The organism is Paenibacillus sp. ALE2, from assembly GCF_054113385.1.
Genome location: NZ_CM134213.1, coordinates 5,185,858 through 5,243,528, shown reverse-complemented (window position 1 = coordinate 5,243,528; position 57,671 = coordinate 5,185,858). Strand labels below are relative to the sequence as shown.

General features: G+C 45.8%; 56 protein-coding genes (1 of these 56 running past the window's edge). 40 read left to right on the top strand and 16 right to left on the bottom strand.

Translation table 11 applies throughout. The annotated features are described in order from the left end of the window. The 3 genes from ACXHJ1_RS22515 to fsa form a co-directional block, all read right to left on the bottom strand. Positions 1-170, bottom strand: the beginning of a protein-coding gene (locus tag ACXHJ1_RS22515) for an MFS transporter (RefSeq protein ID WP_016819207.1). Its footprint begins 1,030 nt before the window's first position; the window shows 170 of its 1,200 coding nt (coding positions 1-170); its start codon is at positions 168-170; its stop codon lies off the left edge, out of view. 1 nt (position 171) lies between these two features. Continuing rightward, the gene (locus tag ACXHJ1_RS22510) at positions 172-627 is read right to left on the bottom strand and encodes a MarR family winged helix-turn-helix transcriptional regulator (protein WP_016819208.1); all 456 of its coding nucleotides are present in this window, start codon (positions 625-627) and stop codon (positions 172-174) included. 233 nt (positions 628-860) lie between these two features. Beyond that, on the bottom strand, positions 861-1,508 hold the full coding sequence (gene fsa, locus ACXHJ1_RS22505; RefSeq protein ID WP_013370592.1) for a fructose-6-phosphate aldolase: 648 nt from the start codon (positions 1,506-1,508) through the stop codon (positions 861-863). 209 nt (positions 1,509-1,717) lie between these two features. Between fsa and ACXHJ1_RS22500 the strand changes: the two genes are divergently transcribed. Then, the gene (locus ACXHJ1_RS22500) at positions 1,718-2,395 is read left to right on the top strand and encodes a CBS domain-containing protein (protein WP_038978158.1); all 678 of its coding nucleotides are present in this window, start codon (positions 1,718-1,720) and stop codon (positions 2,393-2,395) included. Between the two features lie 22 nt (positions 2,396-2,417). Beyond that, the gene (locus tag ACXHJ1_RS22495) at positions 2,418-3,038 is read left to right on the top strand and encodes a TraX family protein (RefSeq protein ID WP_016819210.1); all 621 of its coding nucleotides are present in this window, start codon (positions 2,418-2,420) and stop codon (positions 3,036-3,038) included. Between the two features lie 87 nt (positions 3,039-3,125). Here the strand turns inward: ACXHJ1_RS22495 and ACXHJ1_RS22490 are convergent, their stop codons facing one another. The 3 genes from ACXHJ1_RS22490 to ACXHJ1_RS22480 all read right to left on the bottom strand — a co-directional run bounded on the left by ACXHJ1_RS22490 (position 3,126) and on the right by ACXHJ1_RS22480 (position 9,852). Then, positions 3,126-4,124, bottom strand: a complete 999-nt coding sequence (locus tag ACXHJ1_RS22490) for a polysaccharide deacetylase family protein (RefSeq protein WP_016819211.1) — start codon at positions 4,122-4,124, stop codon at positions 3,126-3,128. A 118-nt stretch (positions 4,125-4,242) separates the two neighbouring features. Continuing rightward, positions 4,243-7,938, bottom strand: coding sequence for a non-ribosomal peptide synthetase family protein (locus tag ACXHJ1_RS22485; RefSeq protein WP_457905240.1), 3,696 nt, complete (start codon positions 7,936-7,938; stop codon positions 4,243-4,245). A 144-nt stretch (positions 7,939-8,082) separates the two neighbouring features. Continuing rightward, positions 8,083-9,852, bottom strand: coding sequence for a methyl-accepting chemotaxis protein (locus ACXHJ1_RS22480; RefSeq protein ID WP_457905239.1), 1,770 nt, complete (start codon positions 9,850-9,852; stop codon positions 8,083-8,085). A 467-nt stretch (positions 9,853-10,319) separates the two neighbouring features. On the opposite strand from ACXHJ1_RS22480, the gene ACXHJ1_RS22475 reads away from it, so the two are divergent. From ACXHJ1_RS22475 to ACXHJ1_RS22430, 10 genes are all read left to right on the top strand, one after another. Then, positions 10,320-10,790 (top strand): GNAT family N-acetyltransferase, encoded by a 471-nt coding sequence (locus ACXHJ1_RS22475; protein WP_457905238.1) that lies wholly within the window; start codon positions 10,320-10,322, stop codon positions 10,788-10,790. Between the two features lie 60 nt (positions 10,791-10,850). Next, positions 10,851-11,519: a ribose-5-phosphate isomerase RpiA gene (rpiA, locus tag ACXHJ1_RS22470; protein WP_016819237.1), complete on the top strand. Its 669-nt coding sequence runs from the start codon at positions 10,851-10,853 to the stop codon at positions 11,517-11,519. After that, positions 11,519-11,968, top strand: coding sequence for a VanZ family protein (locus ACXHJ1_RS22465; RefSeq protein WP_017425774.1), 450 nt, complete (start codon positions 11,519-11,521; stop codon positions 11,966-11,968). Before rpiA ends, ACXHJ1_RS22465 begins: the two co-directional genes overlap by 1 nt. Before the next feature lie 197 nt (positions 11,969-12,165). Beyond that, positions 12,166-12,627 carry a MarR family winged helix-turn-helix transcriptional regulator gene (locus tag ACXHJ1_RS22460; protein WP_013309820.1) on the top strand — a complete coding sequence of 154 codons (462 nt, stop codon included), beginning with the start codon at positions 12,166-12,168 and terminating at the stop codon, positions 12,625-12,627. 182 nt (positions 12,628-12,809) lie between these two features. Further along, a complete protein-coding gene (locus ACXHJ1_RS22455) occupies positions 12,810-13,874 on the top strand; it encodes a cobalamin B12-binding domain-containing protein (protein ID WP_107734270.1) in 1,065 nt (354 codons plus the stop codon). 49 nt (positions 13,875-13,923) lie between these two features. After that, complete coding sequence (locus ACXHJ1_RS22450; RefSeq protein ID WP_330720434.1) at positions 13,924-15,657, top strand: ATP-binding protein; 1,734 nt, start codon at positions 13,924-13,926, stop codon at positions 15,655-15,657. 34 nt (positions 15,658-15,691) lie between these two features. Further along, positions 15,692-16,945, top strand: coding sequence for an MDR family MFS transporter (locus tag ACXHJ1_RS22445; protein WP_016819241.1), 1,254 nt, complete (start codon positions 15,692-15,694; stop codon positions 16,943-16,945). Positions 16,946-16,966: 21 nt separating this feature from the next. Next, positions 16,967-17,560: a nucleotidyltransferase family protein gene (locus ACXHJ1_RS22440; RefSeq protein ID WP_457905237.1), complete on the top strand. Its 594-nt coding sequence runs from the start codon at positions 16,967-16,969 to the stop codon at positions 17,558-17,560. Positions 17,561-17,562: 2 nt separating this feature from the next. Further along, positions 17,563-17,985 (top strand): GNAT family N-acetyltransferase, encoded by a 423-nt coding sequence (locus ACXHJ1_RS22435; protein WP_017425769.1) that lies wholly within the window; start codon positions 17,563-17,565, stop codon positions 17,983-17,985. A gap of 69 nt (positions 17,986-18,054) precedes the next feature. Next, entirely contained in the window at positions 18,055-18,693 is a 639-nt protein-coding gene (locus ACXHJ1_RS22430; protein WP_107734268.1) for a GDSL-type esterase/lipase family protein, read from the top strand. Positions 18,694-18,800: 107 nt separating this feature from the next. Here ACXHJ1_RS22430 and ACXHJ1_RS22425 read toward each other — a convergent pair whose 3' ends face one another. From ACXHJ1_RS22425 to ACXHJ1_RS22410, 4 genes are all read right to left on the bottom strand, one after another. Next, positions 18,801-19,478, bottom strand: coding sequence for a tetratricopeptide repeat protein (locus tag ACXHJ1_RS22425; protein ID WP_016819245.1), 678 nt, complete (start codon positions 19,476-19,478; stop codon positions 18,801-18,803). Between the two features lie 286 nt (positions 19,479-19,764). Further along, complete coding sequence (locus ACXHJ1_RS22420; RefSeq protein ID WP_016819247.1) at positions 19,765-20,136, bottom strand: iron chaperone; 372 nt, start codon at positions 20,134-20,136, stop codon at positions 19,765-19,767. Positions 20,137-20,169: 33 nt separating this feature from the next. Beyond that, the gene (locus ACXHJ1_RS22415) at positions 20,170-20,694 is read right to left on the bottom strand and encodes a GNAT family N-acetyltransferase (protein ID WP_031463300.1); all 525 of its coding nucleotides are present in this window, start codon (positions 20,692-20,694) and stop codon (positions 20,170-20,172) included. Positions 20,695-20,959: 265 nt separating this feature from the next. After that, positions 20,960-21,994 (bottom strand): stalk domain-containing protein, encoded by a 1,035-nt coding sequence (locus tag ACXHJ1_RS22410; RefSeq protein ID WP_457905236.1) that lies wholly within the window; start codon positions 21,992-21,994, stop codon positions 20,960-20,962. Positions 21,995-22,240: 246 nt separating this feature from the next. Here ACXHJ1_RS22410 and ACXHJ1_RS22405 point away from each other — a divergent pair, with 246 nt between their 5' ends. The 3 genes from ACXHJ1_RS22405 (at position 22,241) to ACXHJ1_RS22395 (ending at position 24,668) form a co-directional block, all read left to right on the top strand. Beyond that, on the top strand, positions 22,241-23,392 hold the full coding sequence (locus ACXHJ1_RS22405) for an iron-containing alcohol dehydrogenase (protein WP_457905235.1): 1,152 nt from the start codon (positions 22,241-22,243) through the stop codon (positions 23,390-23,392). Positions 23,393-23,583: 191 nt separating this feature from the next. Then, the gene (locus ACXHJ1_RS22400) at positions 23,584-24,006 is read left to right on the top strand and encodes a MarR family winged helix-turn-helix transcriptional regulator (protein ID WP_016819252.1); all 423 of its coding nucleotides are present in this window, start codon (positions 23,584-23,586) and stop codon (positions 24,004-24,006) included. An 80-nt stretch (positions 24,007-24,086) separates the two neighbouring features. Next, on the top strand, positions 24,087-24,668 hold the full coding sequence (locus ACXHJ1_RS22395) for an NAD(P)H-dependent oxidoreductase (protein ID WP_016819253.1): 582 nt from the start codon (positions 24,087-24,089) through the stop codon (positions 24,666-24,668). A gap of 88 nt (positions 24,669-24,756) precedes the next feature. Here ACXHJ1_RS22395 and ACXHJ1_RS22390 read toward each other — a convergent pair whose 3' ends face one another. After that, a complete protein-coding gene (locus ACXHJ1_RS22390; RefSeq protein ID WP_090887250.1) occupies positions 24,757-25,278 on the bottom strand; it encodes a peptidase M56 in 522 nt (173 codons plus the stop codon). Between the two features lie 327 nt (positions 25,279-25,605). Here ACXHJ1_RS22390 and ACXHJ1_RS22385 point away from each other — a divergent pair, with 327 nt between their 5' ends. Then, the gene (locus ACXHJ1_RS22385; protein ID WP_457905234.1) at positions 25,606-26,436 is read left to right on the top strand and encodes a DegV family protein; all 831 of its coding nucleotides are present in this window, start codon (positions 25,606-25,608) and stop codon (positions 26,434-26,436) included. A 74-nt stretch (positions 26,437-26,510) separates the two neighbouring features. On the opposite strand, the gene ACXHJ1_RS22380 is transcribed toward ACXHJ1_RS22385, so the two are convergent. The 3 genes from ACXHJ1_RS22380 to ACXHJ1_RS22370 form a co-directional block, all read right to left on the bottom strand. Further along, the gene (locus ACXHJ1_RS22380; protein WP_457905233.1) at positions 26,511-27,137 is read right to left on the bottom strand and encodes a BclA C-terminal domain-containing protein; all 627 of its coding nucleotides are present in this window, start codon (positions 27,135-27,137) and stop codon (positions 26,511-26,513) included. Positions 27,138-27,346: 209 nt separating this feature from the next. Beyond that, complete coding sequence (locus tag ACXHJ1_RS22375) at positions 27,347-28,573, bottom strand: MFS transporter (RefSeq protein ID WP_457905232.1); 1,227 nt, start codon at positions 28,571-28,573, stop codon at positions 27,347-27,349. Between the two features lie 67 nt (positions 28,574-28,640). Beyond that, positions 28,641-30,668: a beta-galactosidase gene (locus tag ACXHJ1_RS22370; RefSeq protein ID WP_457905231.1), complete on the bottom strand. Its 2,028-nt coding sequence runs from the start codon at positions 30,666-30,668 to the stop codon at positions 28,641-28,643. Between the two features lie 137 nt (positions 30,669-30,805). On the opposite strand from ACXHJ1_RS22370, the gene ACXHJ1_RS22365 reads away from it, so the two are divergent. From ACXHJ1_RS22365 to coaD, 8 genes are all read left to right on the top strand, one after another. Further along, positions 30,806-31,642, top strand: a complete 837-nt coding sequence (locus tag ACXHJ1_RS22365; RefSeq protein WP_019686969.1) for an AraC family transcriptional regulator — start codon at positions 30,806-30,808, stop codon at positions 31,640-31,642. Between the two features lie 193 nt (positions 31,643-31,835). Then, complete coding sequence (locus ACXHJ1_RS22360) at positions 31,836-33,653, top strand: APC family permease (RefSeq protein ID WP_013370622.1); 1,818 nt, start codon at positions 31,836-31,838, stop codon at positions 33,651-33,653. A 164-nt stretch (positions 33,654-33,817) separates the two neighbouring features. Beyond that, positions 33,818-34,936: an acyltransferase family protein gene (locus tag ACXHJ1_RS22355; RefSeq protein ID WP_457905230.1), complete on the top strand. Its 1,119-nt coding sequence runs from the start codon at positions 33,818-33,820 to the stop codon at positions 34,934-34,936. 170 nt (positions 34,937-35,106) lie between these two features. After that, entirely contained in the window at positions 35,107-35,739 is a 633-nt protein-coding gene (locus ACXHJ1_RS22350; RefSeq protein WP_016819261.1) for a hypothetical protein, read from the top strand. Further along, positions 35,732-36,247, top strand: a complete 516-nt coding sequence (locus tag ACXHJ1_RS22345) for an accessory gene regulator ArgB-like protein (RefSeq protein WP_016819262.1) — start codon at positions 35,732-35,734, stop codon at positions 36,245-36,247. Before ACXHJ1_RS22350 ends, ACXHJ1_RS22345 begins: the two co-directional genes overlap by 8 nt. A gap of 5 nt (positions 36,248-36,252) precedes the next feature. Further along, positions 36,253-36,375, top strand: a complete 123-nt coding sequence (locus ACXHJ1_RS22340; RefSeq protein WP_013370626.1) for a cyclic lactone autoinducer peptide — start codon at positions 36,253-36,255, stop codon at positions 36,373-36,375. A gap of 316 nt (positions 36,376-36,691) precedes the next feature. After that, positions 36,692-37,330 carry a 16S rRNA (guanine(966)-N(2))-methyltransferase RsmD gene (gene rsmD / locus ACXHJ1_RS22335; protein ID WP_016819263.1) on the top strand — a complete coding sequence of 213 codons (639 nt, stop codon included), beginning with the start codon at positions 36,692-36,694 and terminating at the stop codon, positions 37,328-37,330. Further along, a complete protein-coding gene (gene coaD, locus ACXHJ1_RS22330) occupies positions 37,323-37,844 on the top strand; it encodes a pantetheine-phosphate adenylyltransferase (protein ID WP_016819264.1) in 522 nt (173 codons plus the stop codon). Before rsmD ends, coaD begins: the two co-directional genes overlap by 8 nt. Here the strand turns inward: coaD and ACXHJ1_RS22325 are convergent. Continuing rightward, the gene (locus ACXHJ1_RS22325; RefSeq protein ID WP_019686973.1) at positions 37,807-39,090 is read right to left on the bottom strand and encodes a nucleoside recognition domain-containing protein; all 1,284 of its coding nucleotides are present in this window, start codon (positions 39,088-39,090) and stop codon (positions 37,807-37,809) included. The two genes, coaD and ACXHJ1_RS22325, sit on opposite strands and share 38 nt — an antisense overlap. Positions 39,091-39,283: 193 nt before the next feature. On the opposite strand from ACXHJ1_RS22325, the gene ACXHJ1_RS22320 reads away from it, so the two are divergent. After that, positions 39,284-40,315, top strand: a complete 1,032-nt coding sequence (locus ACXHJ1_RS22320; protein ID WP_340864566.1) for a SepM family pheromone-processing serine protease — start codon at positions 39,284-39,286, stop codon at positions 40,313-40,315. On the opposite strand, the gene ACXHJ1_RS22315 is transcribed toward ACXHJ1_RS22320, so the two are convergent. Next, a complete protein-coding gene (locus tag ACXHJ1_RS22315) occupies positions 40,305-41,540 on the bottom strand; it encodes a nucleotidyltransferase (protein WP_340864567.1) in 1,236 nt (411 codons plus the stop codon). The genes ACXHJ1_RS22320 and ACXHJ1_RS22315 overlap by 11 nt on opposite strands. A 354-nt stretch (positions 41,541-41,894) precedes the next feature. Here ACXHJ1_RS22315 and ACXHJ1_RS22310 point away from each other — a divergent pair, with 354 nt between their 5' ends. The 15 genes from ACXHJ1_RS22310 to ffh all read left to right on the top strand — a co-directional run bounded on the left by ACXHJ1_RS22310 (position 41,895) and on the right by ffh (position 57,622). Next, complete coding sequence (locus ACXHJ1_RS22310; protein ID WP_017427905.1) at positions 41,895-42,416, top strand: YceD family protein; 522 nt, start codon at positions 41,895-41,897, stop codon at positions 42,414-42,416. A 190-nt stretch (positions 42,417-42,606) separates the two neighbouring features. Beyond that, positions 42,607-42,780, top strand: a complete 174-nt coding sequence (rpmF, locus tag ACXHJ1_RS22305; protein WP_013370634.1) for a 50S ribosomal protein L32 — start codon at positions 42,607-42,609, stop codon at positions 42,778-42,780. 277 nt (positions 42,781-43,057) lie between these two features. Further along, on the top strand, positions 43,058-43,654 hold the full coding sequence (gene fapR, locus ACXHJ1_RS22300; RefSeq protein ID WP_014599659.1) for a transcription factor FapR: 597 nt from the start codon (positions 43,058-43,060) through the stop codon (positions 43,652-43,654). After that, positions 43,638-44,630, top strand: a complete 993-nt coding sequence (plsX, locus tag ACXHJ1_RS22295; protein WP_016819269.1) for a phosphate acyltransferase PlsX — start codon at positions 43,638-43,640, stop codon at positions 44,628-44,630. Before fapR ends, plsX begins: the two co-directional genes overlap by 17 nt. 8 nt (positions 44,631-44,638) lie before the next feature. Continuing rightward, on the top strand, positions 44,639-45,628 hold the full coding sequence (locus ACXHJ1_RS22290; RefSeq protein WP_017427907.1) for a beta-ketoacyl-ACP synthase III: 990 nt from the start codon (positions 44,639-44,641) through the stop codon (positions 45,626-45,628). An 81-nt stretch (positions 45,629-45,709) separates the two neighbouring features. Beyond that, complete coding sequence (fabD, locus tag ACXHJ1_RS22285; RefSeq protein ID WP_457905229.1) at positions 45,710-46,654, top strand: ACP S-malonyltransferase; 945 nt, start codon at positions 45,710-45,712, stop codon at positions 46,652-46,654. Between the two features lie 51 nt (positions 46,655-46,705). Further along, positions 46,706-47,455, top strand: a complete 750-nt coding sequence (gene fabG, locus ACXHJ1_RS22280) for a 3-oxoacyl-[acyl-carrier-protein] reductase (protein ID WP_017427908.1) — start codon at positions 46,706-46,708, stop codon at positions 47,453-47,455. A gap of 109 nt (positions 47,456-47,564) precedes the next feature. Continuing rightward, complete coding sequence (locus ACXHJ1_RS22275) at positions 47,565-47,798, top strand: acyl carrier protein (protein WP_007429985.1); 234 nt, start codon at positions 47,565-47,567, stop codon at positions 47,796-47,798. A gap of 227 nt (positions 47,799-48,025) precedes the next feature. Further along, the gene (fabF, locus tag ACXHJ1_RS22270; protein ID WP_016819273.1) at positions 48,026-49,264 is read left to right on the top strand and encodes a beta-ketoacyl-ACP synthase II; all 1,239 of its coding nucleotides are present in this window, start codon (positions 48,026-48,028) and stop codon (positions 49,262-49,264) included. A 12-nt stretch (positions 49,265-49,276) separates the two neighbouring features. After that, complete coding sequence (rnc, locus tag ACXHJ1_RS22265) at positions 49,277-49,975, top strand: ribonuclease III (protein WP_013309856.1); 699 nt, start codon at positions 49,277-49,279, stop codon at positions 49,973-49,975. 255 nt (positions 49,976-50,230) lie between these two features. Next, on the top strand, positions 50,231-53,800 hold the full coding sequence (gene smc / locus ACXHJ1_RS22260; protein WP_457905228.1) for a chromosome segregation protein SMC: 3,570 nt from the start codon (positions 50,231-50,233) through the stop codon (positions 53,798-53,800). A 38-nt stretch (positions 53,801-53,838) separates the two neighbouring features. Next, positions 53,839-54,855, top strand: coding sequence for a signal recognition particle-docking protein FtsY (gene ftsY, locus ACXHJ1_RS22255; RefSeq protein ID WP_447250107.1), 1,017 nt, complete (start codon positions 53,839-53,841; stop codon positions 54,853-54,855). 153 nt (positions 54,856-55,008) lie between these two features. Then, the gene (trhA, locus tag ACXHJ1_RS22250) at positions 55,009-55,659 is read left to right on the top strand and encodes a PAQR family membrane homeostasis protein TrhA (RefSeq protein ID WP_013370644.1); all 651 of its coding nucleotides are present in this window, start codon (positions 55,009-55,011) and stop codon (positions 55,657-55,659) included. Positions 55,660-55,825: 166 nt separating this feature from the next. Further along, positions 55,826-56,194, top strand: coding sequence for a YlxM family DNA-binding protein (gene ylxM, locus ACXHJ1_RS22245; RefSeq protein WP_457906196.1), 369 nt, complete (start codon positions 55,826-55,828; stop codon positions 56,192-56,194). A 51-nt stretch (positions 56,195-56,245) separates the two neighbouring features. After that, positions 56,246-57,622, top strand: coding sequence for a signal recognition particle protein (gene ffh / locus ACXHJ1_RS22240; RefSeq protein ID WP_025676852.1), 1,377 nt, complete (start codon positions 56,246-56,248; stop codon positions 57,620-57,622). Positions 57,623-57,671: the final 49 nt, after the last annotated feature.

The following is a 57,671-nucleotide window of genomic DNA, read 5'->3' as shown; positions in this document are numbered from 1 at the left end:
GCGAACAAAGTCGTAACAAGACTGACCTGCACGGAGGTAGCATGGAATGCATTTTTCACATAGGAAGGAATGGAAGATACAATCATCTGTAGTTCCAGAAACAAAAATAAATTGGAAACCGTAAGAACGATAAATTCCTTGGTCCAAAGAGGTTGCTTGCCTTGTTGCATATTAATCGTTCTCTCCTTGTTTTTCTGATTCAGTCATGTTGGTATGAATTTGTAAAAGCGTTTGGCGGAATTGCTTCAGATCTGCAGAGGAAATTCCTTTTACAAAATCGTGGTTGGCATCTCGTTCGACGGGGAGAGTCTCCTTCACAAGCTGTCGGCCTGCTTCAGTCAAATGAAGCAAATAAGCCCGGCGATCCTGTGGGCTGTTCACACGCTGTACCCAGCCCTTCTTGTCCAACAAATCAATAATACGAGTCGTGGTAGGCTGGTCCTTTACAGCCTTAGCTGCAATTTCTTTCTGATTTAAACCCTCGGCCTGATAGATTTGGTACAGAACCGACCATTGCTCTGGGGAAATATCATAAGGTTTAAGCCGATGCGAGAGCTGTTGACTCATTTTGCGATGGGTGATTCCAAGCAACATCCCAATAGAGCAATCGGGAGGCAAATTATTCATATGACACTCCTTTCTAATTTTCCGCACAGGATACTTTGAAATTAATTAGTTGTTATAACAATTATATGGACAACAAGTTGTTTTGTCAAAAGAAGTTGTGCAGCGTTTTGTAAACATACATTCCTTTTCCACTTTACTTTTACTTGTCTATGCGGGAAAAAGAGCAAAAAAACAGCCCGTAAAAAACGGGCTGTTCGGGTTTTAGTACAATATAGTTTGCCATGACTGGCGAATTAAGCTTTAGGTACGGTTTCCCAATCCTTTAGGAAACGTTCGATACCGCTGTCTGTCAGTGGGTGTTTCCACAGGGAAGGAAGCAGGGAACCCGGAATGGTGGCGATATGTGCACCAGACAGAGCAGCATCTTCTACATGCTTAATGTTGCGGATGGAAGCAGCGATGATTTCGGATTTCAAACCATGAATGTCCAAAATTTGTCTCAGATCACGGATCAGCTTCATGCCGTCAACGGCGATATCATCCAGACGTCCCACAAACGGGCTGATAAAAGTAGCACCAGCTTTGGCTGCCATCAAACCTTGAGCTGCGGAGAAAATCAATGTTACATTCGTTTTGATTCCGTTCTTGGTCAGCTCGTTACAAGCGTACAAACCGTCTTCGGTCATAGGAAGCTTGATCACCACGTTAGGTGCCCACTTTGCGATGTCATAAGCTTCTGCGAGCATATCTTCAGCTTTCAGGCCAATTACCTCAGCACTTACGGGACCCTCAACGATACTGCAAATCTCCTGAATGACTTCCTTGAACACTCGACCTTCCTTAGCGATCAGGGAAGGGTTCGTTGTTACACCATCAACCAGACCCAAACGTTCAATACGTTTGATTTCTTCAATGTTACCAGTATCCAAGAAAAATTTCATTTGATTTTCCTCCTCAGGGTTATATAGTACATAATACATATCATATGGCGTACATTAGCTCATTTAAATGTAGCATATTGCACACGTTAAACTTATAATTAGTATGTATTACATTTTTAATTGTGACACATTTTAAATTTGAAAACAAGCGGTCTTTGATTAAAATTTGATGAATTGTCGAAACATGCTGAACCTAAGCTCCATTAATAATGTATACTACCCCATTCCATAAGGAGGTAATCATTATTCAACTGTCAGAAAGACAGCGGGAAATTGTAGATATTGTCCAGCGTCTGGCGCCTGTTACAGGGGATAAAATTGCTGAAGAGCTGGGACTATCGCGGCCGACTTTGCGTTCTGACCTTGCTTTGCTCGTTATGCTCGGGCTTGTAGATGCCAAACCAAAGGTGGGTTACTTGCCAGGGCGTTATCCAAACTATGATAGCCATATTGGCAGTATGCTCAAAAAGCTGACTGTGGCAGATATACTGAGTGACCCGATTTTGATATCAGGTGATGCTACCGCCTATGATGCGGTGTTAATGCTATTTCAGCAAAATACAGGCACGCTGATGGTCACGGGGGAGGAGCAGGAGCTCATTGGTATTGTTACCCGCAAGGATTTGCTGAAGGTCATGCTGGGACATACTGATCTTCACACTGTCCCGGTGACCATGGCTATGACTCGCCGGGCCCAAATGACGACGCTTGCTCCAGGAGATTCTTTACTGGAAGCAATATCGAGACTGATCCGGCATCAGATTAATTGTCTTCCTGTTTTGGACGAGCCATGTACCTCCTCGGCTCCAATTCAGGGGCTAGTAGGGCGGGTTACGAAAACGGATATTATGAACGCCATTCTGAATTTGACGGAAGAAAAGACCTAAAACATGAATAAGGGGGCCTTATATGTACTGGTTGGCCATGCTGACGATGCTGATTGACCATGTCGGACTTGTGTTTTTTCCGACAGATCCGGCTTGGAGAATTGCCGGCAGGCTTGCTTTTCCAATCTACGCGTACGCCCTCTATATGGGCTATACCCGTACCCGAAATATGCGGAGCTACATGCTTCGCCTGCTAGGGCTGGCCTTGATCTCCCAGGTGCCCTATATGCTGGCGTTTGATGTGTATAGACCCAATGTGATCTGGACGCTACTGGCGTCGTTACTCGCGCTGGCTGCTGCATCTCGCATGAAGCATTGGGTGGCTGTATCGGGTCTGTACGTCCTCACAGCCCTGTTCATGGAGCTCAGCCAGATGGATTACGGAGCCTATGGTCTGCTGCTTGTTCTCATCTATCGATACACCCGTTCATATATGATGATTGCTGCCCATTTTGTTTTGAATGTTGTGTATGATATGGTACACCATGCGAATATTCAGCACTTTAGTCTGCTGTCCAGTATTCTGATTGTATGTTTTGCCACAGGGGAGAGCGGATTTTATCGTCGGGTACCGCGTTGGTTGTGGCGCAGCTTTTATCCCGTACATCTGGCTGTTATTGCGCTAATTCGTATCTGGCCCTGAACTCGAATCCATACAACAAAAGAACCTTTACAACCACGACTTATAGTGGTTGTAAAGGTTCTTTTTATCCTAAATATACTATGCTGTTCAGGATACTTTGTTGGGACCTTGGGCAAAAGGAAGTGGGCGAAGTGGAGCCCCTTCTTTCATATATTGCACCAATACTTCGGGAATATTGTGTATTCCTCCTGCATTGACGCGATAGCCGTTCGTTTGCCCTGGTGAGTTAATTCCTCGTTTCACCGTAAACGTAACGTCAATTCCCAAGGAGCGGCAAATTTCCAACGTCTCCTTGGTATACCCACCATAAGGGAAGGCCAGTACATTCTGATCATTGTGTAAATGTTTAAACAGCTTCTTGTCAGCCAGGTCCAAATCGGTATAAACCCGCTGTTTGAACTCGTCCTCGGTTTCCATTCGCCCCAGCTTTTTCGAATACACCGGGCCCATCAGAAGTGGTTTTTGTTTGGTGCGCTTTGTGTTGGAGTATCCGTAAGCATGCTGGTCATTGGTATGATTGTAAAAATCAATGCCCTCTGCATGCATCTGATGAATTTGATCCCATGTCAGCTTGGGTATACCAATATGTTTAGGATTGCTGATTGTGGATGTAATGAGAAAATTGGTAGCCGGAACATGATACTTCTTCAACACGGGAAAAGTGTCCGTATAGAAGGATTCATAACCATCGTCAAATGTCATAAGGACCGCATTAGCGGGAACCTTGCCTTTATGTAAAATAAAATCCGTATACTCTTTCATGGTGATCCAATGGAAGCCATTTGCTTTCATTTCGTCCAATTGTTTCGTTAAATTACTAAGCTTGAGAGCACCGGGATCAGGTGGAGTCTTGGTTACTTCATGATACATCAGGACAATTACTTTGTTTTGGTAATATACCTTATCTGGCGTAGGCGTCAGTGAAAATAAATGGCGTACCAGTCGATCTGCATTAGCAGTGCGTGTACGATGAGTTCCTTTGACTACAGGTGTGTGATAAATATTACGTGCTTCATGCACCAAAATCCCGAGAATAGCTACCAAGCTTATGATGAGCAATGTTCTTTTTAAAAAAGTGTGTTTCATTGAATGACATCCCCCGCATGCAAAAAATTCTGAAAGTATAGAGGTTTATACTAAATATGAAACTAGCAAAATCTAGTCTATCATACCGAAAACACGCGGGGGAAATATCACAACTTTGTTACCTCTGTGTTGCTTGTACAGATACCGAAGATGAGGCCGGGAAGTAACCGATCTCGACCGCATGCTGGATCATATTGCGAATAAACTCCAGGTTGGTTACCGGACACTGTACGCCAGCTTGTTCCAGCAGAGCTGTGGTTACAGAGCAGCCGTAACGGTAAGCTGAATCCTTGGCACCATCACCTTCGAGTTGTCCCATAGCAAGGTGAAGTGCATCTTCCTGAATGCCAGAAGACGGATTCAGCAGCCAAGCGCTGTAATCGTCAAAAGGCAGCGTTTCTACTGCGTAACCAAGCTGGTTTACCATAGCGATCAGTTCATCATATGGCAATGGGTTTGGATTACAGATATGGAAAATGCGGTTCGCACTTTTTTGTTTGACGGACAGTTCTACGATAGCACGGCTGGCGTAATCAATTGGTGTAAAGTCTGTATGCCAATCGGCTTGTGGAGCTTTACCCAGCAGCAGCATCGCCTTCATCATACGATAATAAGCATTGCTGTCGATATTACGCTGGAAGCGTCCGTTGGCCGAATGGGCTGTCAAATTACCCGCACGGTAGATCGAGACAGGTGTACCTGCTTGAGCTGCTTGGAACAATAGCTTCTCTGCCGCAAGTTTACTGTTCGTGTACAGGTTGTCCACGTTCAGTTCATCTGGGAAGGCAGAGAGCTCTAATGTCGTTTCCCATTTTCCTTCGTTTGCAAGATCCTCCGGTATTCCCATAGTGGAAACATGATGGAAGGAGACTCCTGGCTTAGCTTGAGCGATTTTTAGCAGTTCCAATGTTCCGGTCACATTCGTGCGATCGAAGGTTGCCGAATCACCAAAATGGCGAACGTCAGCAGCGCTGTGAATGATACCGTCGATCTGGTGCTCTAGCATATGGCGGTCGACAGAAGAGAGACCCAGATCCGCTTGCTCTAGATCCCCATAGACAGCCTTCACCCGTCCTTCCATCAAGCTGGAGATATCTTGACCAAAATATCCTGTCAATACGGATTGAATACGCTCAAAGCCAGATGGACCGTCCTGAGAAGGGCGTACCATTGCGTATACTTTGGCTTCTGTCCGGTGGAGCAGGTCATACAGAATGTGTGAACCCAGATATCCTGTGGCTCCGGTCAATAAAATCACGCGCAAGTCGCGGATTTCAGCTAAATCTGAAGCGCCAGGCAACTCAATAGGATGTTCATTCAAATCTGTTTTTTCCTGAGAAATCGCGAGTGACTTGCGCTGCGGCGCTTGTTCTGTACCTAATTGCTCCACGTATTCAGCAAGCTCACGAACAGTTTTATAGCGGAAGAAGTCTCCAATACGCAGCGCGCCATAACGCGGCTTCAGAATAGCCAGCACATGAATGACACGAAGCGAATCGCCTCCGATCAGGAAGAAATCATCAGTCGCGCCAATGTTATGTTTACCAAGCACTTGTGTCCATGCTTCGGCAATGAGTGTTTCAGTTCCTTCACGGAGAGGTTCCCCGCCGGACGTAAGATCAGACACTTCAGGAAGTGGGCGCAGAGCCAACTTTTTACGATCGATCTTGCCAGTTGGTGAAATAGGCATAGCTTCCAGGTGAATGACATGGGTTGGTACAAAATAGGAAGGCAGCTTGCCTCCAATATAAGACTGTATAACGTCCTGTGGAATGGACTGTCCATCCGAAGTGGTAAAATAACCAACTAACATGTTCTGATCTGTGTGATCTTTGACGGCGACAACTGCTACGTCCTGAACACCTGGATGTTTGGAGAAATGGTCTTCAATTTCTCCTATTTCAATCCGGTTTCCCCGAATTTTGAGCTGTGAATCTTTACGGCTTACGTATTCAATCGTACCGTCTGGCAGCAGCTTGGCAATATCACCTGAACGGTACATTTTTTCACCTGGGACAAAAGGATTGTCCACGAACGATTGGGCTGTACGCTCCGGCTGATGGAGATAGCCGTGGGCCAACGCAGGCGTAGCAATACATACTTCACCCGGAATATTGACCGGGCAAAGCTTGTTATCGTCGTTAACGATGTACACTTTGTAATTGTAAATCGGCTTGCCGATCGGGATATTAACGACATGTTCAGGTACGGCACCGCGGACCCGATGGGTCGTCGTCGCTACGGTGCATTCGGTTGGTCCGTATACGTTGACGATGTCTGTGTCTGTACCGAATTTGCTTTGGAACGCCCGAACTTGTGAGCCATACAGTGCTTCGCCTGCTACAGTAACAATTCGAACATTTGCGAGCTTGCGATAACCTTCGTCTGACAAGTACGTCGATAGCTGATTAAAGAATACAGTTGGCAAAATGGTAATAATCGTCGTGCCCGTACGTTCGATGGCTTCAGCGAATTCTTCCACAGATACGCGCTCTTCGGAAGACAGCAAGTACAATTTTGCACCGTAAAACAAGGCTCCAATCGTATCCCATACAGAAGCATCGAAGCTATAGGTGGCGAATTGGGTCAATACATCCTGAGGCGTAATGTCACAATCGCGTTGCACGACAGCTCCTAGGTTAACGACACCGCGGTGAGCGATCAGGGCACCTTTTGGTTTGCCTGTAGAACCGGAGGTGTAGATGACATAAGCTAGATCATCTGGACTTACTTCAACGTTTGGATTGCTTGCTGCATAACCTGCCAGTGGTCCGTCAATAGCTAATATTTCTTTTACGGTTTCAATGGACCCGCATAGTTCAGCCGCTTGTTGGGTGAGTGCGGAAGTTGTTAAGACAAAAGGAGAACGCGTGTCCTCGACAATGTAGCTACTCCGGTCAGCAGGGTGAGCGGGATCAACAGGAACGTACACGCCTCCGGCTTTTAGGATGCCGAGCAGGGAAATAACGGTCTCCAAGCTTCGTTCCATGAAGATGGTCACGAATTCACCTCTGGTGAGACCTTTGGATAACAAAACACGTGCGACTTGGTTAGCACGCTCGTTCAATTCACGGTACGTATACTCCCCAGTATGGGAAGCAATAGCTGGACGATCAGGGTACTGGGAAGCCGCTTCTTCAAACATTCCGTGAATCGTCTGATGCTCAGGATATTTTACGACGGTATCATTTAAAGCTTCGTGAGCAGCTCGATCTGCGTCCGATAATATGTCAATGGAATTTACAAGTGCATGGCTGTTGTTGAGCGCGCCTCCCAGAAGGGTTGCAAAGTATTCTGCGTAGCGAACCACCGTTGTTTCCAGCAAGAGTGATTGATCATACCGAATCTGTAATTGATAAGTGCCATTGTTATCACGAACAGCCCAGTCCATAATACGGGATTCTACACCGCTGTCTGTAGGAAGTGTTGTTGAAAATGAAGTATCAGCTTGCGGTTCTGCCAGGAATGCATTAGGCTCACGGAGCATCTCCTGAAATAAGCTTGCCAGTTCATGAAAAGTCGTCTCCTTTTCCACTGTCAACGATGCTGTAAGCAGACCGGATTGAGGCACAAAAGTAGAGAAAGATACTTCTTCCTCTGCGGATAGACGATATAACCATGCAGTATACGCTGATAAGAGCACTGCTTGTTTGTCTTCCGCAGTGTTTTGTTGATTCAGTTGTTCCGAGATGGATGTTTCTAACTCTACTTGATAAGTAGAGGATGTATACTTGCGCTGTATACGTGCAAAATCCAAGGGAACTAGGAATGGGGATGGAGCTGTCTGTGTGCTGTTTTGTAGTAATGAAGCCATTACGCTAACCTCCTGAATGTTTGATGTTTCAATATAAGTAATGAAACTAATAAATGCCTCCGATCCCTTCAAATGGATGAACAGGAGGGAGGCATCACCGAACGACTTACTTATGAAATATGCATTGAAATCGATAAATGGATATTATGATTTGGTACGGTTTGTGTCTGCAATTTTGAAATAAGATGTAATTTCTTGAAGCTCTTCAGACATGGACGTCAACTTATGGGATGACTCAATGATAGAATCCAAAGAGGCTTTTTGTTCCTCTACCGTTTGCATAATGTGAACACTGTTATTGGCTGTTTTGGTTACGGTGGAGGAAAGATCGTCTGCTGTCGCGGTCATTTCCTGTGTCCCCGCAGATATTTGCTCAGTAGCACTGGATACTTCTTGGATTTGCCATGCTAGATTTTTAGTTGCTTGAAGAATGTCATTGAACAACTCGCCTGCTTGTCCAGCAACGACGATACCGTTTTGAACTTCAACGTTCCCTTGCTCCATCGAATTCACAGCTTGTCCGATTTCACTTTGAATTTCTTCAATTAGAGACGTAATTTGTTTAGTTGCCTCCGCAGATTGTTCTGCCAGCTTACGTACTTCATTGGCCACAACGGCAAAGCCTTTACCTTCTTCACCGACACGCGCAGCTTCAATAGAAGCGTTCAGGGCGAGCAGGTTCGTTTGGCTAGAAATTCCTGAAATGGTGCTAATGATATTGCCAATTTCCTGTGAACGGCTGTCCAGCAACTTGATGATACGGGAAGTATTCGCTACTGAATCGGTAATCAAATGCATTTGGGATGATACCTTATCTACAATCTCGTTACCTTCATTCGAACGCTTCTCTACCGAATTGGCTTCTTCCGCCACATTGGAAGAACTGGTAGCAATATTTTGAATGACTGATGCCATTTCAGCCATAGCTCGTGCACTATCGCCTGTCGCTTTTTCCTGTGAACGGATATTATCCGTAATTTCATTGATATTTTGGTTGATGATGTTGGAATTGATTCCGTTTTGCTCACAGATTGCGAGTAATTCCTTCGCAGATTCATTGACTTCATCAGTAGTCTGCTTCACTTTGGTCATAATGCTGTTAATATGGCTTACCATATCGTTGAAGTTCTGATTCACGAGCCCCAAGTCATCTTGGCCAGCATGAATTTGAACATCCAGATTTCCTCTGCTTACTTCACTGATACCGTACATCAGTTGCTTAATCGGAGATAGTGTGCGTTTTACTACCCAATATTGAAGCGCCAGGCAGATCAGTAGGAATATCACCAAAATGGTGGCGCCGCTAATGAGCAGCTTGGTCAATCCGGCAGGTACAGCACCAGCATCAGCATCGACAGCAAAATAAGCAAAGATTTTGCCACTAGGATCTTTAATCGGCGTCATCAAAGTCGTCCATGTACCAAAAGAGTCATCGTAAAAACTAGTGAATGTAGGTTTGCCGGAGTCCAGCATGCTAGTTACGCCTACAGCTACGACATTGGGTTGCTCGTACATAGCGCCGACACCCATTTTATCTTTTTCAAATGATTCTCTCAGATCTGTTGGCATGGCGACAATGGATGTCTGATTGCCATTTTCCAGCTCTGTTCCGAAAATATAGGCGTGAGAGATATTCGGGTTCGTTGCCATGATGTTATCTAGATAGGTACGAAGTTTGGTTTGAATGGGTCCATCATAATTTTTTTCTTGAACCGCTTGGGATACTTCATCGGAATTAATGCCCTGCGCCCACTTCAATGTGATTTTTTCCACTTGCCCATGCAATTGGTCAATCAAAATCGTACGTTGGATCAAATAGCTAGACACAATAAGGACTAGCCCGATCAATACGATATTGAAGAAGGATAATAATAAGTTTTTGGTGAAGAATGATAAGCTACTCCACTTTTTCAAAATGTTCCACTCCCTGGTAGTATTTTTGTATATGGTGTTGAACCGCTTATCGAATGAGATAATCAAGTCCCCCTTACAAACACAATAAATAGAGATAATTGACCCTTGATTTTTTCAAAATAGGTCTTAAGTCTTTTTCAGACAAGTATGATATCCCTATATATATGTCGTACAAAAAGCTCATGAAATGAATACCTAACGCAATAAAAAATTAATTTTTAATAGGTAAAGGTTGTGTGTATTTCAGTATTTTCCAATTTATACTCCTGCTTGAAATTCGAGTTCATTTCAGTCCATAAGCAACTATTCAACAGAAACCATCATACTTTATAATAGAGTCAAATGCACTTATCAATTTGGGACATTTTTCATATTTGAAGCCGCGAATGCTTGATTTATCGCGGTTTTCGTGATTTGTTCGCGAAATGAGTCCATGTATCTATGCATAGAGAAGAGGGATGAGAAAAGTGTCGAGGTTTACGATTTTAAAGGTTAGGAGCGATCATGCGGATCTGCATGATTTGATTCGTAGGCTGGATGAAGACTTGTTGGAAAGGTATCCTGCCGATCAAATTTACTTGGTGGATTTTTCCAACCCGAAAGTTAAAAATATAATTTTCGCTGTTGTGTATATGAATGGAAAACCAGTTGCTTGCGGAGGGCTTAGGCCTATAGATACGGAAGAGATGGAGCTTAAAAGATTTTATGTCGATTCCTCTTATCGCAGACAAGGAATTGCAGTTAGCCTATTATCTTTTCTGGAAGAGGAAGCCAGAAAGCGGGGAGTAGTAAGGATTAATCTAGAGACTGGAGCAGCTCAACCTGAAGCAATTGCCTTCTATACCAAGCAGGGATACGAACCTATTGAACGATTTGGGGAGTATGAACACGATGAAAATAGTCTTTGTTATGGTAAAAAGCTGTCTCTGTCTTTATAAAGCGTTCTCATATAAAATAGATGTTGATCAACACTAGCCTATATAGCGGGAGAGATGATAATGAATTTGAAGCAAAAAGCGGCCGAAAAAGCAGTTGAGGCGATTCAGGAAGGTATGAAAGTAGGACTTGGTACAGGCTCGACAGCCTATTGGGCTATTCAAAAAATCGGAGAGCGTGTGGCACAAGGATTACATATACAGGCTGTAGCTACATCCCAAGCCTCGGAGGATCAGGCCAGGGAGCTGGGAATTCCCATCATTCCGTTTGATCAGATTGGGAGGCTTGACGTTACCATTGACGGTGCAGATGAGGTGAATGAGCAACTGGTATTGGTAAAAGGTGGAGGCGGTGCTCTGCTGAGAGAGAAAATTGTGGAAAGCAATACCGATCGATTAATCATTATTGTGGATGAGTCCAAGGATGTGAAGGTACTGGGCGCATTCCCTTTGCCGGTCGAGGTGGTGCCTTTTGCCAGTGAATGGACGTTAGAGGCTCTCCGGCAGACAGGCTGTAAAGCGGAATGGCGTATGAAAGACGGCGAGCGCTTCCTTACGGATAACGGAAATTATATTGCCGATTGCCGCTATGGTACGATCGAAAACCCACAGGAACTGGAAATTCGCTTGAATCAGATTCCGGGTGTAGTCGATAATGGACTGTTCATTAACATGGCGGATCAAGTTATTATCGCACGAGCTAATGGACAAATTGACGTACGGAATAAATAATGTCTGGTAACCGTCTGTTTTATAATGTAGCATTCGTGTTATTGATATTATATACAGGGCTTCTATTATATTGGATGTTTCTCGGTTTTGGTCGCACGCTGCGTCCAGGACCTCCGTATTCATATAATGTTGTTCCCTTGGATACGATCGGGCGATACTGGCGGGCCATGCATTCTTCCCCTTTTCGGGTATGGGGTGTTAATTTGCTTGGGAATATTGGTGTGTTCATTCCCTTCGGTATTCTTTTGCCGATCATTTGGGTATCTATGCGAAGGGTAGGCAGGCTGCTGTTAGTGGTGGTGGCCGCATTGGTCATTCTCGAAGTAACCCAAATGCTGCTGGGCGCAGGTACGATGGATGTGGATGACATCATACTGAATGTACTGGGAGTATTATGCGGACGTGTTGCCTACGTATTTTTACGTAAGAAATTAAGAATTGAATCATAATCGCCCTGCTCTCGATATCAGTATTTAATGACTGGTCGAGGGCAGGCTTTTTTACATAATGAACGACAACTTCCGCATAATAGATGGTAATTCCTTCAATACAGACCGTAAAAGCAGGAAGGGAAGCGCTTAAACTTGACAAAAGTACGCAATTAAGATATCTTGGAATAAAGATATGAGTAACGGAGGCTGTTAATATGTCTGTAAAACCAGATGATCAGGACTTAGCGCTTAATTTGTTCGTTGTTCTGGCTCGTGCCTATAATTCGGTCACGTCTCGCACGAATCGGGACATTCATAGTCATGGATTAAATACAACTGAATTTGGTGTGCTTGACCTTTTGTATTATCGCGGACCGCAGCCTTTGCAGAAGATTGGAGAAAAGGTACTGATCTCCAGCGGGAATATTACGTATGTGGTGGATAAACTCCAGAAAAAAAACCTGCTTACCCGCCGTGCGTCACAAGATGATCGGCGTGTAATTTATGCAGAATTAACTGATGATGGACGTCATTTTTTTGAGCAAATATTCCCGCAGCATCATCGTGTTATTATGGAGACTGTGGATGGCTTATCCGTGGAAGAGAAGGAGCAGGCTATTCATCTGCTAAAAAAGCTTGGACTAACAGCTGAGGGACAGAAGAGTAACGGATCATAAGTGTTGCATTTTCTGGTTAAATCAGCTTTAAGATAAAATACCGACTTTTCGGTATTTTATTTTTTTGTCTAATTTTGGGCAGTGGGGACGCAAATCAGGTATAATTGTCTAATAGTCTCGATCTGAGGTCATCCCTAAAACCTGCTTCATATACAAATACCTTGTCGGGGAAGGAGCTGTACATGAGTATACAGCAATATACCGCAGGTGAGTCGCTATTGATGCAAGCAGGAGATTTGGCTGAGCTAGTTACCCACAAACAATACGAATTACAGCCAGATCTTTTGGAGCGCTTTGGGGACAACGGTAAAATAAAGACAAAACAGGACTCTTTATATAGTTTGAACTATTTAGCTGAAAGTGTAATCGTGAGCAGTCCTATTTTATTTACGTATTATGTTTCCTGGTTAAAGAGACTTTTAGAAGGTTTCGGCATAACCCAAGAAGATTTGATCATCAATTTTCAATTAATTCGGGAGACATTGGTAGAGCAGTTTCATCACAGGGAAAAAACGGTGGTGCTGGAGCATTTGGAATTGGGGATACAGCAAATTGGGAAGAAAGAGGAGTACGCCTCTTTTATTACAGATGATAATCCCTATGCTGCCGATGTGGCTCAATATTTGGAATATTTACTGTTTGGTAATCGCAGACAGGCCTTGGATTGGATCGTCCATTTGCTAGATGAAGGTATGTCTATTCAACATACTTATAAATATATTTTTCAAATTTCGCAATATGAAATAGGTCGTCTGTGGCATGAAGGCAAAATTACGGTTGGTCAAGAACATTTTTGTACTGCCGCGACTCAGTTTATTATTTCCAGCCTGTATCCCAGATGGATAGGTGCTGGAAATAAGGGACGTAGCCTCGTAGCAGCATGTGTAGGCAGCGAGCAGCATGAAATAGGTCTACGTATGCTGGCTGATATTTTCGAGATGGATGGTTGGGATACGTACTATTTAGGTGCCAATGTACCTGATCGGAGTCTGCTTCAGGCCATTGTGAGCTATAACGCAGATGTGGTGGCTATCTCAGCTACCATGGCTTACCATGTCCATCTGGTGAAAAAGCTGATTACTGTGATCCGCCAAAATACAACTACGAGTCATGTGAAAATTATGGTCGGTGGCTTGCCCTTTAATCTTGATTCACACTTATGGCAGGAAGTGGGAGCGGATGGATATGCACCAGGTGCGGAGGAAGCGCTGGAGGTAGCAGAGGACATACTTTCGCTCAAGAGATAATGTTAGTGTTGGCAACCCGTAAGTCATTTTGTAAAGGGGGCCTTTTAATATGAAGGAACCGACAGCAGAAATGGCTGTCCTGCGGAGAACGGTCGAACAATTAACGGATGAGGTTCTGAAAAGCAAGGCTGAGGAAGAAAAGCTGCTGAATGAATTTTCAGCAATGAACAACGAACTGGTCAATCTGCAGCGTCAGCTTGCCAAAAGCAATGCGGAATTAAAGCGGACAAAGGAAGAAGCGATAAGGGCTAATGACCTGAAGAGCACTTTTCTCGCCGTGGTTAGTCATGAATTTAGAACGCCAATGAACGGAATTTTGGGGATGATCGAAATGTTAGCTTCATCCAAACTATCTCCAGATCAGCGGCAGGCCATCGGTGTGATACGTGAGTCGGCCTCTCTGCTGCTAAACATGATTAATAATCTGCTCGATATATCCAAAGTAGAAGCAGGACAGATGGAGCTAGAGATCGGAAATGTCAGAGTCCAGGCGATTATGAGCCATGTTGCCCAGTTGTTGGAGCCGCAAATTTATCAGATGGGCAACCAGTTGAGTATAGAGACTGATCGTGCCGTGGCAGAGCATCTCGAAGGAGATTCGGCAAGGATTATGCAGATCTTGCTTAATCTGTTGAACAATGCGAATAAATTTACAAGCGAAGGGAACCTTGTTGTTCGGACAAAATTGGTTGAGGAAACTAAAGATTCCCAACGTGTTCGTTTTGAGGTGCAGGATTCGGGCATCGGGATTTCAGCGGAGGATCAGGACAAGCTGTTTCAGCCTTATGTGCAAGCTGGTGAAGGCAGCGCCTCCCAATATGGAGGAACGGGACTGGGGCTATGGATATGCAGCTCATTTGTGAAACTTATGCAGGGAGAGATTGGGGTCGTTAGCGAAGAAGGCCAAGGCTCCACGTTCTGGTTTGAAATTCCCTTCAGGAAGGCATCAGGACAGGCAGTTGAAATAGAAGAACATGAAAATGGTGAATTGACGGTACGTAGCGAGTTGCTTCGTGAGCATAGTCATTCTCAAGCTATTTTGGTAGCAGAGGATAATCGGGTGAATCGTCAAGTAGTGCAATTACAGCTCAACCACCTGGGATTCCAGCATATTGACTTTGTCGAGGATGGACAAGCTGCAGTAAGAGCGGCCTCCGAACGATCCTACGCCTGCATTCTAATGGATCATCATATGCCTTTGCTAAATGGTCACGATGCGGCGAAAGCGATCCGCCAGTGGGAAGCAGAAAACCAACAGCCGCCTGTGCCGATCATTTCTTTGACCGGAAATGTGTCCGAGGAAGACCAGGCTCGTGGGCGGAAGATTGGTGTGAACGATTACTTGATGAAGCCAGTGACGATTGAAAATCTCTCAGAAAAGCTGGCCAAATGGCTACCCATTCCGGAATCTGAGCCTATTTTGGATGAGGATGTTATTCGTGAGATCATGCTGCTGGACGAGGATGGTAGCACGGGATTACTTGAGTCATTGGTCGAAATGTATACCAGTGATACACCTGCCAAAATCAACAAGTTAAAAGAACTGGTTGCTGCGGGCGAAGCCACAAAAGTAGTAGAGGCTGCTCATGAGTTGAAATCAGGCAGCGTGAGTCTGGGTGTCGGGCGTTTGTCCAAATTGCTGTCTGATATTGAACAGCTTGCACGGGAGAACCGACTTGAGAATGTACAAGGGAAGTTGTCTGCGCTCCAGTCTGTCTATCAGGCAACGTGTTTAGAACTGGAACGTTATATTCACCAGTCGAGACTGACTCCCCCTTGTTAGACTTGTACCTAGAAGGAGGACCTAAAATATATATATGAAAGAACAGCTGCGTTCCATTCACCCGCTGGCCTGGACAATTATAGCGGGTACGATTTTTGGTCGGATGGCGACCTCTATGAGTATCCCATTTTTGTCTATTTATCTGACCACCCGTCTGGGGGTCTCCCCCTTTCATACGGGGGTGATCGTATCGGTCAGCTCGCTGGTTGGCATTTTTGCCAGCTTTTACGGCGGATATATTTCAGATCGGATCGGACGACGTAAGGTCATGCTGGTATCCATCGCGAGTTGGGCGCTTGTATTTGTCGCTTTTGCGTTGGCAGAAGCGGCTTGGGCCTTTTTTGTTATTAATGCTCTGAATGGACTGTGCAGATCCTTGTTCGAGCCAACTTCGCGGGCGCTATTATCCGATGTAACCCCCAAGGAGAAGAGATTGCTTGTCTATAACATGAGATATGCGGCGATTAATGTTGGTGTGGTGGCAGGACCGCTGCTTGGTTTGATGTTGGGATCGGCATCTACTGGTACGCCGTTCATGGTAGCCGCTGGTGTGTATGCTCTGTACGGGGTACTGCTGTTGATCCAGTTTACTCGGTATGCATCGGATCTGCATGTAGGCACAACAGCGGGAGAGGCTCCGCTGCGGATAGGCGAGGCGTTCCGAACAGCCAGCAGGGATCCCATATTTATGCCGATTCTGTTGGGAACTGTATTCTGCGTAATGGGCTATGCCCATTCCAATTCGACAATGCCTCAATTTTTATCGTTGTCTTTCGAGGAAGGTACCCGGTGGTTTACATACATGCTAACGGTCAACGCGGTTTGCGTATTGGCTTTTCAGTATCCACTGGTGCGGCTGGCAAGCCGCTTTTCTCCAGTGAATTCCTTAATAGCAGGGAATATATGTATTGCGGTCAGCTTGCTGCTGTGCGGTATGCTAAACTCAGGCTGGATGTTTATACTGGATATGGTGCTGTTTACAATAGGCGAAGTATTATTGTTCACGATGCTGGACGTACTGATTGATCAAATTGCTGATGCTCAATATAAAGGGACCTACTTCGGTACGATCGGCTTTAATAATTTGGGTAGTGTACTGGCTCCTTTATTTGGTGGCTGGTTGCTGGATGTCTATGGTCAAACGGCACCGCTTGCCGTGTTTGTTCCGGTTGCACTGTCGGTTGTGATCGGGATTCCCTTCCTGCTGGTCGCACGCCGCCGTTTGGCGCAGCGTACAGCTCGGTTCGCGGCTCAAGGAGCAGAGTCTGTGCAGCAACTGTCATCATAAAAAAAGGGGGCTGAGTACAGGATGAAGTCGGAAGAAGATGTGCTACGAATCATACAATATATGAATGATCCACAGGTCTTGGAAGACTTGCGCTATGTGCGAGAGCTGAAGCTTCCGCAAGGCTGTATAGCCGCGGGCTATGTACGCAACCGTGTGTGGGACAAGCTACATGGTTATACAACGGCTACACCACTAAACGATATTGATGTTATTTATTTTGACCCCAAAAATACGCTAGAGGAACGAGATGAATTTCTGGAGCAGTCCTTGAATCGTAAACAGGCGGGACGCAACTGGTCTGTCAAAAATCAAGCTCGGATGCATATTCGCAATGGGGAGGCTCCGTATTCCTCGATAGAGGATGCGATGAGTCGCTGGCCAGAGACGGCAACTGCTGTAGCCATTCGATTGAATGCCAAGGATCAAATGGAGGTCATTTGTCCGCATGGGCTGGAAGATCTGCTGGATATGCGGGTACGTCAAAGCCCATTGTTCCGTCACACTACGGCTTTTCGTCAGCGTGTATTTGAAAAACAGTGGCTAGATAACTGGCCGTTGCTTATTGTGGAAAATAAAAGTGTAATCTCATTTCAGATTGTAAGGAGAGACGACTAACGATGTTTAAAAATATAAAACCAGATTCAGCTCGTGAGGAGGTGCTGGAGCTGCTTACCTACGCCGTGCTAGATCATCCTGAACGCGGAGAGGCAGCTTTGCGTGCTTATCAAGCCTCGGATGAATGGAAGTTGTTCGGTGTGGAAGATGAAGGACTTATTGTAGGTGTTGTCGGTTTTGAGGAGCGGGAGGATGGAACGATTGTGCTCCATCATCTGGCTGTATTGCCTGAAAATCGTCATAGAGGCTACGGCAGAGGGATGTTGCTTACGCTTATTAAGGAGCGTAGCCCGAAGCGACTTATGGTGGATACAGATGCGGAGGGGGCAGATTTCTTCCGCAACGTGGGGTTTGCTGTATATGGATCAGAGGATTTGCCAGATGGTGGGCAATTTCATTGTGTATATGAAATAGACGAAGAATAAGCGAATCTCCGGGTCCCGCTTCCTTTTTTTCTACATAATATATGTTATGTCGGAGGGAGGTGGGGTTCATTGGCGTATCACTACACAGCGATTGGAGATTCTTTAACGACAGGTGCAGGGACGTTGCTAGGTGGCGGCTTTGTACCTGTCTATCGGCAAATGGCAGAAAGATATCTCCGTACACCAGTCAGTTACGAGAATCTGGGAATCAACGGACTGACATCGCAGGAGCTGCTGTCTATGGTTCGCAACAATCCGCTTTTTCGGTCAGCGATCAGTCGGGCTGAAATCATAACGGTGACGATCGGCGGCAATGATCTACGTCCATATATCAGTACACTTGCTGGAGGTCCAGGCTCTTCAGGTTCTTCCATTCCACAAGCACTGAATCATACCAAAGAACATGTACGCCAAATTGTACATGCCCTGTATCATATAAAGTCCGGTCAGCGTGAGTCATTTATCATCCGAATGGTGGGATTATATAATCCTTTTCCAGGGATAAGAGAGGCGGGAGTATATGTACGCCAATTCAACTCGTTTCTCTATACATTGGGTGGACCCAATTACCGGGTAGCGAACATTTATCCCGCGTTCGAAGGCAATGAACGGGCATTGCTTTCGCTGGACCGGATACATCCGAACAGCCGTGGTTATCGTGTGATTGCGGAAGAACTGAATCGACTTGGTTATGCGCCGTTACGATGAGTGTGAGCGGATGCTTCGGATCGGACAAAGTATATGAAAGAAAGAGGTTCATGATGCCAGTAGGAACTGACCATCATAAGCCTCTTTTTTGCGTTTCAGCGTGCGGTTTAGCCGATTAATTTACGGAATAAGCTACGAGCAGCCCACTTGCGCTCACTTCGTTTGCGGTATTTGGGCAGAGAACGATAGACAGCAATGGATTGGTTAAATGCAGCGCTGGCTTCATCCTTGCGTCCCAGCATACGGTACATTAGACCTGTCAGATAATAGCCCTCACTAGAAGAAGACTGGATCTCCTGAAATTGCTGTAGATAGTGTAGTGACTTATTTACGTCACGTTCCTTGAAAGCAGCGGCTAAATGCAAATAGGGTTCACCGTATTGCACTCGCGGGTTAATGTCCAGTGCCTTGAGTAAATGCTGTTCTCCATCCTCCAGATGGGTTGTGTGTACCTCAGCCGTACCCCGCGCGTTCCAATAGTCTGCTGAATCTTCATATCGGGATTGAATTTCCAAGAGTAGCTCCAAAGCCTGCGAGTATTTCTTGCTTTCGATCCAAATTCGAGCCAAATCAAACTTGGCAGCCACATCGTTGGTGTTTAACGCAATCTGTTGACGCAATCGTGCTGCATTGCGTCTTCTTTTCCACGGTTTGCTGATGCTGGGCAATACACCGACAAAGCTGCGATCCAATATATAGATCAAGATTAAGAGTACGAGCATTGCCAAAAACGGGTTACCGAGCAAACTCCACAGTAGAGAGAAAATCAAAAATTTCCCAATCATTCTGCTCCAATCCTCCTGTATATGTAGCTATCCATACTTTCCACATTATAGCATATGGGCGCTTTAAGGGGCATTAGCATGATGAGATTTCGAAGAATGATAGCTTTCTATGTTGGTGGGGGAATGGAAGAGTATACATCGTTTAGATTGATGCTTGTGAAAATTCGTATGTACAAAGACTCCTCCTTGTATGGAGGAGCATGAGAAATATCAGTATTACATTGAGTGACTGAAGACAACTTGGGAATATGCAGATGAGTTAGTTGCATTGGTCCATCCTATTTTTTTATTCCCGCCAAAAGGTTGAACAGTCGGCCTTATCCAAAATATTAAACTCGATCATTTTCTCAAGTAATGCGAAATCAACTGGACTATCCCACTGGATACGTACCAACTGCTTGGTGTGATTATAGCCAGCCTGCACAATTAACTCAGAAAAATGATGAATCCCTGCCTTTTCAGGGGCGACGGCTAGATGATGTTTGGCTACGCTAAAGCCAATAATAAATGTGCCGTGATCCGTAAACATAGGCTGTTTCCACGCAATTTTTGGCCTTAAATTTGGAAACTTCTTGATTACCCAAGCTAAAACCTCTTCCGTTCGGGCTTGATGTTGCGGGTTATCAATATGCGCTAAATATTCTGCAAAAGCTTCCATGTAAGTTCCCTCCTAAAATCAAAATTGTATCGTTCAGAGGAATTCCTCAACAAGAATAGAGTACAAATATGAATCATGAAACTCGCCTTTGTAGTACCAGTGTTCTCGCATTATACCTTCACGTTGCATTCCGATCTGTTGCATAACCTTCTCAGAAGCTTTATTTTCTGGACGACATGTTGCATAAATACGATGGACATCAAGTGTACTAAATCCAAATCCTAGCAGGGCTCGTGCTGCTTCTGTTGCATAACCCTTTCCTTGATAATCTGGGTTTAAAATATAACCCACTTCTGCATTAGTATCTTTGACATGAATACCAACACCGCCGATCAGAATTCCAGTGTTTTTCAGACATATAGCTAGTTCGTAGTCTTGTCGTGGCTTTTCCTGCTGTGAGACTAGAACTTGTTCTATATATGCCTTTGTATCTTCTTCTGTATTGGGTCCCCATGCTGTGTGCCTAGTAACTTGGGGCAATGACGTGTAGGTATGTATACTTCCCCAATCGGATCTGCAAATATCACGAATGATGAGCCGATCTGTTTCAAATTGCATAACGATTCCTCCTGTCCATCATTAGCATACATATTCGTGTTTTCTGCACAAGCTATTAAACCTATTTAAGCAGATCTGATGGAATATTCAAGATTTTGAGAGAAAGTGTTAAAGAAGAGGATCGAATTACGTGTTGAATAAGGGGAACGAATCAATCCTTTTGCCGCCTGAACGCAAACCGCAAGGGAGGCGTCCGGCAAAAGGCAAACAGAAAAAATTGAATGTGGTACTGGATTAGCTGCTGTTATTGGCTATCCAGGCCGTCTTAAAACAGTCTACGGGCTGTTACGAAACGTTTCTTCCATTTATCGTCAAACGTATCAAAATGAACGCCGCGCTCTTTGGAGAAAGTATGCAGCAATTTGTTGTTCCCTGCATAGATCGCCACATGGCCGATCTCCAGCCCACGCGCACTGAAGAACAGCAGGTCACCTTTGCGCAGTTCGTTCAGCCCCACCTCCCGGCCTTCTTTAGCCTGATCGTAAGAGATACGGGGGAGGTCGATAGAGAGCGTATGTCGGAACACTTCCCCTACAAATGAGGAACAATCAAAGGTCGCTGTCTGTCCGGTTGCTGCGCCGAATTTATAAGGAGTACCAAGGAATTTTTGCCCGTAGGCGATCAGTTCATCACCCTGCCGTTCTGCTAGAGAAGTGCTGGTGTAATCACTGTATTTTGGTTTAGCAGATATGTATCCGGTCAGGTTGTTTTTAGTGCGCACTTCCAGCCAGAGAGCATTAACCTCGCGGATGACATGAACCTTTTCACCGGTTGGAATAAGCCGCAGGGAAGGGGAAGCTTCTGATGAATCTGGTTTGCTGCGCAAGTTGACTCCAGAAAGAATCGTTGTGAAAAAGTCTTCTTTAGAGGCAATTCGGATCGTCCGGGTTAGAGCGTCCCATTTCACTGTGCTCCCGAGTGCTTCGCTCACAAAACGCAGTGGAATCATTGTGTTGCCCTTAACAATCTGTCCGGGAACGTTCAGGGACAGCGTTTTGTCGTTGAGGGTGGCAGCAACTTCTCCAATACGATAGGTCAGCGTCGTGTCGTTTTTGGTTGCTGTTACGGTTTTGCTGGCTCCGTTCCAGGAAAGCACAGCTCCTTGCGCCTCAAACAACTGACGCATAGGGACGAGCGTTGTCCCGTCTAGCAGTAGCGGTTGGGCAGTAAGCTCAAGCGGGCGGTCATCCACATAAACGGTTGTTACCGAAGTTAGCGGCGCCGACTTGGCGTAAGATGGGGTTGCTTGCAGCAGTGATACGGCCAGCAGAGCCAGCCATACTTTCTTGTTGATTGTCATGCTGTCATCACCTCGTTGTTAAGTTGTTCATCTAAGTTGTACGAGACTGCCTCTGATTAGTTGTGTACCAATTATTGGATTAATTCAAAAACCAAAATAAACAAAAATAAAACAAAGTGATATCTGTGTTTTTATATTGACATCAAAATTAAATAAAGATAGAATTACAAATGTGAAATGTTTCACTTTAGAGTAGTTCTGTATTTAGCGAGGGATCAAAAGTGAATCCTTAGGAGGCAGATTTTTATGAGCGCACATGTATTTTTTGTACCATCTATCAATCTGATGGGAAAAGGCTGTTTGCATGAAGTTGGACCCTATATAAAAGAACTACATTTAAACAAAGCACTGGTCGTGACCGATAAGTTTCTGATGAAGAGTGGAATTGCAGGCAAGGTCACATCCTTGCTGAATGATATTGGCTTGAACTATGTAGTATACGATGAGGTCAAACCCAATCCAACCTGTAAAAACGTACATGATGGCGTTCAATTTCTACAGGACAACGGCTGCGACTTTTTAATTTCTATTGGTGGAGGATCCCCACAGGATACGGCCAAGGGAATTGGCATTATTGCTACCAATGGGGGACATATAACGGAGTATGAGGGCGTTCATCAATCCAAGCATAAATCGCTGCCCATTGTCGCCATTAATACAACGGCAGGAACATCCGCAGAAATTACAATCAATTATGTCATTACGGACGAAGAGCGCAAAGTCAAAATGGTTATGGTTGACAAGAATAGCGTAGCTACGATTTCAGTCAACGACCCTGAACTGATGGTAGACAAACCCGCCGCATTAACGGCAGCTACAGGACTAGATGCTTTGACTCATGCCATTGAAGCTTTGGTTACTCCGGGTTCCTATCCTGTTACAAATGCGACCGCGTTGGCAGCAGTAGAACTTATTTTTAACAACTTGGCCCGTACAGTGAGCGACGGTCATGATATAGAAGCACGTGAACAAATGGTTTACGCTATTTTCTTGGGAGGACTTGCATTTAATAATGCCGGGTTGGGTTACGTCCATGCTATGGCCCATCAGCTAGGCGGCGTATACGATTTGCCTCATGGGGTTTGCAATGCCATGCTGCTGCCGATTGTGGAGGAGGAGAATGCCAAGCATGTACCAGAGAAGTTTCGTGCCATCTCTAAGGTAATCGGTTTCGAAGATAAGGGGAAAACGGATAAAGAATGCGCGGACTATGTAATTCAAAGAATCAAAGACCTGTCGAAGGAAGTAGGGATTCCTGCCAAACTTTCTGAACTAGGTGTAATTGAGGTGGATTTAGATTTGCTTGCCGAAAACTCCATGAAGGATGCTTGTGCTCCGGGCAATCCGTTCATACCTAGCAAAGAACAAGTTATCGAAATGTTTAAGAAAATTCTATAAATCATACTGCTATTATTTTGTTATATACTTTAAGGGCTGTCCCAGGAACTGATTAAGAACACCAGGGACGGCCCTTTGCATTCTCATTATAACAGACTTAAATCTTATTCATTGAAGCATTTCATACGTGAAAATCCGATCAGACTGACTGAATACTTGATTTATATAGATGTCTATGCAATAATGCTTGTATGTTAAAAAATAATGCAGCTGCACTTGTAGGAACCATTAGGGACTCGATCAATAAATTAATTGTATCTGAGCTCGAATCCTATGGAGTTGAAGGAATTGTACCTACCCATGGTGGAATACTGATGTTTCTGTATCAAACGGATGGACTTTCGATTAAGGAATTGACGCAAAAAATTGCTCGTCAGCAGCCCACAGTCACTGTTCTGATCGACAAGCTAGTAAAATTGGGGTATGTGGAGAGGAAAAAAGAAAGGGAGGATAGCCGGCTTACTCTGATCTATCTTACCGAAAAGGGAAAAGAGCTGGAGCCTATATTTGAGACGATCTCCTATAAATTAAAAGAAACCATCTATGGGGGTCTCAAAGACGAGGAACAAAAACAACTGGAATATCTGCTGGAGCATGTAAAAAACAGGTTTTAAATTTTTTTAAACAAATGTATAGATATCTATACAAATGCCAAAATAACAATAAAACAATAAAACATCTGGAGGTCATGAAAATGAAACATCTTATCATCTATGCTCACTCTAACGCTGAAAGCTTTAATCACGCGATACTGGAAACGGTTGTAACCACCTTGAAGGAAAAAGGTGACGAAGTCGTTGTACGCGATCTATACGCTCTTAATTTTCAACCGGTATTAAAACCTGAGGATACTGCTGCGATGAGAGCTGGACAAACACCGGCTGATATCAAATTAGAGCAGGAGTATATCACGCAGTCCGATACGATTACGTTTATTTCGCCCATTTGGTGGACAGGACTTCCTGCGATCTTGAAAGGTTATGTTGATCGTGTATTTGCATACGGCTTTGCCTATACGGCTGGTACAGAAGGGATTAATAAGCTGCTTACAGGTAAAAAAGGGTTTATCGTGAATACACATGGTACTCCCAACGCGATCTACGATGAAATCGGTATGACCACAGGATTGAAGCTCACATCAGATACAGGAATTTTTGATTTCGTTGGAATTGAATCGGTTGGCCACTTGCTGCTTGGAAGTATCGGCTACCTTGATGAAGACGGTTATAAAGGATTGCTGAAACAAGTACAAGACACGGTTAAAACAGTGCTGTAAAGTTAGTTCATATTCGTTCAGAAGCGTAGGACATTCTTTAAACGACAAGGTCAACCAGCATTTGAGGGTTGGCCTTTTCTTATAAGTGCTAATACTTTTCTAATATAGTCCAGACAACGATCTGATCCTGCTTGTTATTATGGGGATATACAAAACTAGCCTTTGTATGATTTGTTTTGTCATAATATACTAAGGCGTTTAGGCTTTGGGCGGAGTCGTAGCTTTGATCCACGAAATGGTTACCCAATTTATTTTTTACATCATCAAGTTTCTGAAGCTTGTGACCATCGATGCTGGAAAATTCACTCTCGGACAAGGTTTGCAATTTCATAATCTCTCCACTAGAGCTATAGACAATCAAGAAATTTTCAAAATATCTGTGATCGACATCTTTCGTGTGTTTATCGTTAAAATCCGGATTCTTTCTATAAGCAGTCAAATCAATCTCCGTAATATTCTTGCTTAGTGGAATATGGTTTATTGTCAATTCCGATAGATCCGTTGATTTTACCGACATCTCCGTCCATAGATCTTTTGTGAAATATGCCGTTAAAGCGATCAGGATAACAATACATATAATGAAGCTTTTTTTGGAGATTAGCTTAAGCATAGTTTAAAGACTCCTTACTATCACAGAGATTAGCATGGTTTATTTTATCGCAAATATTGGAGTATACTATTTAATTGTAACGAGTCGATGAATGAGATTAAAGAATTTTTTTGTTTTGGGCTAAGAGACCTCTGAAGGTGTAGGGGGAAAGTATAATAATTCACAAATATTTCATTGTTATTATCGTTGGCAATTCTTTATAGTACATAGTATCCATATTTAGTTTAACGTCGAGATAATGAAATTAATTTTCCTTACTTAGTGATCATCTGCATGTATTCAGAACAAGAATTACGGGAAAAATAACATAATGTGAGGGTGTACTGGGTGAGATATAAAATCATAGCAGATAGTTGCTGCGACTTAACGACAAAGCTTAAAGAAGAGATGCAAGTAACTACGATTCCATTAAACATGACATTGGGTGAAAAATGCTTCATAGATGATGGCACATTGGACTTGCCTCAGTTTATGGAAGAAATGAAAGCCTGTACAACCAAGATTGGTTCCGCATCACCATCACCTATGCTGTATAAGGAAGCCTTTCAAGGCGCGCATACTTCTTTTGCCATTACATTATCCAGCAACCTGTCCAGCTCGTATTCCAGTGCGTTGGTAGCAAAGGATATGGCGGAAGAAGAGGGAGCGGATGTTCATGTATTCGATTCGAAAAGCGCATCGGCTGGGCAACTCTTGTTAGCTTTAAAACTACGCAAGCTGATCGACGAAGGATATCATAAAAGCGAAATTATCTCTTCCCTGGAGAGCTTTATCAGCAAGATGAAAACCTATTTTGTTTTAGAAAATTTGGATAATTTGGTCAAGAACGGACGAATGAATAAAATTACTGGAAAGATACTCTCATTCTTGCATATCAGGCCTATTTTAGGTTCAGACGGTGACGGAAACATCGCATTATTTACTCAAGCCCGTGGTCAAAATCAAATCATTGAAAAGTTGGCAGATACCATTGAAAAAAGTGGTCGAAGTACCGAAGGAGAAAGCATCGTTATTACTCATTGCAATAATCCCGGACTGGCGCAAAAGTTAATGAATACCTTGAAGAACCGCTATCAATTTAAAGATATTCATATTGTGCCCACCAGGGGAATTAGTTCAATGTATGCCAATGACAAAGGGATCATTATCGCCTTTTAAAAAGTATTCAGGGTTTATCCTCGTGCGATGGATAAACCCTTTTTAGTATGTTGGGGCTTTGCATGAGTCTAAGCCTATCCCAATTTTCTAATGAGAACAGAGGCGTTTATGCTGGCTTGAGTTCCTCCGGCCTGTGTTTGCAGGGTAACAGCAGCAGTAGAGCTATGGTTACGCAGAGTAAGGACATCACCGCATGCCAGGGCGAGGATGGCTTGCCCGGTGTTCTGTTGTGTTCCCGCTCCTGAGCCGTACACGGTTCCCTCAGCCAGTACGCCATTAATAAAGATGGCGAATTGGTTAGGTTCTACACCCGACACCGAAAAGCGGACTTCATACTTTCCTGCATCGGCTACAGCAATTTGTGTAGTCCCTGGAAGGTGAGCAATCCCAGGTGTAAGTATGCCGTTCGTATCGAAAATGACCTCCCCTTCAATCGAAACGAGTTGGGGCCTCACATTATAAATGTAACCGAACTGCGCTATATCACCTGTGGTTCTGGAATCCCCTTCAGCATCATGATTAATGTTCACACGTACAACCTGCTTTTTGACAATGATGTCTTTACCAAACGATTTCCGTTTCGAGCGGCTTCTTTTTTTGGGGGGCATTTCCTCAAACTTTTTTTCTAGCTTATCAAACCAGGCACGAACGAAAACATCTTTTTTACGGCCTTTTTTTTGGTTCATTTTAGGACGACCCAATACAAACACCTCCATATGGTTTGTTGTATAGTACTCCATTCATCTAGAGGAGGCATAGATATCTGTCCTGTGTTTCATAGGAAACGATCTATTTTGACTAAAAACAGGCTTCTGTACAAGGTACATTCGTCTAGTATGTAAAAAGCACCTCCAAAAGTATCCTTGGTTGTCAACTAAGGATACTTTTGGGGTGCCAGTAGTAGCTTATATCATGATGAAGCGGTTTGAAGCCGCTTTTTTCGCACATATAGGGCGTACAGGATACCGCCAAGCAGGCACAGGATACAAGCAAATACTGCCAGTAACCAAGCTGAAGCAACTGCCCCTCCACGATCCATACTGTTTCCAAGCCATAGGGGCAGCAGGGCCCCTCCGACTCCACCTGCACCGATAAGCAGGCTGGTCGTCGATTCTTCTGTACCTGGCATCATTTTGCTGGCAAAAACAAGAGCGATGGAAAAGATGCCTGACATGCCGAGTCCCAGCAGTACGATAAGGACAAAGGCACCAGCAGTGCCTTGGATCAACGGGAACACACACAGCAGCAGAGTCGCTGCCAGTGAGCTCAGAGCGACAAAGACACCGTAGCCGTATCGATCGGCAATGTAGCCTGTGAACAACCGTCCAAAGGCCATTGCCAACCAAAAGCAGGTGACGCTGAGTGCTGCTTCGGCTTGTGTGAGACCGAGTCGCTCGATGAACATGGAGGGCAGGAAATTGGCCAGACTCATCTCTGTTCCTACGTAGATAAAGAAAAAAACGATAAATAATGCAAGGAGCTTCCAATTGCCTATAGGGCTGCTTTTAGAAGCCTTTACGGTAGGTGACTCCAGTGAATTAATGGCACGCTTATGGTAGTCACCTCGGTGTTCTTGTTCGTCCAATAGAGCGTCCATTGTGCCAAAGGACCCGCGCAGCCAGGCTATAGTGGCTACGGCTGCAAACAAGGAGATGATGGGGAATGCCAGTCGCCACCAACCTAGAGCAATGAATTGGCTGGCGATAGCCGGCATTGCTAAGGCGCCGATCCCGAAAAAGACTTCCAGACGGCTCATAGCCACGCCCGTTCCTTGGGTAATACCCCCAATAACAATAGTACCTATGACTGCTTCTACCATGCCGAAGCCAAATCCGGCTACTGCCCCGACGGCATATAGCCAGCCCCAAGGCGGCAGTAGTGAATATAGCACTTCAGCCGCACATAGCAGGAGGAGGGCAAATATCAGGCTTCGGCGTTTGCCAAAAGTCCGGGCAAGCCACGGTGACAGTAGGACTCCAGCCAGAAAGCCGGAAAATTGAGCGAATATCAGGCTTCCGCCATCCGTATAGTTTCTACCGTAATGCTCTAGCAACACGGGCAGTAGGGAGCCTACAACCACATGGGCTAGACCAATTAAAAAATAAGACAAGCTGCCGATCCATAGCAGTCGTTTCATGATTAACTCCTTTGGTACTAATTACCTTCATGCAGTAAAGTGAATGGTATAAGTCAGATTTGAATCATTAGGATAGCTCCAGTACTTGAAAGCCATAGCCTTCAATAGAAATATCTCCTTCCAGGAATTTCCCACTGATTAGCTCTTTTCCTTTTTGGTCATCCAGATGATATTGCTGTGTCTGGGCATTATGGTTCAGAACAAATAGATAAGACTTTCCATCTTTGGACCGCATAGTGGCTTCTATGCCCGCAGGAGCACGCAGCAGGGATGAAATCCCTTTTTGCTCACAAATGTAGCCCAGCAGACCATCAAGGAAAGGTTCCTCAGGGTCGGAAGCGACGTACCACGCCTCACCTTCACCAAAACGATTGCGTGTCAGCACTGGCATGCCCTGATAGAAATCATCGCCGTATTCCGCCAGCACCTCGGCTCCTTCGCTATGCAGCAAGTCGCAGAGCAACCCACATTTATAATCACCTTCTAATACGCCCACTTTTTCTTTCAATATAATGCGATTGTGTGATTCAGGCAGAAGCGCATCAATTTCCTCCACCCAGATCCCGAGCAGATTACGCAGCTTACCAGGATATCCTCCGGTTGTGACCAGATCGTTTTCATTTACAATGCCGCTGAAAAAGGTCGTTAGGAAGGTACCGCCACGCTCTGTGAATTGTTCCAGCTTCTCAGCAGTACCCGGCTTGACCATGTAGAGTACAGGCGCGATAATGAGATCATATTTTTGGAAATCTGTATCCACAGAAATCAGGTCTACCTGTACGTTACGCCGGAAGAGGGTAGCATAATACTTATGCACCTGATCCAAGTATTTCAAGGCGACAGAAGGGCCACTTGATTTTTCCAAAGCCCACCAATTGTCCCAATCAAACAAAATAGCTACTTTGGCATGAACAGTCGCGTCAAGCAGCGTGTTGCCTAAAGCGCCGAGCTCATTGCCAAGCTGTGCCACCTCGCGAAATACACGTGTGTTCTCATGCCCGGCATGCTCAATTACAGCCCCGTGGAATTTCTCACAAGCACCGATCGAGCGGCGAAGCTGGAAAAACATGACCGTATCCGCGCCATGTGCTACAGCCTGATAACTCCATAAACGCATAACACCAGGCCGTTTAAGTGAATTATACGCCTGCCAATTCTGCTGGCTCGGTGTTTGCTCCATCAGCATAAAGGGCTGCCCATCCTTCAAGCCGCGCATCAGATCATGCGCCATCGCCGTATAGCTTATCGGGGTATTAGCTCCGGGATAGCTGTCCCAAGATACTATATCCATGTGCTTAGCCCATTTAAAATAATCCAGTTGCTTAAAAAAGCCCATCAGATTGGTTGTTACCACGGCATCGGGAATATGTTTTTTAATCGCGTTATATTCCAGCAGGTAGCAATCCAGAATACTGTCTGAATTGAAGCGCGCATAATCGAGGGATATACCCTGGAATGTGGAGTGATTTTCTCCCCAATGTTCGCTTAGATTATTTGGAGGTACAATTTCATCCCAATCATAGAAGGTGTGACCCCAGAAGGAAGTATTCCACACCCGGTTTAGCTCTTCCAGTGATCCGTATTTTTGTTTGAGCCACACTCGGAACGCTGCGGCACAATTGTCACAATAGCAATCCCCGCCATACTCATTAGAAACATGCCACACCAGGATCGCGGGATGGTCTTTGTATCGCTCTGCAAGTCGGTCAGCCATCTGCTCCGCGTATTTCCGATAGGTTGGGCTGTTCGGACAAGAGTTATGGCGTCCACCGAATTTTCGCTTACGCCCGTCAGCATCGACCCGAAGAATGTCAGGATAACGGGTAGCCATCCAAGCAGGATGCGCTGCCGTACTAGTAGCTAGACAAACGAAGATATCGCTTTCATAAAGATTATCAATTAGCTGATCTAGCCACTCAAAATGATATGTGATTTCATCAGACTGAATTTTAGCCCATGAGAAAACGTTGAGTGTGGCGATATCAATGCCGGCCTGCCTGAACATCCGTAAATCCTCCTGATGCGTGGCCTCATCCCATTGCTCAGGATTGTAATCCCCACCGTAAAATACTTTAGGAAGTTTGCTGCTTATCATGCCAATCACCTCTGTATATAAGAATAATCCTATCTTATAATACAAATTAATGCTTTTAAATATAATAAAATGAACATGTATATAACAATATGGATCTACATGAGACATAAATACCGCATACGCCGGAGGTGCTTTTTATGATTTTGACTCCCCATCATTTGCGATTTTTCCTGACTACTCGTGAACACTCTTTACCTCTTTTTATTGAAAGTATCGGATTTAATAGCAGACAGGAGGATGTGTCCCGTCCAGAGGGCTATCCATGTTTTCACTGGATTCAGACGGTGTCTGGTGAGGGGATGTTTACATATAAAGGGGGGACCTTCCGTTTGGGCGAGCAGTCCGGGGTCCTGCTGCTGCCAGGCGAAGCCCATGCATACAGACGGGCGACCAAGGTATGGCGAACGTTATACATCACATTTGACGGACCCATCGCCGCTGCTGTATTGACTGCACTCGGATTGAAGCATACACGAGGGTATCATTGGGACCCGGATAGCGAGCTGCACAGCTTTGGGGAAAACATGCTACACTCCATGGTTAGTGAACGTGATTTGTCTGGATTAGATGCTTCGGCCAATATGTACCGTTTTCTGACTCTGCTGCGTAAACATGGACAACATAGCTCGATGCCTTCCCTTTCTCATAATGTGGAACGTTTAACTCCTGTACTGACCTTTATGGAGCAAAATTATGCCAGCCCAGATGTGGGTTTAAGGGATATGGCCGTGATGATGAATGTCAGCGCTCGTCATTTAAATACATTGTTTAAGCAAGCGTTCGGTGTGACTTCGTATGCTTATCTGATTGTAATTCGGTTGCGGAAGGCGAAGGAAATGATGACGGAGTATCCGCAATTAACGGTGAAGGAGATTTCGGAGCGCGTAGGCTTCCGAGATGTCAGTCATTTTGTGGCAACATTCCGCCGAGCGGAAGGAATTACGCCTGAAAGGTTCAAAATACTGTATACATAAGGGTATTTTATCAAAATACTCTTTCTTACTCGGGAATGCTCTTTTTAGGGAGCATTCCTTATTGTTTTTTTCTGGATGAGGGAGTATAAAATAATAGTTCATTTGTTTCATCAATCTGATGTGCAGGTGACATAATAAATATACGATTCATAGTTCTTTTGCAAAACCCTCATCCAAAGAAGGAGTCAACGAAATGCTGAGTAAAGTCAAAAGGTTATTAATCGGTCGTCCGCGAAAGTCGACGGCCCTTGAAGATGAGAAACTGAATAAGCTCAAGGCACTGGCCATTCTGTCCTCAGATGCATTGTCCTCTGTAGCTTACGGCACGGAGCAAATTCTGCTAGTTTTAATTACAGCGGGCTTCGCTGCCCTATGGTATTCCATCCCTATATCCATTGCGGTGTTGGGTTTGCTTATCATCCTGATCCTGTCGTATAGACAAACCATTTTTTCCTACCCTGGTGGTGGGGGAGCCTACATTGTCGCACAGGACAATTTGGGAAAGAGTCCAAGTCTGATTGCAGGAGGCTCTCTGCTGGTCGATTATATTCTAACGGTAGCTGTTAGCTCATCGGCAGGTACAGATGCCATTACATCGGCGTTCCCATCGTTACATGATCATCGGATCGCAATTGCTTTGGTGATGATTATCTTTTTGACTATTATGAATTTGCGCGGGGTGACGGAATCTGCCTCGGTGCTGGCGATACCGATTTACTTATTTGTTGTTGCCATTTTTGTTTTGATTATTAGTGGTATCATTCACTATCTGGCAGGAGGAGCCCATGCGGCGGCGCCGCAATTTGGAGCTACGGTATCCAACGTCAGTCTGTTTCTCTTACTGAAAGCATTCAGCTCGGGCTGTTCGGCGCTAACCGGTGTAGAAGCTGTCTCCAATGCCATTCCGAACTTCCGCAAGCCTGCTGCCAAAAATGCGGCAACTACATTGATGATGATGGGCTTGATTCTCGGCTGTATGTTTATCGGAATTAGTTTGCTGGCTTATTGGTACGGTGTTCGTCCTAATCCGCAAGAAACAGTCATTTCGCAAATTGCGAATGCCACTTTTGGGCGCGGTGTGATGTACTACATCATTCAAGGTGTGACGGCGCTTATCTTGTTTTTGGCGGCCAACACAGCCTATTCAGCCTTTCCGTTGCTCGCTTTTATGCTCGCTAAGGACAAATATATGCCGCATATGTTTATGGTTCGTGGAGATCGACTCGGTTATTCTAACGGTATCCTGTTTTTGAGTATCTTCTCGGCATTGCTGGTCATCGTTTTTGGTGGCAATACCGAAAATCTCATTCCGCTTTATGCTGTAGGGGTATTTATCCCGTTTACCCTGTCGCAGCTTGGTATGATGATTCGATGGATTCGGCTCAAACCTGCTGGCTGGGTCGTCAAGCTGGCTATTAATACGGTTGGGATGCTAACCACGCTGTCGATTACGCTCATCTTTATCTTCACTAAGTTTAGCCAGGTGTGGGTAGTCTTTATCTTCCTGCCTTTGGTACTGTATTTCTTTATGAAGATCAACAAACATTACAAAAATACGGCTGAACAACTGCGCATTGATATCACGAAGGACAAACCTATGGTCAAGGGCAATACGATTATTATTCCGGTGGCAGGCATTACACGAGTCGTTATGAATACCATCAGCTATGCCAAAACATTGTCGGACAATGTGGTTGCTGTATATGTGGGTGTGGATGATGAAGCGATTCAAAAAATGGAACAGAAGTGGGAAGAGTGGGATGTAGGTATACGTTTAGTAGTGTTGAGATCCCGTTATCGCAGCATCATTAATCCGCTCCGCAAGTTCATCGATACAGTAGAGTGGAAAAAGGCAGACGAGGACCATATCACAGTTCTCATTCCACAATTTATCACTAAACACTGGTGGGAAAATATACTGCACAATCAGACCAGTTTGCTGATGAGAGCTTATTTAATCAATTACAAAGACGTCATCGTAACGACCGTACCTTTTCATTTAAACAAATAAAGCCATATTAATACTCATTAGTATGATAAAATCAACACTTTTTGACCGCATCTTGGTGCGGTCGGAGGGTGTTTTTTTACATAATGGGGATATTTACTTGGGTGATACATTTTGTGTATTATGGATACAAAACGTATCATCAAGAATTGTTATGGAGGGATACGATGCCCGAAGACAAGGGGAAGATGGAACGAGATAAGTTGCAATTTGTAGATACGCTAAGGGCGCTGGCGATTATCGGAGTGTTACTTGTGCATGTCAGTCAGTATGTGGACGGATTAAACGGTTGGTTGCAAAAAGGCTTGAGCATAGGAGCCAAAGGAGTCGCTTTATTTTATATGGCTAGCGCTTTTACGCTGTTTCTATCTCTGAGCAGGCGTTCGAGTGACAAGAGAGAAGGAATGGTGGCCTACCTGTTGCGTCGTTTTTTTCGGATTGCACCCTTGTATTACATAATGTTAGGAATCTATTTAGTTGTAAATGGGACAGGTCCGCGATTTTGGCTTGGAGATCAGGAGGGAGTTACTGTCACTAATATTGCAGCCCATGCTCTGTTTTTGAATGGTCTCAATCCGTATTGGATCAACAGCATTATCGGTGTGGAATGGTCCATTGCGGTGGAATGTATGTTTTATCTATTTATCCCCCTCTTATTTAAGTTGATTCAATCGGTTCGCCATGCGACTTGGTTTGTCGTGATGGTGCTTGTGGCAAGCTTCGGGTTAAATACGGTGTTTGCTCAATATCCATTGATTAGTGATCAATCTTTATGGGGGCATTATTTGTATTTATGGTTTCCGAATCAGTTGCCTGTCTTTGGGCTGGGGATATTGTTGTTTTTCATTTGGAAAGACGAGCGTCATTGGAAAAGTGTAAACCCGCTCAGTGGGGGGCTTCTGCTTGTTACTGTGCTGTTTGCGTTTTTTGGAGGTATGACGGATTATCTCATAGGTGTTGGCTTGCTGTTAGGGGCGTATGCTTTGTATCATTGGCAGCCGAAATGGCTACTTAATCGCGTGTGGTCATGGATCGGCCGCCTCAGCTACAGCATGTATTTGACGCATATGCTGGTCCTGGGACTAATCGTACAGATTAAATTACCGTTTGCTCCCTTAGTCAGCCTCTCACTTCTGTTCATCATGACGTTGCTATTCACCGTCGGACTTTCCTGGTTTACCTACACGTGGATAGAACAGCCCGGCATCCGATTGGGGAAAAAGCTTATATCACGTATAAAATCTGTACGCGAGCAGGAAGATTCGGTCAAAGAAAGTGTTGCCTAGTTGCAACTTGAAGCAGCATCAGATAACATTTGGTTGAAGTGCTTGAATAAATCTACGAAATTATTGAAAAGACCTCTTGAAAAGTAGCTCCCAGCCCTTTATATTCGATGTACATCCAAGTTTTTGAATACACCGATGAGGTTTGTTGGAATTGTAAAGGAGATGCACGTATGCTTTTGGAGCCACTTGGCTTTTTACTTTTCTCTACACTGGAAGGAGTAGCTGTTTTTGCGCTGATTCTCAGTATCTTTAAAGTTAGAATGACTCCTTATCTATGGCAGGCTATTTTTGTGAATCTGATTATGAACCTGCAAAGCTATTTGCTCCGAGAGGAATTTTCACTCTCCTATTTAGTACCTGTCATTAATATGCTGCTTTTTATTTTTTTACTTGCTACAGTGGTGAAGATTCCGATTGTTTGGTCAGGTATTATGACAGTTACCGGTTATTTTGCATATGCCGTTATTCAGTCGGTACTCCTGAAAGCTATGTTCGGTAACCTACCGGTTGCTGAGCTGCAGAACGGTTCCTTGAAGGGCTATCTGTTACAAGTGGTTAGCGCAGCGACAGGACTACTAATTTCATTTATATTGTATCGAAAAGAGATCGGCTTTTCCCCAAATTTCAAAAAGCTTAAGTTCAAAGAGGAATATGGCATTGTCATCACACTGATCATTCTGTCTCTCATTTCAACCTCTATTGTGCTTTACTATAGCGAGGTATGGTTGAGTATGATATTTTTTGCACTGGTATCGGGATTTTTTATCTACTATGCAGTCGGAAAGGAATACCGAGATGATTGAAACGATGGCTTTCAAACTTGCTAACCAGATTAAACGTACTGTGCCTGATCATCCGGCTTCCGTCCCAGTACTTAAATACGCACTTGCTCTCATTCTGAATGCGTCTATGATCATCGTGTTGACACTATTCGCCTCATTCTTCACGGGGCGGATGGTCGAAGCTGTAACGATTCTCGTCGCTTTTGCCTTGCTGCGCCAAGTATCTGGTGGTATTCACTTGAAAACGGGTATGGCATGTGTGCTGGTGACCTCTGTAGCTTTTACATACATATCTTGCATTTCCTTAAATAATGGGTTGACAAACCTGTTTACCGGAATCGCTCTCATTCTTGTTTTATGCTTTGCCCCGTCCAGAATTGAAAAGCAGTCGCGCATTCCAGTGCGATTTTATCCCCTCTTGCGATTGTTATCTTCCTTGCTTGTATGTACTAACTTTGTAATAGGTTCTTCTGTAGTGGCTGTTGCTTTTTTGGTTCAAAGCCTAACATTAATCCGGGGAAGGAGGTGAGTGGAATGATGAAAAAAGTAGTATACGGGTTAGCCACATCGTTGTCTATGTTCGCGACTTTTGCTGTATCAGTGGCAAGTTATGTGTATGTTTATCAAGGAGATACACCCGAGGAACTGCTGAAATAAGCAAAATGCAGAATAGAAAAAAATAATACATAGAGCTGCTATAAAGCAGCTTCTTTTTATGCAAAAAAACAGGCGCTCTACGAAAGAGCGCCCGAATGGGAGAGGAGAAACCGGACGAAGAGCTTATGGGGAAACGTAAGTCTTCTCCGCGGTTGTCTACGACATTGGTTGAATGCCGATATCCTAAGGATGCCCAGGAGATGGTTTTTTATACCTGCTTCATCACTAAGTTTTTCAAACGGCGATGCATGTGGTACGATAACGTCATAATCTTTATATGGTTATGAACACATATAGAAAATAGGTGAGTTTCAGCGTGAGAGTGGTATCGGGTAGTGCCAAAGGAAGGCCGTTAAAGGCAGTTCCCGGCACCGGGACGCGACCGACCACGGATAAGGTCAAGGAAGCGCTATTTAGCATGATAGGTCCTTATTTTGATGGAGGAGTCGCGCTTGATTTGTTTGCTGGCAGTGGCGGCCTGGGTATAGAGGCGCTTAGTCGGGGAATGGACAAGGCAGTTTTTATTGATATGGAATCCAAAAGCATTGATGTCATTAAAGAAAATTTGCGAAAAACTGGATTGGAAGGAAAGGCAGAAGTGTTCCGCAATGATGCCGGACGAGCGCTTAAGGCGCTGGCAAAACGTGGAGCTCTTTTTGATGCTGTTTTTCTGGACCCGCCTTATCGTCTCAAGCACGGGGATGAATTGATGAGCCGCATGGCCGAGTTGGACTTGCTTCGTTCAGGTGCAATCATCGTGCTGGAGTATGAATCGGGACATGAGTATCCGATAAGTTTCGGACCGTTTGAACAGGTTAGAAAAGCGGTCTATGGTGAAACAGCGTTATCCATTTATCACTTTGATGATGCTTTGTCAGACGCCGAAGAACATACAGAAGCCGAAGGGGTCAAATTCGGCATCACCGAATCAGACGGGGAGGACCATCATGATTGAGCACAAACCACGTATTGCCGTATATCCGGGAACCTTTGATCCCGTGACGATGGGGCATCAGGATATTATTCAAAGAGCGGCCCGACAGTTTGATTTACTGATCGTCGCGGTTCTTAACAATATTAGTAAAAATCCGCTGTTTTCACTTGAGGAGCGAATGGAGCTGCTACGTACGGTAACTCGCGATATTCCAAACGTTGAAGTGGACAGCTTCCGTGATCTGACAGCCAATTATGTACGCCAAAAAGGGGCTCAGGTTATTGTCAGAGGAATTCGGTCAGTGACCGATTTTGAATATGAACTCCAATTAGCCTCTACAAATCATAAGTTGAACCCGGATGCGGAAACGATCTTTATGATGACCAACCCGGCTTATTCATATCTGAGTTCCAGTATGGTGAAGGAAATTGCGCATTTTGATGGCAAGGTCGTAGATCTGGTGTCACCAGAGGTGGAAGACGCACTGCGTGCCAAGGTTAGCGCGAATCGCGGTGGCTCCACCATGAAGTCATAAAGGAAACGGCGAGCAGAGCAAGTATAATCGTACTCAGAAGTACAACGGACAGTACGGTTAGTTGCCAGGGGTACATGGATGTTCCTACTATTTGTGTTAATAAGCTGCTGGCTCCGGCCATGACAGATTGCGATCCGGAATCATTTACACTTTCGGCAAAAGAAGATACAGAACTGCGGCTGACGTAAGCAGGAATTGTATTACTGACAATGTGGCTAAGCGGAGTCCATGCCGCCAAGGTTAGTCCAAAAGCAATGATCCCATGTAGCACTCGTGATAAGGTGAAGGTGATGCCCTTGTCGGAAGGTTTGGTGACGGCGGTAATTTGAAGCCAGCCGCACAAGCCGCCCCAGCCCAACACAGCACTGATCAGCGCTGCTTGTGTACGGAGATCGTAGGGCAGGCGGCTGATTTCATAGGAACCCAGATGGATTTCCATCCAGGCAGGCCACACCATAGAAAGCGTTCCTTGACCTGAGTATAAGGTCAGCAGCCGAATCAGTACGGAAAAGAAAATAATGAATCCACCTGTCACCATCAGCATCTGTACAGCATGGGATACGGTTTCGCCTAACAGTTTTCCAAAGCTGCGGCCATCCCGTTCTCTGGCAGAGCGGGTAGCTTCCCATGCGGATCGGATCAGGGAGGTGGTAGTGCGGGAAACAGAAGCGCGCCGGATGGCAGCTGGCGTTTCCCGTTTTTTCGATTTTTTGGACGAATCAGGTATTCTGGCTGTGATCCAGCCTGCCAGCAGCCCGGAAATCCAGTGAACGGCAAGTAACAGCCCACCTACAGCAGCATTGTGCAGCAGTCCTGTGCCAATGACGAGCAGGATCGTAATCGGATTGCAGAAATGAGCGATAGCAGTCAGACGTCGAAGCTGAAGCGCGGTCATATCCTCCTGTTGTGCCCATTGGCGTACCGCTTCCGCAGCAGCCGGGAATCCCGCAGTTAGACCGAGGGCCAATACCCAGCCGCTTCGTCCCGGCAGCCGAAACCAGGATCGCATGAACGGCTCCAGCAGAACACCTAGACCATGTACCAGACCAAAGGCGATGAGCATTTCAGATAGCATCAAAAAAGGCAGCATGGCCGGGAAAATAATGCTCCACCATAATTTAAGTCCCTGGGTAGAGGCTTGAAATACTTCTTCTGGTGAGGCAACAATAGCCATTACAAGCAAAATGGCTCCGAGGCCAAGCAGCAAGGTTGTCCAGTAAGGAGCAGGGCGGGCTTCCTTTTGCATCAAAGATTTCACCTCTCATAAATATACTAAGGAGAGTCGGATGCTGTCTCCAGCGTTATTCACCTTCATTGTCTGGATATAGGTTGCTCGTACATGTTGTCGTAAACAATGTATGCTTTTTTGAAAGGCTTGAGAACAGGTGGTGCAGAGGTTGGGTAAGATAAGAGAAGTTAGGCTGCAAGGGGGAGAAGCAATGATGCGAATTAACCGGAAAAGAGCCTTTTTTACAACCGGTTATGTCTTAATGCTGGCTGCAATGGTCTATGTGCTGGTTTATATGCCAACCCCTTATCTGATCTATGGACCAGGTGGGGCAAACGAGATCAAACCGATGGTTAAAGTACAGGAAGGTGATAGCAACGAACGGGGGAGCTTTATGATGACGACGGTATCGGCGCGATATGCCAATGTCATCATGCTAGCTATGTCCAAACTGGACAGCAACTCGGAGATTCAGCGCAAAGAGGATCGTCTGCATGGCAGAAGTGAAGATGAATATGCAGCAGAGCAGGTATGGTATATGGGGGATTCCCAATCTTCCGCGATGGAGGCTGCCTATACCCGTGCCCATGTTTCCTATCGCATTGTGCCGGATTATGTGTATGTATTTAAGGTTCCGGGACCGAACAGCGTGTTTGAGCCCGGAGATGAAATATTAGAGTTAAACGGTACGAGGGTAACTGATAATCATTCCATTCGGAAGGCATTGGAGGATGAGAAACCCGGAACGCTGGTTAAAGTGAAGCTAAAGCGCGATGGAAAGTTGCTGGCAGTGCAAGCTCCATTAACAACCATCACGGACAGTGAGACGAGAAAACAACGTTCCGGGTTTGGTGTCAGTATTGCTACAGTACAGAAGGTAGAGCCGAAGGATGGACGTAAAACGATTCATTTTACATCCACGGATGTCGGCGGACCTTCGGCAGGTTTGATGTTTACTATGGAAATCTATAACCAGTTGACGCCAGGTGACTTAAGTAAGGGATATCGTGTAGCCGGTACGGGTACTATTGATAAGGACGGTCAGGTTGGAGCGATTGGTGGCGCCAAGTATAAAATCGTCGCTGCTGACCGTCAGGGTGCGGAATTGTTTTTCGTCCCGGCGGATAATTATAAAGAGGCCAAAGCCAAAGCAGAGCAAATCGGAACCCAGATGAAGCTTGTCCCGGTTCGCAAGCTTGGCGATGCGCTGAATTATATGGAAAAGCTGCCTATTAAACCATAAGGGGTGGTCGCAAGTAATCAGCATACATGTCACGTATGGCGGGACGCGGCATCCCGGCTGCATGTATGGCGGCTGCGGCAGTATCCCAGTCCAGATGGGCATGTGATCCGGCAGACGGCTTGACCCATACTGGCAGGGTGGCGGTGTCTTTCATTCGCGCCAGCAACTCGCGTCCAGCCCTATTAAAGCCGAGCACGCGGATATAGCCGGGACCTTTCGCCAGCTCAGTGGGAGTCATATCAGCTTTGGCATGATTCAGCAAAATATGTGTACACATCCGCTGAAGCTTTGTACGAGTATAGCGCTTTGTCTTGACAGTGGCAAACAGGGCCTCCATAGAGGGATGAGGCAGCGTGTACAGCGATTGCTGTAGGCGATGCTCCAGCCCTTCGGTGACCTCGTGCAGCTCCGCCAGCTGCTGCGGGCTACGCGTGATCAGGGCGTTCAGCAACGGCTGGCAGAACGCTTCCCAATGCAGCGGGGCACGTTCTTCTTGCCACTCGCGCTGCAAAATCTCCAGGGTCGCCGCAGGTACGTACGGCGACCCGGCCTCCGGCCCGCCGTCCAGTAGCAGACGGCGGATGGCCGTGGCGCTGGCGATGACTCCGTCCGCAGGCGCCACCGTCTCATGGTATCCCGATCCCGTGCGGGCCACCGTAAAGGGCTTGATTGTGCTGCCCAGCCGTTCCAGCGCAATCAAGTAATGCAGCCCGAGCGTGTTGTTGGGCTGCTGCATGAGAGCGGCGAGCGCAGCACCGTCCGATCCTTCGGCCGCCAGCGCGGCTGCGGCTCCTGCGTAGGCGGCGGGATAGCTTGCGCCCTTGCTCAGGCGCTGGGCGATGCCGGCCTTGAGTTCGGCCGGCTCTGCCGCCAGCACGCGGGCTAGCGTGTGCAGCGGGGCGATGTCTCCGCTCTCGCTGCCGAAGCAGAGCGCGTCGACGATGCCCGTCGCGCAGAGCAGGGTCACCGCGCCGCGGGCAAACCATTCTGCGGGCTGGACAGCATAGGCCACAGGCAGCTCCAGAACCAGATCTACCCCCATAGCAAGTGCCATTTCGGTGCGTGACCATTTGTCTGTAATCGCGGGTTCGCCTCGTTGAAGGAAGGGACCGCTCATCACAGCCACCGTTCGCTGTGCACCAGTGATACGAAGAGACTCCTTCCAGTGATGGACATGTCCGTTATGTAGGGGATTATACTCTACAATGATACCGAGTGTTTTCAAGACTGTATGTCGGCTCCTTTCTTGAAGTAGCTTATTTGATAACTATTTTGAATGAGTGGTTTACTACTAGCGAATGCATGTTTTCAGGGCAGCTATCTGATATTTCATCATGCACTTGAACAAGACCATTGAGACCTGGAGCAAAAAGCTTTATACTCGCATTATTGTACACGAAGAGTGGCGGGGGTACGAATACTCACAGGTACATGATAAATACAACACATTTTTGCATCCGCATAGATCTTGCCGAACCATTGGAAAATCGATGGATTTGTAAGTGGTGTAAAGTGAAAGGTGTTGACAAACGACTCGATCAGTCGGTATAATAATTTTTGTTTGTTTGGAGTGATAGTGATGCAACTATTTTTTCGCAAAGTAGCAACAAGTGACGGTCCCTTTCCTATCCGTGAATCTCTTAATGTGAGTGAATTGGTGGATGATCGTGCTGATGTTACAGCCGTTTCCCCGCTGGAGACCGACTTGGTCGCCGTTAGTCTGGGTCAAGGCTCGATGAGTGTGGAAGGCACGTTGACCGCAGGTCTGGACATGCTTTGCTCCCGCTGTTTGAGCCCGATGCACGAGGATTTGAATATTGAATTTCGTGAACGGTTTAAGCAAACCTCATCTTCAAATGTTGAAGAGGAGGATGAAGATGGCGATTTTATCGCAGTGACGGAGGATTCCTTCGACATTGCACCGTATTGTGAAGAACTGTTTGTGCTGCATGTGCCGTTTGCGCCTATATGCAGTGAGGATTGTCAGGGGATCGCGCCAGCGGCCGGACAAGACTGGAGCCTTGGCTCCGACGACAGTAACGATAGTGATACGGAAAAGATTGATCCGCGTCTGGCAGGGCTTAAGGATTTTTTTAAATGAGAATTGAGTTCAATTCTGAAAAAAATCATCATCCGCTTGTGCCGGGAAGTTATTGAACCGATACGTGGATGTTGCAGGCTTGATTCACCGGCTGTAAGATCATTGTCTTTTGGCATTTTCTTTCGGTCTTGAATGAGATAAGAAGTCATACCCGTCATGCGGGGTTGATCTGTTTAAGGAGGTGGGAATAATGGCAGTACCTCAACGGAGAACATCCAAAACTCGTCGCGACAAACGTCGTACTCACTTTAAACTGGAAGTACCAGGTATGGTGAAATGCTCCGAATGCGGCGAATTGAAACTTGCTCACCATGTGTGCAAAGTTTGCGGAACGTACAAAGCTAGAGAGATCATCTCTCAATAATGTCCGATAAGCGGATTCTTTGGAATATTCGCAGAGAAAGTAGCGCTTCACTACAGTGAGGCGCTACTTTTTTTTATCAGCATGCTTTCTTTTTGCGTCAGCATGCTATATACTGTTTTAGTACCAGGTTCTAAGAAAAAAGGGCCTAAGGGGTTCCTTTATACATACAAGAAGACAAACCGGCTTGAAGTTTAGCCGTTAGAACGTGAAGTAACCTGAACTGTCGGCTGAACGGCAGTTTACTGTAGGGAAAGGAGGCGTCACTGATATCGAACGTTTGCCGAAGAGACAGAGACAGCAACGGCTGACTCAATTAATTGACGATAATCCGTTCGTGACGGATCAGGAATTGACAAGACAGCTGAAGGTAAGCATTCAGACCATTCGGCTGGACCGGATGGAACTGGGAATCCCAGAATTACGGGAGCGGCTAAAGCTGATGGCTGAGCGCTCCTACGATCAGGTTCGTTCCTTGCCTTTACATGAAGTAATTGGGGACATCGTTGATCTCCAGTTGGATCGAAGTGGTATTTCGATTTTTGAAATCAAAGAGGAACATACTTTTTCACGTACAGGCATTGCGCGAGGACATTATGTGTTTGCACAGGCCAATTCATTGGCCGTTGCCGTAATTAACGATGAGATAGCATTGACCGCTTCAGCGGATATTCGCTTTGTTCGTCCGGTTCATTTGGGTGAAAAATGTATTGCCAAGGCATATGTACGCTCAAATCCAGAACAAAAAGGGAAGGCCAAAGTGGAAGTGTTTGCTTACGTAGGAGAAGAAATGGTATTCCAAGGCAACTTTGTCATTTATCGCTCCACGGAGGAAGAGTATAGCGAAGGAGGAAGTCAGCATGCGGATCGCCATTGATGCCATGGGAGGAGATAATGCTCCTGAGGCGACAGTAGAGGGCGCGTTATCTGCGGCGGCGGAATGGAAGGATACAGACATTACGCTGGTTGGTGACCGGGAACGGATTGAAGCGGTTTTGAACGGGAGGGCGCTGCCGACGAACCTCACCATTCGCCATGCGTCCGAAACGATAGATGCACAGGACGAACCTGTAAAGGCAGTGCGGCGTAAAAAGGATGCCTCCATGGTCGTAGCGGGTCGAATGGTTAGAGAAGGCGAAGCGGATGCCATGATTTCCGCAGGTAATACAGGCGCTCTAATGACTACAGGATTACTAGTGGTTGGAAGAATGGAGGGCATTGAGCGTCCGGCTCTCGCGCCGATGATACCGACGATTGATGATCAAGGTATTCTGGCGCTGGACTTGGGGGCCAATATGGATGCTAAGCCTGAGCATCTTGCCCAGTACGCACTGATGGGGAGCTTGTACCGCCAGAAAGTTCACGGAGTGGCTTCTCCAAGGGTAGGTCTGCTGAATGTTGGGACTGAAGCAGGAAAAGGCAATGAACTAACAAAGTTGGCGTATCCTCTTATCGAGCAGTTACCTGTCAATTTTGTGGGGAATGTTGAATCCAGAGATGTGTTAACCGGGAATTGTGATGTACTGGTGTGCGACGGATTCGCCGGAAACATTATGCTAAAATCGCTAGAGGGAACAGCCGGAGCGATATTTTCTCTCCTTAAAGAGCAGTTCACCAAATCCTTAAAGACCAAGCTTGCGGCAGCCTTGATTATGCCTGAACTTCGGGGTCTGAAAGGGAAACTCGATTATAAAGAGCACGGCGGGGCTCCTTTGTTGGGGTTGAGCGGACTCGTCTTAAAAAGTCACGGTTCGTCTGATGGCATTGCCGTCAAAAATGCGGTAAGGCAGGCTCGTACGGCCTTGCAAAACCGGTTGGTGGAAAGTATATCCAAGGAAATCAGCAGGAAGTGAGTGACGATATGAATAAATTACGGCCGGTTGGTGTTATCGGAACAGGGAAATACGTACCTGAGAAAATTCTGACCAATAAAGATTTGGAAGAAATCGTTGAAACAAGTGATGAGTGGATTGTTAGCCGTACAGGGATTCAGGAGCGCCATATTGCTGCTCCTGAGCAGGCTACATCTGATTTGGCTTATGAAGCAGCAGTTAAGGCGTTGGAGTCTGCGGGTATGACGGCACAAGATCTGGACCTGATTATAGTAGCTACGGTTACACCAGATATGGCGTTTCCGTCAACTGCTTGCATTCTTCAGGATAAGTTGGGGGCCAAAGGCGCAGCGGCTTTCGATTTGTCTGCTGCATGCTCGGGTTTTGTGTACGGGCTGGCTACGGCAACGAGTTTCATTAAGACAGGTATTTATAACAATGCATTAATCATTGGTGCAGACTGCCTTTCCCGGATTACAGATTATACTGACCGCAACACCTGCGTTCTTTTCGGAGATGGAGCAGGAGCTGTAGTGATTGGTGAAGTACCTGAAGGTAGAGGATTCCAATCCTTTGATCTGGGGGCTGAAGGCGCTGGAGGCACCTTGCTCAAGTTGGAAGCTGGGGGCTCACGTTTGCCTGCGAGTGCAGACACACTGGAAAATAAACAACACTATATTTACATGAATGGACGCGAAGTGTTCAAGTTCGCGGTTCGCGTTATGGGAACAGCAACGGTTGATGTGTTGGAAAAAGCTGGGTTGTCCAAAGACGACATCGATCTGTTCGTTCCGCATCAAGCCAATATCCGAATCATCCAATCAGCAATGCAACGTTTGGATTTGCCAGAGGAAAAGGTAGTTATTAATGTTAATAAATATGCGAATACATCCGCAGCATCCATTCCTCTTGCTCTTGTGGAAGCAGCTGAGGAAGGCCGCATGAAGGAAGGCGACCGTATACTAATGGTGGGCTTTGGTGGCGGTTTGACTTGGGGTGCGTCGGTTCTTATCTGGTAATTAAGTGGAAGATTTGATATAATATTGAATTTGTCTGGTGTTTTACAGAAGAAGCATTGGATACAGAGAGGTGCATGCACGATGGGCAAAACGGCATTTATATTTCCCGGTCAGGGTTCACAAGCTGTAGGTATGGCTAAAGATGCTTATGAAGCAGTTCCGGCTGCAACAGAAGTATTCCGTAAAGCGGACGAACGTTTGGGTTTCGCGCTAAGCACACTGATCTTTGAAGGGCCTGACACAGCCTTGAAGCAAACATCCAATACGCAGCCTGCGCTGTTAACGGCGAGCATTGCGTTGTATGAAGCGTTCAAGGAAAAGGGCATCCGCCCTGATTATGTGGCTGGGCACAGTCTAGGAGAGTACAGTGCTCTAGTGGCTTCCGGTGTTCTCACATTTGAGGATGCAGTTGAGACTGTTCGTGCACGTGGTCAGTTTATGGAGCAGGCCATTCCTGATGGACAAGGCGGGATGGCTGCTGTGCTGGGCGCTGATCGTGAAGCATTGGCGGCATTGTGCCGTGATATCATCACAGAATCTGGTCAACTGGTAGAACTGGCTAACATCAACTGTCCCGGACAAATTGTTGTATCCGGTACAAAGTCGGGCGTAGCTGCCGTCGCTGAACGTGTGAAGGAAGCAGGCGGCAAGCGTGCTATTACTTTGGAGGTCAGCGGACCTTTTCACTCGTCATTGATGAAGGAAGCGGCAGATAAGCTCTCCGATAAATTGGAGACTGTGAAATTTGCCGAAGCCCAGATTCCGGTTGTGACCAATGTGACAGCAAAACCTGTACGTGAGGGAAGTGAAATTCGCCAACTGTTGGTGGAACAGGTCTATTCCCCGGTACTATGGGAAGACAGCGTAGCATGGCTGCTGGAACAAGGGGTGGACACCTTTGTTGAGTTCGGACCGGGAAGTGTTTTGACCGGACTGGTTAAAAAGATTGACAAAACGGTTAAGCTGTATAACATGAGTAGCCTGGAGTCGTTTGCTTCTATAACAGAAGCCCTAGAAGCCCGTTAAAAGTATTAATGATTACCTTTACGGGTTAAATACTTGCAAGGGAGGATAATGATGTCTAAGCCATTAAGTGGAAAAACAGCGCTGGTTACGGGAGCATCGCGCGGAATTGGCCGTAGTATCGCACTGGCGCTGGCTGAAGCAGGCGCTAATGTTGCAGTAAACTATGCTGGTAGTGAAGCGGCTGCGACTGAGGTAGCAGAGCTGATTCGTGCCAAAGGTGTGGAAGCTATTACAGTTCAGGCTAATGTGGGACGTGCTGAAGAAGCTGATCAGTTGATCAAGGATGTGGTCGGCGCTTGGGGCAAGATTGATATCCTGGTGAATAATGCTGGCATAACAAGAGATAATTTAATCATGCGGATGAAAGAAGAGGAATTCGATCAGGTGATCGAAACGAATCTCAAGGGTGTGTTTAATTGTCTCAAAGCGGCGACACGCCCAATGATGAAGCAGCGTTCCGGCCGAATTATCAATATCTCTTCCGTTGTTGGTGTACTTGGTAACGCAGGACAAGCCAACTATGTTGCTGCTAAAGCGGGAGTGATTGGTCTTACTAAATCCTCTGCTAGAGAGCTTGCCTCAAGAGGAATTACAGTCAACTGCGTGGCTCCTGGATTCATTGATACTGAAATGACGCAGGTGCTGGCTGATGATTTGCGTGACAATATGCTTAGCGGTATTCCGCTGGCCCGTCTTGGACGGCCTGAGGAAATTGCAGATGTGGTGCTATTCTTGGCCTCGGATGCTTCCTCATATATGACGGGCCAGACTTTGCATGTGGATGGCGGCATGTATATGTAGTTCATGTTGCCAATCCGCATGCCCCGATGGAGAGTAGTTAATGAAAACTCTCTTCTATGGCATTTTAATTGTAATTTTCGTATAATACCATAAGGAGGAGGTGAGCCGGATGTCCGATGTATTGGAGCGCGTAAAACGCATTGTCGTTGACCGTTTGGGAGCCGACGAAGCCGAAGTTACACTTGAAGCATCTTTTAAAGATGATTTAGGCGCTGATTCTCTCGATGTAGTTGAATTGGTTATGGAATTGGAAGATGAGTTTGATATGGAAATCTCTGATGAAGATGCAGAGAAAATTACAACTGTAGGTGAAGTTGTGAAGTACATACAATCTCATACCTAATTCATGTCATCAAAAGTCCCGTTCTGTTACAGGCGGGACTTTCTCCTAATTATACAGATTGAACTAAAGACGGAATTGTCGTGTGTTTTTGAATTTGCTTAGCTTCACTTCGTCAACGGCTGAGTATAATGCGGCATTACTAACTTTAGTTGATTCTATATTATTTTTGTACACAAGCGTGTGCGATCTAAAAATACAATTTGCAGTAGACATAGAGGTGATTATCTTTGAAACAACGTGTTGTCATAACAGGAATGGGTGTAATCACTTCGCTGGGACAGGATTTGAACACACTATGGGATAATCTGATGGCTGGTAAATCTGGCATCAGTAAAATCGAAGCTTTCGATACAAGTGAGTACACTACGAAAATAGCCGCTTCCATTAAAGATTTTAATCCAGAGGATTATATCGATCGTAAGGATGCGCGCAAAATGGACCGCTTTGTGCAGTTTGCGGTTGCTGCTAGTAAATTGGCACTTGAGGACAGTAAGCTCGTAATCGGAGAGAATGTGGATGCCGAGCGTGTTGGTGTATCTGTCGGTTCTGGCATTGGCGGATTGGGTACTTGGGAAGATCAGCATAATGCATTGATCGAAAAGGGGCCTAAACGCGTAAGCCCTTTCTTCATCCCGATGATGATTGCTAATATGGGTTCCGGTCAAGTTTCGATTTCACTCGGTGCTAAGGGCCCCAATACATCGCCAGTTACGGCTTGTGCCACAGGTAGTCATGCCATTGGTGATTCCTTCCGCATGATTCAGCGTGGTGACGCTGACGCTATGATTTGCGGCGGTGCCGAAGCGACGATTCGCCCGATTGGTATTGCTGGATTTTGCTCCATGAGAGCGATGTCCACACGTAACGATGAGCCGGAAAAGGCAAGTCGTCCATTTGACACCGAAAGAGACGGGTTTGTTATGGGCGAAGGCTCTGGTGTTCTGATTCTGGAATCGTTGGATCATGCCTTGAAGCGTGGTGCACATATTTACGGCGAAGTGATTGGCTACGGTCTTTCTGGTGATGCCCATCATATGACAGAGCCGGATCCAGAGGGAGCAGCACGCTGCATTAGAATGGCGATCCGTGATGCTGGGTTGAATCCTGAAGATATCGATTATATCAATGCACACGGTACATCTACACCGGTTGGTGACAAGTCGGAAACAGAAGCAGTCAAGAAAACGCTTGGAGAGCATGCCTATAAGGTAGCGATCAGCTCAACCAAGTCGATGACAGGGCATCTACTGGGTGCAGCGGGAGGTGTTGAAGCTGTAATCTGTGGTCTTGCGCTTCAACATCAGACGATTCCGCCAACAATTAATTTGGATAATCAAGACCCGGCTTGTGATCTTGATTATGTGCCTAATGAGCCAAGAAAAGCGGAACTGAATGTGGTTATGTCCAATTCCTTTGGTTTTGGCGGTCACAATGCTACGGTTATTCTAAAAAAATATGAAGCGTAAGGGGTCAGTTCGTTGAGTGGAGACTTGAAGCAATTACAGCAGAAACTTCATATTCAATTCAACAATCGGCAGCTTCTGAAGCAGGCCTTTACGCACGCTTCCTACGTAAACGAACATCGGTTCAGTCAGCATGCAGATAATGAGCGTCTGGAATTTCTGGGTGACGCTGTTCTGGAGCTGACGGTGTCCGAGCAATTGTACAATCAGTACCCTAACCGGCCCGAAGGCGAACTAACCAAGTTGCGTGCAGCTATTGTCTGTGAGCCTTCTTTGGTGAAGTTTGCTGTCGGGCTTGAGTTCGGGCAGTATGTACTGCTTGGAAAAGGTGAAGAGCTGACAGGCGGACGTACTCGTCCTGCTCTGTTGGCTGATGTGTTCGAGGCGTTCGTAGGCGCGCTTTATTTGGATCAGGGTCTGGAAGCCGTCCGGTCGTTTCTAGAACGTTATATTTTTCCTCAAATTGTATTAAACGGTAAGCTTCAGATGAGTGATTTCAAAACAGAGCTTCAGGAACTGACACAGCATCATAACATGGGGATGCTTGAATACAAGATTGTCGAGGAACGCGGACCTGCCCATGAACGTGAGTTTGTAGCCGAGGTATATATGGACAGCGAACGGCTGGGGGCAGGTACAGGACGCTCCAAAAAAGAAGCTGAGCAGCAAGCGGCGGCAGTTGCTTTAAACCGTTTGAAGCTGGCGGAATCGTAATCGGTACCTGAGCGGCCCGAACGGGTGACGCAAGCAGAGGACACAAAGTAAGAGCAAAGGGCAGTCCGCGGGGAGTCCCGGCCCGTAATGGCGAATGGACTGCGTTTTGCTCTTTTTTCGTGGCTTTACTGCTATAACGTGAGCGTCGATACTGTGCTTTTTCCACATTAGTCTTATGCTACAATAGGGATAATTCATATCAATCAGGCAATGGTGTTGTACAAGCATATTTGAATGTTAGAGGTGAGATTGAGGATGTTTTTAAAGCGCATTGAGCTGGCGGGCTTCAAATCGTTTGCAGATAAAACGGAAATGGAATTTGTCCGCGGCATTACGGCAGTCGTCGGACCCAATGGGAGCGGGAAAAGTAATATTTCCGACGGAATTCGTTGGGTACTGGGCGAACAGAGTGCCAAATCACTGCGTGGCGGCAAGATGGAGGACATTATTTTTGCAGGTAGTGATGCTCGTAAGGCTGTTAATTACGGTGAAGTATCGCTTACGCTGGATAATGAAGATCAGGCGTTGCCTCTGGATTTTGGTGAAGTGACGGTAACGCGACGTGTGCATCGGAGTGGGGATAGTGAATATTTCATTAATCGTCAATCATGCAGACTTCGAGATATTACAGAGCTGTTTATGGATACAGGGATTGGTAAAGAAGCTTATTCGATTATTGGGCAAGGACGTATTGAAGAAATTCTAAGTACCCGATCTGAGGATCGACGGGGGATTTTTGAGGAAGCCTCGGGTATTGTAAAATATAAATCACGTAAAAAAGATGCGGTTCGCAAGCTGGATGAAACAGAGCAAAATTTGCTGCGTATTCACGATTTGGTCAGTGAACTGGAGGAGCAGATTGGACCTCTTAAGGAGCAGTCTGAAAAGGCGATTCATTTTAAAGAGCTGCGCAGTGAATTAAAATCAAAAGAAATTTCGATGTACGTCCATCAAATTGAACAAATCCACACTTCATGGAGCGAAGCGACTTCCAAACTAGCTTTGTTGCAGCAGGAGCAGCTTCAATTGTCTACAGTGGTGTCCCGCCACGATGCAATGCTGGAAAGCGACCGCAATGAATTACGGCAACTGGAAGAGCAAGTAGAACGTCTGCAAAAGGATCTGCTGCAATACAGTGAAGCTACGGAAAAAAGTGAAGGCTACGGTGAATTGCTCAAAGAGCGCACACGCAATTTGGAGGCCAATCGGGAACAATTGATCTTATCCCTCAGCACAAGCGAATCACGGCATTCCGAACGCAAAAGCGAACTGGATCAACTAAATGAAAAGCTGTCAACGCTGAATGTAGAGTTGGACGAGTTGCGTGCGCGACTGTCTGACGAAGAAGCCAAACTGATTGGCGTCACAGGTGGAATCAGCCAGGAGCAAGAGGAGAGCCTTAAGGGTGGTCTGCTGGAGCTGATGAATCAGATGGCGCAGGCGCGTAACGAAATTCGTTATACCGACCAACAGAGGGAAGCGTTGGAACGCCGAGTGAATCGCGTGAGTGATGAATCCGGCAAATGGGAAGCCCAGAAAGCTGAGCTTGAACAGCGAAAAAAAGGATTGGAAGCAGCGATTCAGAAGCTGGGACAGGAAATTAGCAGTTTGCGCAGTGGCTATATTCAGGGAAGTGAACAATACCAGGCCCTGCAAAAACTACTGGAAGAAAACCAGGGTACGGTTCGTAAATGGGAACAAAAACGAGAGGCCCAAATTTCACGACGAGATACAATGAAAGAAATGCAGGATGACTTTGACGGCTTCATGCTCGGAGTTAAAGAGGTGTTAAAGGCTTCACGCAAGGGTACTTTGCACGGTGTGCATGGAGCGGTAGCGGAGCTGATTCGAGTACCTGAGCATTTAGAGCAGGCGATGGAAACCGCTTTGGGCGCTTCAGTTCAGCATATTGTGATGGAAAATGAATCGGTATCCAGACAGGCGATCAGTTTTCTAAAGCAACGTCAACTGGGCAGAGCGACATTCTTGCCTATGGATGTTATCCGTCCGCGTCAGATCGGTGCGGGGGAACGCCAGATTGTGGAAAGCGCAGAAGGCTTTGTCGGGATCGGTGCAGATCTTATTCAGTACGATGATCGATATGCCGGAATCGTAGGCAGTCTCTTGGGGAATGTGGTCATTGCTCGTACGTTGGAAGATGCCAATCGCATTGCGGCCCGTTGCCAATATAGATATCGTGTTGTCACGCTGGAAGGCGATGTTGTCAATGCAGGTGGTTCCATGACTGGGGGGAGCCAGTTCAAGAAAAATGCTAATCTGCTAGGCCGTAAACGTCAGCTGGATCAGTTAGATCAAGACATTCTAGATACGGAACAGCAAATTGCAAGATTGCGTCAGAGTGCAATAGATACCAAACGGCAGTTGGAGGAGACACAGACCCGTCTGGACGAACTGCGCCAGGGTGGCGATGTGAAGCGGACCGAAGAGCAGCAGATGGCAATGGAGCTCAAACAACTCGAGCATGAACTTCGTCATGTACTGGAGCAGGTAGCTGCGTCTGGTCAGGAGAAAAAGGGCTTTGACCAGGAAATCAAGGAGCTGGAAGCTTCCCGTGCAGAAGCACTGGTAAAGTTGGCTGCGCTGGAGGAAGAAGAGAAGAAAACGCATCAGGCCATTCACGCTGCCGAATTTGCGCGTAAAGCGAATGAATCAGCCAAAGAGCAGCTGCAGGGAGAGCTTACGAATCTCAAGGTAAGAGAAGGCAAGCTGGACCAAGAGCGTTTTTCATTGGAAGAGCAGATTCGCAGATTGCGTGGGGATTATGATACCCTTGGTAAGGATTCAAGACAAAACAAGACCTTGCTTGCTTCCATTGAAGCGGATTTGCTCACCAATGAGCAGGAGACCGTAAAACAGATTGAAAATCTCAATCAATACCGTTTGAAAAAGGAAGAAGCTGCAGAGCAATTGGAGTTCAAACGGGCTGCACGTAGCAGCTTATCCAAAAAACTGGAAGCTGCTGAGAATGATACAAAAGAACAGCGAATTCAGCTTAAGTCGGTGGAGGAACTGCTTCGCCAAACAGAAATTGGAGTAAACCGACTTGACGTGGAACTGGAAAATGTTTTGAAAAAATTAAGTGATGATTATGAACTCAGCTATGAGCTGGCCAAGCAGCGTTACCCTATACCGGAAGATATTGAAGGTACGCAGAGTGAGGTGGAAAGGCTCAAACGCGGGATCTCTGCGCTGGGTGAGGTCAATCTGGGTGCTATTGAGGAATACCAGCGTGTACACGATCGTTATACGTTTCTGGATGAGCAAAAGTCTGATTTGGTAGAGGCCAAGACAACGCTCTACCAGGTTATTCGTGAAATGGATGATGAGATGTCCAAGCGCTTCAAGACCACGTTCGATGCGATTCGTCGTGAATTTGGAACGGTTTTTTCCAAGCTATTCGGAGGCGGACGTGCAGACCTTGTGTTGCTTGATCCAGAACGATTGCTGGAGACGGGTATTGACATTGTAGCTCAGCCTCCAGGCAAAAAACTTCAAAACCTGCAGTTGTTGTCAGGCGGTGAACGGGCTCTAACAGCAATGGCTTTATTATTTGCCATTTTACACGTTAAACCTGTTCCATTCTGTGTACTTGATGAAGTAGAGGCAGCATTAGACGAAGCAAATGTGGTGCGTTTTGCTCAGTATTTACGGGAATTCTCAGAGCAGACACAGTTTATCGTAGTTACACACCGTAAGGGCACCATGGAAGAATCCGATGTGCTGTACGGGGTGACAATGGAAGAAGGCGGGGTTTCTAAACTCGTATCTGTCAAGCTGGACAACGATGAAGCTGAGATTGCCTGACATCAAATAACATACTTTCAGATCAACGGAGGGAATCCATGAGTTTCTTTAGAAAATTGAAGGAAAGCATCGCAAGCAAAACGGAATCGGTCACAAAGCAGTTCAAAGATGGCTTGGAAAAGACACGTAAAGGTTTTGTTGAAAAAGTAACGGACCTGATGATTCGCCGTAAAAAAATTGATGAGGAATTTTATGAGGAACTGGAAGAAATTCTGATCGGAGCGGACGTAGGCGTCAATACGGTTATGAACCTCATTGAAGACTTGCGGGGAGAAGTGAAAAAACGCAAAATCGAGGATGCATCCGAGTTACAGCCTGTACTGTCGGAAAAGCTGTCTGAGTTGCTACGGGGCAATGACAATAGTCAGCTCAAAATGAATCCAGACGGGATTACAGTCATTCTATTCGTAGGCGTCAATGGAGTCGGCAAAACAACGACCATTGGCAAGTTGGCTCATCGTTTTAAACAAGAGGGCAAAAAAGTATTGTTAGCCGCTGGCGATACGTTCCGGGCGGGCGCGATTGAACAGTTGGAAGTTTGGGGTGAGCGGGCAGGTGTAGAGGTCATTAAACAGCAATCTGGCTCTGATCCAGCTGCGGTTATGTTTGATGCTGTACAGGCTGCCAAGCAGCGTCAAGTAGATGTTTTGTTATGCGATACAGCAGGACGTCTTCAGAATAAGAGCAATCTAATGGAAGAATTAAACAAAATTTTTCGCGTTATCCAGCGTGAAATTCCAGACGCTCCTCATGAAGTATTGTTGGTACTTGATGCGACGACTGGACAAAATGCACTTAACCAAGCCAAGCTATTTGGTGAGAAGAGCGGCGTAACCGGTCTGGTACTGACAAAATTGGATGGTACAGCAAAGGGCGGGATTGTCGTGGCCATCCGTCAGGAATTGAATTTGCCTGTTAAGCTGGTGGGCTTAGGTGAAAAAGTGAATGATCTTCAACCGTTTGATTCAGAACAATTCGTTCATGCCTTGTTCGCCGGTTTGATCCAAGAAGAGGCTGTCGAAGCAACTGTTACTGGCGAGGAAGAGCAGAACTAATCCGTCTGAGTAGGTTTGCTTATAAGTCTGCGACTAAGCAGTGCTCCTGTTGCTGCTTAAGCCCGCCCAACTGTATAATGAAAGCAAAAGGTTTGATGATGCCGGATAAATTTCTTGTAAAAAAATATTACTCAGGAAGCCGGGTGAAAAACGATGGCAAACACCTATACTTATTCCCGACGGGAAGAAGTAGCTAACGCGATTACACATGGTATTGGAGCCGTTTTAAGTGTGGCGGCGCTTGTGCTGCTCATTGTTTTTGCTAGCATGAAAGGAACTGCTTGGCATGTCGTAAGCTTTACAATTTACGGGATTACAATGTTGTTGCTGTATACCAATTCCACGTTGCTTCATAGCCTGCGTGAAGGAAAATTGAAGGATTTGTTCGAAATATTCGATCATTCTTGTATTTACCTGTTCATTGCAGGTAGCTACACCCCTTTTATGCTCGTTGCATTGCGAGGCACTCTGGGATGGACGCTGTTTGGAGTGATTTGGGGGATCGCTTTGTTTGGTGTACTGTTCAAGGCGTTCTTCACCAAACGCTTTCTGTTTATGTCTACTGTGTTTTACATTATAATGGGCTGGCTCATTACCATTGCCTGGAATCCCCTGATGGCCATTGTTCCCGCCGGAGGGATGACGCTATTGTTCGTAGGTGGTCTTATGTATACGCTGGGCACGATTTTTTATGTGTGGCGAGCATTTCCATATCACCATGCAATCTGGCATCTGTTTGTTTTAGCAGGCAGCATACTTCATTTTTTGGCTGTTCTGCTGTATCTTACTCCGGTAAGGGTGTGAATGAGGGGGACAAAAAAGTCGATCTGTTTTCCCGTTTAAGGGTAGCGGATCGGCTTTTTTTTATATGACAAGGGATAACGCTTGACATCTTCTTTTCTTTTATGTATGATAAGGAACGTTGAAAAGAACTGTAAAGTGTTTTTCCTTGACGATGGAGGTATACATGATGAGTCAGGAGAATCGGCTGGAAAAGACAAACCGGATTAACCGACTGTTTGACTTCTATGAACCTCTACTTACAGAGAAGCAACAGATGTTTTTAAAATATTACTTCCATGATGACTTTTCTTTAGGGGAAATTGCATCGGAATTTCAAATTAGCCGCCAGGCAGTCTATGAACATATTAAACGTGCTGAACAGGTATTAGAAATGTATGAGGAAAAGCTTGGATTGCTAAGTAAGCATGAACGTAGACTCCAAGATTTAGAGGAGCTGAATGTGACGCTATATAATGCATTCGGTAAAGTTGGTAAGCTTGATGAGGGGACATTGCAACATGTCCAACAAATTGTAAATCGCCTGCAGGAATTGTAGGATATATAAATGAAGAACTAACAACCCTGGTAGACAAGGAGGTGCGAAAGTATGGCATTTGAAGGATTATCGACTCGCTTGCAAAATGTATTCAGTAAATTGCGCGGCAAGGGAAAAGTGTCTGAGGATGATGTGGCTCAGGCAATGCGTGAAGTGCGATTGGCTTTGCTTGAAGCGGACGTTAACTTCAAGGTTGTAAAGGACTTTATTGCCAAGGTAAAGGAGAAGTCCGTTGGTAAGGAAGTGATGGATAGCTTTACGCCAGGTATGGTCATTATCGACATCGTAAACAAGGAATTGACCGAGTTGATGGGTGGCAGTCAGGCCAAGCTTGCCAAAGCAAACAAACCGCCTACAGTCATCATGATGGTGGGTCTCCAGGGTGCAGGTAAGACGACGACGTCAGGTAAGCTGGCGAAGTTGCTGCAGAAGCAAAACCATCGTCCATTGCTTGTAGCTGGTGATATTTATAGACCTGCCGCGATCAAGCAGCTTCAGATTCTCGGTGAGCAGATTAATGCACCTGTATTTACATTGGGAGACCAGACAAGCCCGGTGGAAATCGCAAAACAGGGTTTGCAGCATGCTAAGGATAATGGTAATGACTACGTTATTATAGATACTGCTGGTCGTCTTCATGTTGATGAAGAACTCATGGAAGAGTTGCGTCAGATTCATACTAATGTCAAGCCAGATGAAGTTCTGCTGGTTGTAGATAGCATGACAGGACAGGACGCAGTTAACGTTGCGGAGCACTTTAACAATAGCCTTGAGTTAACGGGAGTTGTACTGACAAAGCTGGACGGCGACACTCGTGGTGGCGCGGCCTTGTCGGTTAAAGCTGTGACGGGATGCCCGATCAAGTTTGCTACATTGGGTGAAAAGCTGGATGCGATGGAGCCGTTTCACCCTGAGCGAATGGCTTCACGGATTTTAGGCATGGGTGACATGTTGTCCCTGATTGAAAAAGCGCAGTCCAATATCGACGCCGATAAGGCGAAGGAAATGGAACGGAAAATGCGCAATGCCGAGTTTACTTTCGAGGATTTTCTGGAGCAAATGGATCAGGTTAAGAAGCTTGGCCCGATCGACCAGATTCTCGATATGATTCCTGGTATGGGCAACATGAAGCAAATGAAAGACATCAAAGTGGATGACAAACAGATGGGCCGGATTGAGGCTATCGTTCATTCGATGACTACACAGGAAAAGCAAAACCCGGACATGATTAATCATAGCCGTCGCAAGCGGATTGCTGTAGGCAGTGGAACATCGCTGGCTGAGGTAAATCGTCTCATTAAGCAATTTGACGAAATGCGCCGTATGATGAAGCAGTTCTCAGATATGATGGGACCTAAGGGTGGCAAAAACAAGGCTCTGAAGCAGCTGAAGAGTATGGGCAAAGGTATGAAGTTTCCTTTCCGTTAAAAGGTCGATAGGCCTTTGGAGTTATGGGATAGCAATATACAGTCTACTT

Coding starts and splice junctions, on each gene's coding strand:
- ACXHJ1_RS22275 (WP_007429985.1), top strand. CDS start 47,565: ATGTCCGATGTATTGGAGCGCGTAAAACGCATTGTCGTTGACCGTTTG.
- ACXHJ1_RS22290 (WP_017427907.1), top strand. CDS start 44,639: ATGAATAAATTACGGCCGGTTGGTGTTATCGGAACAGGGAAATACGTA.
- ACXHJ1_RS22365 (WP_019686969.1), top strand. CDS start 30,806: ATGATTTTGACTCCCCATCATTTGCGATTTTTCCTGACTACTCGTGAA.
- ACXHJ1_RS22410 (WP_457905236.1), bottom strand. CDS start 21,994: ATGACAATCAACAAGAAAGTATGGCTGGCTCTGCTGGCCGTATCACTG.
- ACXHJ1_RS22455 (WP_107734270.1), top strand. CDS start 12,810: ATGAGTATACAGCAATATACCGCAGGTGAGTCGCTATTGATGCAAGCA.
- fabG (WP_017427908.1), top strand. CDS start 46,706: ATGTCTAAGCCATTAAGTGGAAAAACAGCGCTGGTTACGGGAGCATCG.
- ACXHJ1_RS22340 (WP_013370626.1), top strand. CDS start 36,253: ATGATGAAAAAAGTAGTATACGGGTTAGCCACATCGTTGTCTATGTTC.
- ACXHJ1_RS22440 (WP_457905237.1), top strand. CDS start 16,967: ATGAAGTCGGAAGAAGATGTGCTACGAATCATACAATATATGAATGAT.
- ACXHJ1_RS22400 (WP_016819252.1), top strand. CDS start 23,584: ATGTTAAAAAATAATGCAGCTGCACTTGTAGGAACCATTAGGGACTCG.
- plsX (WP_016819269.1), top strand. CDS start 43,638: ATGCGGATCGCCATTGATGCCATGGGAGGAGATAATGCTCCTGAGGCG.
- ACXHJ1_RS22375 (WP_457905232.1), bottom strand. CDS start 28,573: ATGAAACGACTGCTATGGATCGGCAGCTTGTCTTATTTTTTAATTGGT.
- ACXHJ1_RS22310 (WP_017427905.1), top strand. CDS start 41,895: ATGCAACTATTTTTTCGCAAAGTAGCAACAAGTGACGGTCCCTTTCCT.
- ffh (WP_025676852.1), top strand. CDS start 56,246: ATGGCATTTGAAGGATTATCGACTCGCTTGCAAAATGTATTCAGTAAA.
- rpmF (WP_013370634.1), top strand. CDS start 42,607: ATGGCAGTACCTCAACGGAGAACATCCAAAACTCGTCGCGACAAACGT.
- ACXHJ1_RS22320 (WP_340864566.1), top strand. CDS start 39,284: ATGATGCGAATTAACCGGAAAAGAGCCTTTTTTACAACCGGTTATGTC.
- ACXHJ1_RS22485 (WP_457905240.1), bottom strand. CDS start 7,938: ATGGCTTCATTACTACAAAACAGCACACAGACAGCTCCATCCCCATTC.
- ACXHJ1_RS22355 (WP_457905230.1), top strand. CDS start 33,818: ATGCCCGAAGACAAGGGGAAGATGGAACGAGATAAGTTGCAATTTGTA.
- ACXHJ1_RS22450 (WP_330720434.1), top strand. CDS start 13,924: ATGAAGGAACCGACAGCAGAAATGGCTGTCCTGCGGAGAACGGTCGAA.
- ACXHJ1_RS22390 (WP_090887250.1), bottom strand. CDS start 25,278: ATGCTTAAGCTAATCTCCAAAAAAAGCTTCATTATATGTATTGTTATC.
- coaD (WP_016819264.1), top strand. CDS start 37,323: ATGATTGAGCACAAACCACGTATTGCCGTATATCCGGGAACCTTTGAT.
- ACXHJ1_RS22500 (WP_038978158.1), top strand. CDS start 1,718: ATGTATACTACCCCATTCCATAAGGAGGTAATCATTATTCAACTGTCA.
- ACXHJ1_RS22395 (WP_016819253.1), top strand. CDS start 24,087: ATGAAACATCTTATCATCTATGCTCACTCTAACGCTGAAAGCTTTAAT.
- smc (WP_457905228.1), top strand. CDS start 50,231: ATGTTTTTAAAGCGCATTGAGCTGGCGGGCTTCAAATCGTTTGCAGAT.
- ACXHJ1_RS22420 (WP_016819247.1), bottom strand. CDS start 20,136: ATGGAAGCTTTTGCAGAATATTTAGCGCATATTGATAACCCGCAACAT.
- ACXHJ1_RS22460 (WP_013309820.1), top strand. CDS start 12,166: ATGTCTGTAAAACCAGATGATCAGGACTTAGCGCTTAATTTGTTCGTT.
- ACXHJ1_RS22360 (WP_013370622.1), top strand. CDS start 31,836: ATGCTGAGTAAAGTCAAAAGGTTATTAATCGGTCGTCCGCGAAAGTCG.
- ACXHJ1_RS22350 (WP_016819261.1), top strand. CDS start 35,107: ATGCTTTTGGAGCCACTTGGCTTTTTACTTTTCTCTACACTGGAAGGA.
- fsa (WP_013370592.1), bottom strand. CDS start 1,508: ATGAAATTTTTCTTGGATACTGGTAACATTGAAGAAATCAAACGTATT.
- ACXHJ1_RS22345 (WP_016819262.1), top strand. CDS start 35,732: ATGATTGAAACGATGGCTTTCAAACTTGCTAACCAGATTAAACGTACT.
- ACXHJ1_RS22465 (WP_017425774.1), top strand. CDS start 11,519: ATGTCTGGTAACCGTCTGTTTTATAATGTAGCATTCGTGTTATTGATA.
- fabD (WP_457905229.1), top strand. CDS start 45,710: ATGGGCAAAACGGCATTTATATTTCCCGGTCAGGGTTCACAAGCTGTA.
- ACXHJ1_RS22435 (WP_017425769.1), top strand. CDS start 17,563: ATGTTTAAAAATATAAAACCAGATTCAGCTCGTGAGGAGGTGCTGGAG.
- ACXHJ1_RS22370 (WP_457905231.1), bottom strand. CDS start 30,668: ATGATAAGCAGCAAACTTCCTAAAGTATTTTACGGTGGGGATTACAAT.
- ACXHJ1_RS22510 (WP_016819208.1), bottom strand. CDS start 627: ATGAATAATTTGCCTCCCGATTGCTCTATTGGGATGTTGCTTGGAATC.
- ACXHJ1_RS22405 (WP_457905235.1), top strand. CDS start 22,241: ATGAGCGCACATGTATTTTTTGTACCATCTATCAATCTGATGGGAAAA.
- trhA (WP_013370644.1), top strand. CDS start 55,009: ATGGCAAACACCTATACTTATTCCCGACGGGAAGAAGTAGCTAACGCG.
- ACXHJ1_RS22325 (WP_019686973.1), bottom strand. CDS start 39,090: ATGCAAAAGGAAGCCCGCCCTGCTCCTTACTGGACAACCTTGCTGCTT.
- rpiA (WP_016819237.1), top strand. CDS start 10,851: ATGAATTTGAAGCAAAAAGCGGCCGAAAAAGCAGTTGAGGCGATTCAG.
- ylxM (WP_457906196.1), top strand. CDS start 55,826: ATGAGTCAGGAGAATCGGCTGGAAAAGACAAACCGGATTAACCGACTG.
- ACXHJ1_RS22490 (WP_016819211.1), bottom strand. CDS start 4,124: ATGAAACACACTTTTTTAAAAAGAACATTGCTCATCATAAGCTTGGTA.
- ACXHJ1_RS22495 (WP_016819210.1), top strand. CDS start 2,418: ATGTACTGGTTGGCCATGCTGACGATGCTGATTGACCATGTCGGACTT.
- ACXHJ1_RS22425 (WP_016819245.1), bottom strand. CDS start 19,478: ATGATTGGGAAATTTTTGATTTTCTCTCTACTGTGGAGTTTGCTCGGT.
- ftsY (WP_447250107.1), top strand. CDS start 53,839: ATGAGTTTCTTTAGAAAATTGAAGGAAAGCATCGCAAGCAAAACGGAA.
- ACXHJ1_RS22445 (WP_016819241.1), top strand. CDS start 15,692: ATGAAAGAACAGCTGCGTTCCATTCACCCGCTGGCCTGGACAATTATA.
- ACXHJ1_RS22415 (WP_031463300.1), bottom strand. CDS start 20,694: ATGCAATTTGAAACAGATCGGCTCATCATTCGTGATATTTGCAGATCC.